Consider the following 57671-nt stretch of genomic DNA (forward strand, 5'->3'; position numbering starts at 1 on the left):
ATTGGGTACCCGATATTATTCATGTTCATGGTTGGATGGCGTCTTTGTTGCCTGTATATTTAAAGCATTATTATAAAGATGAAGGTATTTTTGAAGACACAAAAATTATCACGTCTATTTATGCTACAGATTTTGAAGGAATGCTTGATGCAGAATTAATTACTAAGTTAGCATATGATAATTTACCTGAGGCTGCTATTTCTAAGTACAAAGAACCTGTTTTTACTAATTTAATGAAGGCAACAATTGATCATTCAGATGCTATAATAATAGCTTCAGAAGGCGTGTCTGCAGATTTAACAAAATATATAGAAACTTCAAAAAAACCTTTTTTACCTTTCACCCCGAAAGAATCGTTTAAAGAAACATATTTAGAGTTTTTAAAAAATAAAGTACAATAAAAATGAGAAAACAGCTAACCATATTATTTTTAGTTTTTTCAATGGTATTTATTTCTTGTGATCAAGATTTTAATACTATTGGATCAGATTTAGTGGGTGACGAACATTTTGATTTCAGTACACATGAAGCACAATTGAAAGCGTATTCTGTCAAAACAGAAGAAGTGCAAACCAATAATTTGCCAATAAATCCCTTAGGGATTTATAATAACCCATACTTTGGAGTTACGAAAGCAAATTTTGTTTCTCAAGTTTCGTTAGCAGCAGCTCAGCCTAAATTTGGAACGAATGTGCAAGTAGAAAACGCGATTTTGTATGTGCCTTATTTTAGTACAGTGGAATCTACGAATACCGATGGTTCTAAAGTATATGCTTTGAATTCAGTTTATGGTACAAACAAAGAAAGTAAAATGAAATTGAGTGTGTACGAAAACGGATATTATTTACATTCATATAACCCATTAGATAATTCTCAAACAGCCCAACGCTATTTTTCTGACGGCTCTGCAAATGGTACTTCAATTAATTTTGAGAATCTAAAAAGAGGAAATGATGGTAATGGAAACTCTGTACAAAACGGAACACGCTTAAATGATAGTCCAAATACAGCAGAAAACGATCAGTTCTTTTTTAATAAAGCAGAAATTATTGTTTATAAAACAAAATTCAATACCACAACAGGTATTTTGGAATATGTAGATGCAAATGATGTAGTATTAGCCAATCAAAATGATGCTTCATTACGAGTAGTTAAGGAACGTTTAGCGCCGGGTATATATCTAACTTTAAATAAAGCTTTTTTTAAGAAAAGAATATTAGAAGCTGGAAGCGCAAACCTAATTAACAACAATGAATTTAAACAATATTTTAAAGGATTGTATTTTAAAATGGAACAACTTCCAGGAGAAGAAGGTGCTATGGCCATGATTAATTTTTCAAACGCAAAGGTAAATATAAATTATAGCTCTGTAGAAGATGGTGCTGCCACAGGAACTGCAGCAACTTCTAAAACAGCTGTGCTAAATTTAGGTGTAAATTCTGGTGCAAATTCAGTTTCTTTACAAGATTATTCTTATTCTGGAGTATACAATACTGGATTGTCTGCTTCAAATCAAGTAACAGGGCAGAATTCTAATTTATTTTTGAAAGGTGGAAAAGGTTCTGTAGTGTACATAGATGTTTTTGGCGATACAGATGTTAAGCAATTAGTGAATGGAGTTTTCGTTGCTGGTGCAAATCAAGTGCCAGATGAGTTAGAAGAATTACGATTAAAAGGCTGGTTAATTAATGAAGCGTATTTAGAGTGCTATATAGATAAAACAGCAATGGCAGGCGCCAATCAATTAGAAGCGGAAAGGTTGTATTTATTTGATGCTACGAATCAAAAGCCTTTAGTAGATTATACTTTTGATGCTACCACAAGTTCAAATACAAAATACAATAAATTAATTTTTGGCGGAATTATTGAACGTGACGATACTGCTAACAAAAAAGGAATTAAATATAAAATTAGAATCACACAACATATTAATAATCTAATTAATAGTACGGATACTAATTTAAATAAAAACGTAAGATTAGGTCTTACCGTTACTGAAAATATTGCGTATTCTAATAATTATTATTATAAATCGCCACGTAGTTTGAATAATACTATAATGGGAACAAATGATGCTGTTGAATATTTTCCTGTAGCTTCAATTATGGAGCAACAAGGTGTTGTGCTTCACGGTACAAATCCTAGCCCTGCAGACGCATCTAAAAAATTGAAATTAGTTATACATTATACAAAACCAAATTAAACCCTTATATATATGTGTGGAATCGTAGGTTATATTGGTCATAGAGAAGCTTATCCAATAATTATTAAAGGATTAAAAAGATTAGAATATCGAGGTTACGATAGTGCTGGTTTAGTTTTATATGACGGAAAAAATTTAAAACTTTGTAAAACTAAAGGGAAAGTTTCCGATTTAGAAGAAAAAGTTGCAAAAGAAATAACTACTGACGGACATATAGGTTTTGGGCATACACGTTGGGCGACTCACGGAGTACCAAATGATGTAAATTCACACCCTCATTTTTCAAATTCCGGGAAATTAGCCATTGTGCACAACGGAATCATTGAAAATTATGAACCGTTAAAAAAAGAATTAATTAAAAGAGGCTATGTTTTTCATTCTGATACGGATACCGAAGTTTTAATTAATTTAATTGAAGACGTTCAGAAAACAGACAATTTAAAATTAGGAAAAGCTGTGCAAGTAGCTTTAAATCAAGTTGTCGGTGCTTATGCAATTGTAGTATTTGATGTAAACAAGCCAGACGAAATTGTTTGTGCGCGTTTAGGTTCTCCATTAGCAATTGGTATTGGTGAAGACGAATATTTTGTGGCTTCAGATGCTTCGCCTTTTATTGAATTTACCTCAAATGCTATTTATTTAGAAGATGAAGAAATGGCTATTATTCGTTTGAAAAAACCAATGAAAGTTCGTAAAATTAAAGACGATTCTTTAGTAGACCCTTATGTTCAAGAATTACAAATGAACTTAGAGCAAATTGAAAAAGGAGGTTACGAACATTTCATGTTAAAAGAAATATACGAACAACCAAATGTAATTAAAGATACTTACAGAGGAAGATTATTAGCAAACAAAGGCATTATTCAAATGTCGGGTGTGGAAGATAATTTAGAAAAATTTACCAATGCCAAACGTATTTTAATTATTGCATGTGGCACGTCATGGCACGCCGGTTTGGTTGCCGAATATATAATTGAAGAATTTGCAAGAATACCAGTTGAGGTGGAATATGCTTCAGAATTTAGATATAGAAATCCGATTATCAATAAAGACGATGTGGTAATTGCTATTTCTCAATCAGGAGAAACAGCCGATACTTTAGCGGCTATAAAATTAGCCAAAGAAAACGGGGCTTTTGTTTTTGGAGTTTGTAACGTTGTAGGTTCTTCTATTTCAAGAGAAACTCACGCAGGAGCTTATACACACGCGGGTCCAGAAATTGGAGTAGCTTCTACCAAAGCATTTACTACTCAAATTACAATTCTAACCCTTTTAGCGTTACGTTTAGCTAAAGCAAAAGGAACTATGAATCATTCGGATTACCAACGTTATTTGTTAGAATTAGAAATGATTCCTGAAAAAGTAAAAGAAGCGTTGCAAACAAATGATGTGGCTTTTGAAATTGCTAAAATTTATAAAGATGTACCAAATGCTTTATATTTAGGAAGAGGATTTAACTTTCCTGTAGCATTAGAAGGCGCTTTAAAATTAAAAGAAATATCTTACATTCACGCTGAAGGCTATCCAGCTGCGGAAATGAAACACGGACCAATTGCTTTAATTGACGAACAAATGCCAGTGATAGTTATTGCTCCAAATAAAGGGCATTACGACAAAGTGGTAAGTAATATCCAAGAAATCAAATCAAGAAGCGGAAAAATTATTGCGGTTGTAACGAAAGGCGATACGCAAGTAAAAGCTTTAGCAGATCACGTAATTGAAATTCCAGAAACTTCGGAAGCTTTAACACCGTTACTAACTACAATACCTTTGCAATTATTATCCTATCACATTGCAGTATTAAGAGGTTGTAATGTGGATCAGCCAAGAAATTTAGCAAAATCAGTTACAGTAGAATAAATAAAAAAGCGAAATAATCACTATTTCGCTTTTTTATTAAAGTTTTTTAGTTTTAACTCAAGGAACATAATAATAAAATTCTATTACCATACAATTAAAATAACTACTGATTTCTTTTAAATTAGTAATGATTAAAACCCTGTTTCGCTAATAATATGATTTTTTAGAATAAAAAACTTGTTTATTGTTTGTAAGTGATTAAAAATCAATATATATTTGAAAATTATAAATCAACCAACCATGAAAAAACAACTACTTTTAAGTTTTTTTGCATTATTTTTCGGAACACTATTAACATATGCACAAACATCACCAGTTTGTGGAGGAACGTTTACTGATCCTGAAGGTGCAACTACAAATTATACAGATAATAGTGATTATACAGTAACTATTTATCCAAATAATCCTGGAGATTTTGTTACAGTAAGTTTTACTTCTTTCGAAACAGAAGCCAATTACGACGGTCTTTATATTTATAATGGAAACTCTATCAATGCGCCACAAATTTCAAGTGCAAATCCAGCAGGAAATATTCCTGGAGGATTACCAGGTGCTTTCTGGGGAACTAATAGTCCTGGATACATAACTTCTTCAAGTTCTGATGGTTCATTAACTTTCAGATTTAGAAGCGATAGCACTTATAATCTACCAGGTTGGATTGCTAATGTAGCTTGTGGTCCTGTGACGACTTGTTTACCGCCAACATCGATAATTACATCTACAGTAACTTCAAATACAGTTACATTAGCATGGACTGAAAATAGTTCTGCAACTCAATGGGAAGTAATTGTTCAACCATCATCTATGGCTTCGCCAACTTCAACTTCGACAGGTGTTTTGACAACTACAAATCCTTTCACATCTTCAGGATTATTACCTGCAACATCTTATAAAGCATATGTAAGAACAATTTGCTCAGCTACAGGTACTACTAATTGGACTTCATCCTCAATTTTTACCACACCAACATGTTCAGTTCCAACTCTAGTTACTATAAATAGTACTAGTCCAACAAGTGTAGCAGTGTCTTGGGCCGCAAATAACGCAGCAACTCAATGGGAAGTAATTGTTCAACCATGGTCTATGACTGCGCCAACAGCAACTTCAACAGGTGTTTTGACAACTACCAATCCCTATATAGCTTCAGGGTTAATATCTGGAACAACTTATAAAGCGTTCGTAAGAACAATTTGCTCAGCTACAAGTTCTAGTAATTGGTCTTTATACTCAATTTTTACAACATCCACATGTTCAGTTCCCACTTCAATTTCTACAAATGGCATTAGCGCAACAAGCGCAATACTAACATGGGCTGTTGGTTCAGCAACCCAATGGGAAGCACTCGTTTTATTGGCTAATGAAGCGGCACCAACAAGTACATCTGTAGGAATACTAGTAAATCAAAATACTTATACAGCATCTGGTTTAATAACTGGAATTGATTACAAATTTTATATAAGAAGAATTTGCGGTGTTAGTGCTAAAAGTAACTGGACAACAGGTTATGCTTTTACTCCCCATATATCTTTACCTCCTTTAGTTACTAATACAACAACGTATACAAACCAGCAATTAGTAACGAATGTTTTAGTAAATAATCCATGTATCACTATTTCAAATGTAACTTCTAGTACAGGTATTAATTTTGGTTCAACTAATGGTATTGGATATTTTACAAATACCAACCCAACTTTCCCGTTATCATCTGGAATTGTACTTTCTACTGGTAATGTAAATAATGTACCTGGTCCAAATACATCCATTTTAAGCGAAGGTGCTAATGGTTGGTCAGGTGATTTACAGCTTGAAAATATAATTTTAGCGGCTACAGGAGCAGCTATGAATTCAAAAAATGCAACAAAACTTGAATTTGATTTTACAAGTTTGAATGAGTTTATGAGTTTTAATTTCTTATTTGCTTCCGATGAATATGGTACTTATCAATGTGCTTATGCAGATGCCTTTGCTTTTTTACTAACTGATTTAGTGTCAGGGGTTACCACAAATTTAGCAGTTGTACCCGGAACAACAGCACCAGTTTCAGTAGTTACTATAAGAGATGCATTATATAATAATAGTTGTATTTCCGTAAATCCTGGTTTTTTTGACACTTATTTTTCTGGAGCTACTAATTATGCTTCAGCAACAAATTTTAATGGGCAAACTGCTGAAATGACCGCTTCATCAGCTATTATTCCTAATCACCCTTATCATATTAAATTAGTTGTGGCTGATAGAAGTGATACTGCTTTTGATTCTGCTGTATTTATTAAAGCAGGAAGTTTTACAACTGGTCCGCCAGAATGTTCAGACAAAATAAATCTTATTGCATATGTTGATGTAAATAATAATGGAATTAAAGATAGCGGTGAAGTTAATTTTACCTATGGATCATTTGTTTCACAACAAAATAATGCTGGACCAATAAGTAATATATCTTCTCCTTTTGGAACGTATACCGTTTATGATTCAAATCCAATTAATACGTATGATTTTAGTTATACATTAAGTTCAGAATATGCACCATATTATTCTGCTGGTACAACTAATTATAATGATGTAAGCATAACATTAGGAAGTGGAACACAAACATTATATTTCCCAATAACTCTTGTGTCTGGTTATAATGATGTAGCTGTTTCAATAGTTTCAATTTCTCCACCAAGACCGGGATTTAACTACACCAATAAAATTGTTTATAGAAATTTAGGTATAGCAACAACAAGTGGACAAGTTTCATTTACTAAAGACGCTAACGCAACAATAACTTCTGTATCACAACCTGGAATTGTGAGTAACGCAACTGGATTTACTTATGATTTTGCAAATCTAAATCCATATGAAACTCGATTTATAAATGTTACAATGAGTGTTCCAGCAATACCTATTGTGAATATAAATAATGTTTTGACAAATAATGCTACAGTTTCCGCTCCATCTGGAGATATTAATTTATCCAATAATGCTTTTTCAAATTCTCAAATTGTTGTTGCTTCTTATGATCCAAATGATAAAATGGAGTCGCATGGTGATAAAATTCAATACAATCAGTTTACCGCTAACGATTATTTATATTATACTATTCGTTTCCAAAATGAAGGAACTGCAAATGCTTTGAGTGTCAAAATTGAAGATATATTAGATACGAAATTAGATGAAACGAGTATACAAATGATTAGCGCAAGTCATGGTTACGTAATGGAAAGAATTAACAACCAAATCATTTGGAAGTTTGATTACATTAATTTACCTCCAGCACTTTCAAATGAGGAATTGAGTAAAGGTTATGTGTGCTTTAAAATAAAACTAAAACCAGGTTTTGCAATTGGAGATATTATACCAAACACTGCAAACATTTATTTTGATACAAATCCTGCCATTGTAACAAATACGTTTAACACTCAGTTTGTTTCTGCTTTAGGAAACTTAGCATTTGAAACAAGTAATTTTTTATTGGTTCCAAATCCTGCTTCAAATTTTGTTCAAGTTTATTTGCAAAATAATTCTGAAAGTATTAAATCAATTGTAATTTATGATATTTTAGGAAAAAAAGTTAAAGAAATAAATGAAGTAAACTCTAGAGAATTACAAATAAATACGTCTGATTTATCGAAAGGATTGTATATGGTTGAAATTACTTCCGATACTTTAATAAAACAAATTAAAAAATTAGTAATTAATTAAATTCAAACCCGATTCAAAAAACGAATCGGGTTTTTTTAAAATTTATTTTGAGTAGAATCAATTTCAATTAAAATCTTGATTAAAAATATAAAATCAAAAATGTGAATAACACAAAAAAGCGAAATAATCACTATTTCGCTTTTTTTTTGAAAAAAAGTCAAAAAATATATTGCATAATTGCATCTAAAAAAACTATCTTTGCACTCTGAAAAAAGTATGTTTTTTTCAATAATAAATAGCTATTAAATAAATACATAAGCAATGTCTAAAGTTACAGGAAAAGTTGCACAAATTATTGGACCAGTTGTAGACGTAGTGTTTGACACTACTAACGGAGAACTTCCAAAAATTTATGATTCGTTAGAAATTACTAAAAAAGACGGTACTAAATTGGTTTTAGAGGTACAATCTCATATTGGAGAAAATACGGTACGTACTATTTCAATGGACTCTTCTGATGGTTTATCAAGAGGTACTGAAGTGGTTGGAACAGGAAATCCAATCAAAATGCCAATTGGACCAGACGTTTATGGTCGTTTATTCAACGTTATTGGTGATGCTATCGATGGTTTAGGTGAGTTACCTAAAGACGGAGATAACGGAATGTCTATTCACCGTGCGGCACCAAGATTTGAAGATTTAGCTACTTCTTCTGAAGTTTTATTTACAGGTATTAAAGTAATCGACTTAATTGAGCCTTATGCAAAAGGAGGTAAAATTGGTTTATTTGGTGGTGCTGGAGTTGGTAAAACGGTATTAATTCAGGAGTTAATTAATAATATTGCAAAAGGTCACGGTGGACTTTCAGTATTCGCAGGAGTAGGAGAAAGAACACGTGAAGGAAATGACTTACTTCGTGAGATGTTAGAGTCAGGAATTATAAAATATGGTGATGAATTTATGCACTCTATGGAAAATGGAGGATGGGATTTATCTAAAGTAGATATGCCAGGAATGAGAGAGTCAAAAGCTACTTTCGTTTTCGGACAAATGAATGAGCCACCTGGTGCTCGTGCTCGTGTAGCATTATCAGGATTATCTATTGCGGAATATTTCCGTGATGGAGCTGGAACTGGACAAGGTAAAGACGTACTTTTCTTCGTAGATAACATTTTCCGTTTTACACAAGCGGGTTCTGAAGTATCTGCACTTTTAGGACGTATGCCTTCTGCAGTAGGTTACCAACCAACTTTAGCAACAGAGATGGGAGTTATGCAAGAGCGTATTACTTCAACAAAAACAGGTTCTATTACATCGGTACAAGCGGTTTACGTTCCTGCGGATGACTTAACTGACCCGGCGCCAGCAACAACATTTGCTCACTTAGATGCTACAACAGTATTGTCTCGTAAAATTGCTGAGTTAGGTATTTATCCAGCGGTAGATCCATTGGATTCTACTTCTCGTATTTTATCTCCTGAAGTTTTAGGTGATGAGCACTATGATTGTGCACAAAGAGTAAAAGAAATTTTACAACGTTACAAACAATTACAAGATATTATTGCGATTTTAGGTATGGAAGAATTATCTGAAGAAGATAAATTAGTCGTATCTCGTGCTCGTAAAGTACAACGTTTCTTATCTCAACCTTTCCACGTAGCAGAACAGTTTACAGGGATTCCAGGTGTTTTAGTAGATATTAAAGATACAATCAAAGGATTTAATATGATTATGGACGGTGAATTAGACCGTATACCAGAATCAGCATTTAACCTTAAAGGAAGTATCCAAGAAGCTATTGAAGCTGGAGAAAAAATGTTAGCGGAAGCTTAATTAATTAGACAATTATCAATTAATAGTTGACAATTAATTATCCATTGTCAATTATTAATTATCAATTATAAAAGTATGATTTTAGAAATAGTATCACCAGAAGCCACTTTATTTTCAGGAGAAGTAACATCTGTTTCTGTTCCAGGAATTAATGGCGAGTTTCAAATGTTAAACAATCACGCGGCGGTAGTTTCCATTTTACAAAAAGGAAATGTAAAAATCAGTGCAGCAAGTTTTAATATTGATAAAAACAACGAAGCAAAATTTACAAAAGTAAATGAGCAAACGTATTGGTTAGCCATTCAATCTGGTACTATAGAGATGAATAACAATAAAGTAATTGTTTTAGCAGACTAAATCCGTTATTTATTAAAATAACAATCCCGATAAGTGTTTTCTTATCGGGATTTTTTTTATTTTTACATATATGAAAATTCCAAAAGCACTTCAGCAAAAACTACTTTTTCGTAAAGACTCAAATGCTTTACGCAATTTGCCTATTGCTACAAATGGAATCGATTTTTCATCTAACGATTATTTAGGTTTTGCTAAAAACGAACAAATTTTTGATAATACACATCAATATTTAGTTGATAATAATATAAAAATTAACGGCGCAACAGGTTCTAGATTAATTTCAGGAAATCATAATTTGTATGACATTACAGAAAAATATATTGCAGCTTTTCATCAATCTGAAGCGGCTTTAATTTTTAATTCTGGTTACGATGCTAATGTTGGTTTTTTTAGCGCTGTGCCGCAAAGAAATGACGTTATTTTATATGACGAATTATGTCACGCTTCCATTCGTGATGGTATACAAATGAGTCACGCCAAATCGTATAAATTTCAACATAACGATTACGAAGATTTAGAAACGAAAATTGCCAAACTCCAAATTCCAAATTCCGAACAACAGACAATTTACATCGTTACAGAATCCGTTTTTTCAATGGATGGCGATACGCCAAATATGGAAACTTTAGTACAACTCTCAGAAAAATTTAAGGCACTTTTAGTGGTTGATGAGGCACACGCATTAGGAGTTTTTGGAGAGAAAGGCGCAGGCGTAGTACAATCGCAACAACTTCAAAATAAAGTATTTGCCAGAATTATGACGTTTGGAAAAGGTTTGGGCTGTCACGGTGCTGCTATTTTAGGAAATGCTGACTTAACTGAATATTTAGTTAATTTTGCCAGAAGTTTTATATATACAACCGGACTTTCGCCTCATTCGGTAGCTACAATTTTAATTTCGTATCAAAATTTGCTTCAGTCGGTTGAACTTCTCAAATTAATAGAGAACATTACTTTTTTCAATCAGCAAAAACAACTTTTAGGTATAAAACCCTTATTTGTTTATAGTAAATCGGCCATTCATTCGGCCATAATTCCTGGAAATAATAAAGTAAAGAAAATAGCTTCGCAATTACAAGAAAAAGGCTTTGAAGTGAAAGCTATTTTGTCGCCAACCGTTCCAGAAGGTCAAGAAAGACTTCGATTTTGTTTACATTCATATACTACAGAATTAGAAATGAAAAATGTATTAGACGAATTAAGTGCATTAATACTTTTATAAATATGAAACAATCATTAATTGAAGTTGCCAATTATCAATATTCCTCTGAAGCGTATTTGTTTAAAGCCAAGTTAGAATCGGAAGATATCGAAGTATTTTTACAAAATGAAAATACAATTAACACCGAACCTGCATGGAGTAATGCTTTAGGCGGCGTTAAATTATTTGTAAATTCAGAAGACGTACTAAAAGCAAGACATATTTTAGACTCCATTCCAGAATATTCTGTTGATGATAAAGGCGAATTATTATTATGCCCGAGTTGTGGTTCTCAAAAAATCACTATGGTTACTTCTATTAAAGATTTTAAATCTTTTTTTGCTTTCATTTATGCCTTACTTACTTTATCAATGCCCTTATTTTCGAATCAAAAATATAAGTGCGAAAGCTGTAATTTTGAATTTTAATTTTTAGATACACAGATTTGACGGATTAAACGGATTTTTATGAATAAATTACTACATAAAAGTATAACAGAAAAAGTTTTAAAAGCTTATTATAATGTGTATAATTCATTAGGATATGGTTTTTTAGAACGTGTATATCAAAATGCAATGTATTTTGAATTGCTTGAACTCGGATTAAATGTAGAAGCTCAAAAACAAATTAAAGTTTTTTATAAGAATAGATTAGTTGGTGAATATTTTGCAGATTTAATAGTTGAAGAAAAAGTAATAGTTGAATTAAAATCAGCTCAATTATTAATGTCGGCTCATTCAAGTCAGCTTTATAATTATTTAAAATCTACAGAAATAGAAGTAGGTTTGCTTTTAAATTTTGGTGAAGAAGTAGAATTTGAAAGAATTATTTTAACTAACGATAAAAAACAAAATTTGAAATCCGTTTAATCTGTCAAATCTGTGTATCTAATTTTAAATATACAACACAACTCAAAAATATGAAACTATTTATAACTGGAATCGGAACCGATGTAGGCAAAACAATTGCTTCATCAATTATTGTAGAAGCTTTAGATGCCGATTATTGGAAACCTATACAAGCGGGCGATTTAGATAATTCCGACACAAATAAAGTAGAGAAATATGTATCAAATACAACCACAACTTTTCATAAAAACGCATATGCACTGCAAACACCTGCAAGTCCGCATTATGCTGCTGAAATAGATGGAATTACAATAGATTTAAAACAAATTAAGCAGCCAAAAACTAAAAATCATTTGGTAGTTGAAGGTGCCGGTGGAGTTTTAGTACCTTTAAATAATAAGGATTGTGTTATTGACATCATTCAACCAGATTATAAAGTAATTGTGGTTTCTCGTCATTATTTAGGAAGCATCAACCATACCTTAATGACAATTGAAATTTTGAAATCTAGAAATTTGAATGTGGCTGGAATTATTTTTTCAGGTGATGAAAATAAAGCTACAGAAAGCATTATTTTAGAAAAAACAAAGGTTCCTATGATAGGAAGAATTGACAACGAACCGTATTTCGACCAAAATGTAATTAAATATTACGCTGATTTGTTTCGAGAAAATCTTCAAAAAATAGAATAGAATATAGAAATAGCCTTTATCTTTGCACTATAATTTTAGAATTTACGAGCATCTTTTTTCTATGTTCTATTTTCTATATTCTTTTTAAAAAATGACACTTTCAGAAAAAGATAGTATATATAACTGGCATCCGTATACACAACATAAAATAAATTCGCATTTTCCTGCTATAGTAAAAGGAAAAGACGAATTTTTATGGGATGAAAACGGGAAACAATATATTGATGCTATTGCGTCTTGGTGGGTCAATCCGTTTGGGCATAGTAATACGTTTATTGCAGATGCCATTTACAAACAACTTACGACTTTAGAACACGTTTTGTTTGGTGGTTTTACTCATAATGTTGTGGTAGAATTAGCCGAAAAATTAGTCGAAATTTTGCCTTCAAATCAAAGAAAATTCTTTTATTCTGATAACGGTTCTACGGCTGTGGAAGTGGCTATAAAAGCTTCTTTTCAATATCATTATAACAAAGGAATTAAAAAAAACACCATCATTGCTTTTGAAGATGCTTTTCACGGAGATACTTTCGGAGCTATGGCAGTAAGTGGTATTGGCTTGTTTACAGAAGCGTTTCAAGAGGCATTAATTAATGTAGTTCGAATTCCAGTTCCTACAAAAGGCAATGAAGAAATTTCAAAATTAGCATTAGAAAAGGCAATTTCTGAAAATGAAGTCGCTGCTTTTATTTTTGAACCTTTGGTTTTAGGAGCTGCTGGAATGGTTATGTACGAAGCTGCTGAATTAGACAATTTGCTTTCAATTTGTAAGAAAAATGATGTTTTCACCATTGCAGATGAAGTGATGACAGGTTTTGGAAAAACAGGAAAACTGTTTGCTTGTGATTATTTGAAAAACCAACCCGATATGATGTGTTTGAGTAAAGCTCTTACGGGTGGCACAATTCCAATGGCGATTACGACTTTTTCACAAGACATTTTCGATGGTTTTGTGAGTGATAATGTCAATCATGCACTTTTTCACGGACATACTTTTACTGCAAATCCAACGGGTTGTGCAGCAGCTTTAGCGAGTATTTCATTATTAGAAAAGCCAGAAACTTATGAGAATATCAATAGGATTAACGTTTCGCATCTTGAGTTTGAAAAACATATTTCTAAACATTTAAAGGTAAAATCAACTCGTGTTTTAGGAGTTATTTTTGCTTTAGAAATTCAGGTTTCTGAAAAACAATCGTATTATAGTACTTTACGCAATGAATTTTATAATTATTTTATTGAGAAAGGTATTATTTTACGACCAGTTGGCAATGTGATTTATATTTTACCATCTTACATTATTTCTGAGGAAAGTTTGCAACAAATTTATACTACTATCGAACAAGCTTTAAACGATATTTCATGTTAAAACAACCTGTTTATATAAATTCAATAGCTTCTATTTCTGCATTAGGAATTACTTCTGCCGAAATTTGGAATAATTATTTGCATGAAAATTCGTTGTTTCAAAAGTTAGAAGCTACAAAAAAAGAATATTGGGTTTCTAAATTTTCAGATAAAGAAATTACTTTTTTAAATACTATTATTAATTCAGATTCAAAATATAAACATCTGGATAAATCGGTAGTAATGGCGATTTTGGTTGCCAGAAAATGCTTTGAAAACAGTAATTTTTCGAATAAAAATATTGGAATTAATTTTGGATCTTCTCGTGGTGCTACCACATTATTTGAAAAGTACCATACTGATTTTATTAATGAAGGATTGGTTTCTACGTTTACTTCTCCAGCTACAACTTTAGGAAATATTTCTAGTTGGGTGTCGCACGATTTACAAACAGATGGTCCGGAAATTTCGCATTCAATTACTTGTTCCACAGGTTTGCACGCTTTGTTAAATGGAATTGCTTGGTTGCAATCAGGAATGTGTAATCAGTTTTTAGTGGGGGCAAGTGAAGCACCTTTAACACCTTTTACGTTAAGCCAAATGACGGCTTTAAAAGTGTATTCTAATGAAGATAATGCTTTAGCTAATAGATGTTTGGATTTCGAAAAAACATCTAATACAATGGTTTTGGGCGAGGCGGCGGCGTGTTTGTCGTTATCACTTTCTTCGGAAAAAGCAATTGCCAAAATCACAGGAATTGGATTTGCTACAGAAATTTTATCAAGTAGTACTTCTATTTCAACTGAGGCGGAATGTTTTCAAAAATCCATGAAAATGGCTATTGGAAGCTATAATGTTAATGATATTGATGCAATCGTAATGCACGCACCAGGAACTATTCAGGGTGATAAAACGGAATTTGAAGCCATAAAAAAAGTGTTTGGAAACAAATTACCTTTGTTAACTTCAAATAAGTGGAAAGTAGGGCATACGTTTGCTACCTCAGGATTATTGAGTATTGAATTGGCCATATTGATGCTTCAAAACCAACATTTTATTGAAACGCCTTTTTATAAAAATCAAAACACGACTAAGAAATTAAATAGAATATTGGTAAATGCCGTTGGATTTGGTGGCAATGCTGTTTCTGTTTTGATTGAGTTGTAAAAAAAAAGTCCAAATGTAATTTTGGACTCTCTTATATCTTATATTAAATTCAGTATCGAATCTGGGAAAATTCCTATCAGAATTAATAATACTGTAGCTACTATTCCAACTATATAATATTCTGAATGATTGGCGTATTCTTTACCATATGTAGGTTCTTTTGTATACATAGCGATTACTATTTTAAAATAGTAGTAAACTGCAATCATTGAGTTAATAATGGCTACAATTGCCAATCCAATAAAGCCACTTGAGATTATTTGATTTAGTAAGAAAAACTTAGCAAAAAACCCTGCTAAAATTGGAATTCCAGCCATTGATAATAAAGCGATGGTTATAATAAAAGCCATTAATGGATGTTTTTTACCTAAGCCATTAAAGTTGTCTATGAAATCATTATCTTCATTTTTAGTAACAAATAAAATTACTGAAAATGCTGCTAATCCAGCTATTGCATACGATGCGGCGTAAAATAATAAATTGTTTTCTGCGGCATTTATGTTTAATAAAGTTAAAAGCATAAATCCAGTATGTGAAATACCTGAATAAGCAATAACTCTTTTTATTTTTTTCTGACGAAGTGCCATTACGTTACCAAATAACATAGTTGCAATTACAACTACAACAATTACCTGTGTATAACTGTAAAGCATTTGGCTGTTTAATATTGTAATTAACTTAAAGAATGAAGCCATAGCTGCAACTTTAGCTAAAGTACTCATTATTGCCGTTACTTGAGTTGGAGCGCCTTCATATACATCTGGAGCCCAGAAATGCATTGGTGTAGCGGCTACTTTAAACAGCATTCCAATTGTAATTAAAATCACACCAATGTAAAACCAAAATTCAGTACTTGCAGAAATTGATGCTTCGTATAAGGTTCCGATATCAAAAGTGCCTGTTGCACCGTATAACATCGTAATTCCAAATAATAAAATACCTGAAGCAAAAGAACCCATTAAAAAGTATTTCATACCTGCTTCATTACTTTTTATGTTTAATCTATCACTTCCTGCTAATACATATAATCCTATAGATAATACTTCGATTCCTAAGAAAAACATAGCTAAATTGCTAAAACTTACCATTGCCACCGCACCAGAAAGCATAAATATTTTTATCGAAATAAAATCTGATAATTTTGAACTGTTTTTGTAGCTCGGCGCACTCATTAAAATAAGCAAAGCCGTTAATAATATAAATAAACTTGAAAATGCTTTTGCAAATTTATCTGAAATTATCATTGATTCGTAACCTGAGATTTCTGGTAATTCATCAATTAAGTTTACACCAAATAACCCCATTAAGGCGATTATTGATACAGGAATAATAATCTTTTTTAGATTCATTATTTCTGCTAATAAACAAAATATTCCGATTCCTATTATAGCAATTAATGTAGTCATTTTATGATGATTATTATTTAATTTGAGTTAAAATTGATTGTAAACTTGGTGTAATTAAATCGATAATTGGTTGTGGAAATAATCCGAAGAAAATTGTTAAACCTACTATAATTACTAATACAATGCTTTCTTGTTTTGTTATTTTTTTAAATGATTTTGTTTCTGATCCAAGCATTACTTTTTGAAACATTCGTAACATATAAAATGCGCCTAAAATAATTGTTGTACCTGCAACCACGGCATACCAGATGTTTACTTTAAATAAACTGTAAAGTAAATTAAATTCGCCAATAAAATTAAAAGTTGTTGGTAACGCAACAGAGGCTAACATTATAATCATAAATAACGATGCAAAATACGTATCTTGAATTCTGATGCCGCCCATTTCTTTAATTTCGTAGGTGTTGTATCTGCTGTAAATTAATTCTACAACATAAAATAATCCAACAATTACAATTCCGTGAGAAAGCATTTGCAAAACCGCACCTTGAAATCCTTCAAAAGTTAAAGAATATAAACCAGCAGCAATTAAACCAACGTGTGATAAAGACGAATAGGCTAAAAATTTCTTAATGTCTTTTTGTTTTAATGTTACAATCGCACCATAAATAATTCCGGCAATTGATAATGCAACTATATATGGAATGTGTGCTTTTGCTACTTCATCTGTTAATGGCAATTGCCATCTTAGCACACTGTATAATCCCATTTTTAACATAATTCCAGACAATAACATCGTACCAACAGCAGGCGCTTTGCTATACGTGTTGGCTTGCCAAGTATGGAATGGAATTAATGGAATTTTAATAGCATATGCTAAAAAGAAAGCAACGAAAATATATGTTTTTTCTGAAGTTGTTAGTTGTAACGCATATAGTTTATTGATGTCAAAACTACCACCTTTTGTATACAAATAAATAAATGCTAAAAGCATAAATAAAGATCCTGCAAACGTATAAATAAAGAATTTTAAAATGGCTTTTTTACGTTCTTCTAAATCTCCATTACCCCAATTTAAGGCAATGAAATAAATAGGAATTAATGCAATTTCCCAAAATATATAATATAAAATTCCATCTGATGCTAAAAACGTTCCTGCCATTGCAAAACCCATAAATAGCATTAATGCATAAATAGATCTTGAATTTTCAAATTTTGTGATAAATCCAGATAAGATAATTAAGGGTAATAATCCAGTGGTTAACAATAACATCACTAACGATAAACCATCAACGTGTAAGGCGAAGTTTATGTTTAGTTGAGTAATCCAAGGTACATTTACATCTAAATTTTCACCTGCTTGATAAGCATTTAAACTTAATAGTGTCACTCCGAAAGCAGCAATACTTGATACTAAAGCTATTTTAGGTGCGAACTTGTTTCCTGATAAATAGGTGACGAATGCGCCAACTAATAATACAATTAAAACGATACTACTATCCATTATTTTACATCTCGAATTATAAATACATAAACTAAAAACCCAACCATTCCGAATATGAATGCAAATAAATACACACCAATATTACCATTTTGAATTTTCTTTCCTTTTATAGATAATGCATATGTAGCACCACCTAAACCAATAACTGCTTTTGAAATAAATTTCTCCACATATTTTTTAGCAAAACTTGAAATCATATAGATTGGTTTTACTATCGTAGCCATATAAATTTCATCTAAATAATATTTGTTAGATAAAACTTTGTGTAACCCTTTAACTTCTGAATCAGCAACTGGAATTTCTTTTTTCTTAAGATATTTAGAATAAGCAATACCAATTCCGACTATAGCACCAACTGTTGCAATAGCCATTAACATATAAGCTTGACCATCTAAATGATGCGCTTCATGTTTTTTGAATAAAGGTGCTAAATAATGATTTAACCAACTATGTCCTGGTAAGCTAATGGCTCCACCAATTGCCGCCAATGTTGCCAAAATTACTAATGGAAAAGTAATTAGTGCAGGACTTTCGTGTAAATGATGTTTTTGTTCCTCAGTGCCTCTAAAGTCGTTGAAGAAAGTTAAATACATCAAACGGAACATATAAAAAGCAGTCATAATAGAAGCAATTGAACCAACCACCCATAAAGGGATGTTACTATGAAAAGCTGTCATTAAAATTTCGTCTTTAGACCAGAAACCAGAGAAAGGAAAAATACCTGAAATCGCTAAAGTTGATATCATCATTGTCCAAAACGTAATTGGCATTACTTTTCTTAAACCACCCATATTTCTCATATCTTGTTCTCCGTGTAACGCGTGAATTACAGAACCTGAACCTAAGAATAAACAAGCTTTAAAGAAAGCGTGAGTAATTACGTGGAATACGGCTACTTCGTAAGCCCCTAAACCTAATGCTAAAAACATTAAACCCAATTGGGATACTGTTGAATACGCTAATACTTTTTTAATATCGTTTTGAACTAAACCAATTGATGCTGCAACAATTGCTGTAATAGCCCCAACGATTGCAACTACGTTTTGAATTTCTGGTGTTAAATCGAATAAGAAATTCATTCTGGTAATCATAAAAATACCTGCTGTTACCATAGTTGCTGCGTGAATTAATGCAGAAACTGGTGTTGGTCCAGCCATCGCGTCTGGTAACCACGTAGCTAATGGTAATTGTGCCGATTTTCCACAAGCACCAATAAATAAACATAGTGCTGCGATACTTAACCAAGTTGAATCTACATTATCTAGTTTTAATGGTAAAATTATATTTTTTAATTCTACAAAATCTAAAGTATTAAACCATTGTCCTAAAATAAAAATTCCTATTAAGAAACCTAAATCTCCAATACGGTTCATAATAAATGCTTTTTTCGCAGCATCATTATAATCTTGGTTTTTATACCAAAATCCAATTAGTAAGTAGGAACATAAACCTACGCCTTCCCAACCAATGAACATAATTAGTAAGTTACTTCCAGCTACTAAAGCAATCATGAAGAATACAAACAAATTTAAATAAGAGAAAAATTTGTGCATATTTTCATCTTCGTGCATGTAACTAATAGAGTATAGATGAATCAAAGCCCCAATTCCTGTTACGAACAACAACCATAAAACAGATAATTGATCTAATAAGAAAGAAAAATTTATTTTTATATTTCCAATTGAAAACCAATCTGCCAAATGAAAAGTTATGGCTTTTCCATCGGTATTAATTTGAGAAAATAATGAAATCGCACATAAAAAAGATACAACAATTGCTGTTGTTCCAATAGCACCAGAAATTGTTTTTCCTAATGATTTACCGAAAAATGTGTTGATTAAAAAACCAACTAACGGCGTAAATAATAAGAGTAATATTGTAGTATTCATTTAGAATTATCCTTTTAGATTTTTTAAATTATCGATGTCAATATTTCCAATATTTCTAAATACCGAAACAAGAATTGCCAATCCAACAGCTACTTCAGCTGCAGCGACTGCCATAGTGAAAAATACAAAAACTTGCCCTGATGGATCTTCATGATACGAAGAAAACGCAACCAAAAGTAAGTTGACAGCATTTAACATAATTTCAATTGACATAAACATGATTATGGCATTTCTTCTGTATAGAAGTCCAAACGCACCAATACAAAACAGCAAAGCTGAAAGTGTAATGTAGTTACCAATACCAACGTGTTCTAATATGTTCATAATTAAATTTTTTCTTCTTTTTTAGAAATTAAAACGGCACCAATCATAGAAACAAGTAATAAAACTGAGGCAAACTCGAATGGAACTTGGTACTCATTTAATAATACTTTTCCTAATACTTTTATGGATTGATAGTCTACTCCAGAATTTACATATTCTATATTTTCTGGTTGTGCTTTACGAAGTGCTGCAATTAAAACCAATCCTAAAATTCCAGCTGAAAAAACGGCTGCAAGTTTTGCATAAAGTGGTTTAGATGTTTCGTCTTCTTTGTCTAAATTCATAAGCATTAAGGTAAATAACAATAATACCATAATAGCTCCTGCATACACTATTATATGTACGATAGCCAAAAATTGTGCATTAAAAAGCAAGTAATGTCCTGCTAATGAAAAAAAGCATATTACTAAATAAATAGCACTATGAATTGCATTTTTGCTAAAAACAGTTAAAAATGCCGTTCCTAATGTTATGGCTGATAATATATAAAAAACAATTTCTATCATAATTAATTTACGGTATTAGTTTGCGTGTTTTTAATAGCCATGTCTAAAGGCATCACTAGTTTGTCTTTTCCGTAGATAAAATCTTCTCTTTCGTAACCTGAATTTACAATTTTCTTAGATTTTGTTAAGTAAATTGCTTCTTTAGGACACGCTTCTTCACATAAACCACAGAAAATACAACGTAACATATTTATTTCATAAATTTCGGCGTATTTTTCTTCTCTGTACAAATGTTTTTCATCTGCTTTTCTTTCTGCAGCTTTCATTGTGATGGCTTCTGCAGGACAAGATAAGGCACATAATCCGCAAGCGGTACATCTTTCTTTTCCTTCCTCGTCACGCATTAGCATATGTTGTAAACGAGCTACTGGACTCATTTCGCGAACTTCTTCAGGATATTTTATGGTTACTTTTCTTCTAAACAAATGTTTAAGAGTAGTCCATAATCCTTTCAGAATTGTCCAAACGTAAATTCGTTCTAAGAATGTCATTTCCTTATTGGAAACTTCCATTTTTCTTCCTGATAATGATATTTGTTGTATTGACATTTTCTTACTAATTAAATAAAACCATTACAATTCCTGTAATAATAATATTAATAACCGCTAATGGTATTAATATTTTCCAACCCAAATGCATCAATTGATCGTATCTGAAACGTGGAATCGTCCATCTTACCCACATATAGAAAAAGATGAAGAAACATATTTTTGCGAATAAGGTTAAAAATCCTAATAAAGCACCAATATTTATACCCCAATTTTCATTTACCCAAGCCATTCCTGGAAAGTGGTAACCTCCTAAGAATACAACGGCTAAAATTGTTGAAGAGATAAACATATTTGCATATTCAGCAAATAAATAGAATCCCATTTTCATTGAAGAATATTCGGTATGATAACCACCAATTAATTCTGATTCACATTCTGCTAAATCGAAAGGCGTTCTGTTGGTTTCTGCAAATGAACAAATTAAGAAAATCAAAAATGCTAATGGTTGATAGAAGATATTCCATCCGTCGTTGGCTTGCATTACAGTAATGTCTTTTAAAGATAAAGAACCCGACATCATTAAAATGGAAATCATGGCTAATCCCATCGCCACTTCATAAGAAATCATTTGCGAAGAAGCACGAACAGCAGACATTAATGAATATTTGTTATTTGATGCCCAAGCACCAATCATAATTCCATAAACACCAATTGACAATACGCCAAAAACATACAGAATTGATACATCAATATCTGTAGCTTGAAGAATTACATCTCTTCCGAAAACGTGAATTTTATCTCCCCAAGGAATAACAGCACTTGTAATTAAGGCCGTACTCATAGCAATGGCAGGTCCTAAAATAAATAAAAATCTGTTAGGTGTATTTGGAAAAAATTCTTCTTTAGTAAACAATTTGGCTCCATCGGCAAGTGGTTGTAATAAACCTCCCCATCCTGCACGATTTGGTCCTACACGGTCTTGTAAAAATGCAGCAACTTTACGTTCTGCCCAAGTGGAATACATTGCCATAAGCATAGTTAAAGCAAATACGGCTACTATAATGACACTTTTTTCTATAATAAATACGCTATCCATTAGTTGTTTGTATTTTTTAATGGAACACCTGACATACTAATTTTAACACGATCTTCATCGCGACCTAATAATATGTTTTTTTCTGTATCGATAGTTACTTTTTCCAAAGTACGGGTATAATTGTTTTGGTTAATTACAGAATCTTTTGCAAATTTTTTCGGACCTTCAATTGTCCAGTCTGACACTTCTTTTTTATCGAAACGACAAGTATTGCAAATAAATTCTTCTACTTCACCATATTGGTCTTTTCTACCTGTAACTCTTTGAATCTCGTTTCCGAACATCCAAACAGTTGTTTTTCCACAACAAGTTGTACATTCTCTGTGTGCATCAAAAGGTTTATTAAACCATACTCTGCTTTTGAAACGGAATGTTTTGTCTGTTAAAGCGCCAACAGGACAAACATCAATCATATTTCCAGAGAATTCATTGTCAATCGCAGCAGAAACACAAGTTGAAATTTGTGCATGGTCTCCACGATTTAAAACACCATGAACTCTTTTATCTGTTAATTGGTCTGCTAAAGTCGTACAACGTTGACACAAAATACAACGGTTCATGTGTAATTGAATTTTATCGCCAATATTTTCTGGTTCAAAAGTTCTTTTTTCTTCAATGAAACGAGTTTCTGATTTTCCGTGTTCGAAACTTAAATCTTGTAAATTACATTCTCCGGCTTGGTCACAAACAGGACAATCTAAAGGGTGATTAATTAATAAAAACTCGGTTACAGATTTTCTGGCTTCTGTTACTCTGCCTGAATTTTTACTATTCACTTCCATACCATCCATACATCCTGTAACACAAGATGCCATTAATTTTGGCATAGGTCTTGGATCAGCTTCGCTACCTTTAGCCACTTCGACTAAACAGCAACGACATTTTCCGCCGCTTCCTTTTAATTTCGAATAATAACACATGGCTGGCGGCACTAAATCGCCTCCAATCATACGTGCAGCTTGCAGGATAGTTGTTCCTGGTTCTACTTCAACGCTTTGTCCGTCTATGGTTACTTTCATGTTATAATTGTTTGATTCTTAATAGAATCATTTTTGAGTTTTTTATTAAACAGTTTGTTTTCCAATTAAATGACGAACTTTTTCAAAAGGTTCGTTCACATAATGGTTTCTATCTTTAATTTTTTCTGGGAATCTTACGTGATATTCAAATTCTTCTCTGAAATGACGAATAGCAGCAGCTACTGGCCACGAAGCAGCATCGCCTAATGGGCAAATGGTGTTTCCTTCAATTTTTGATTGAATATTCCAAAGTAAGTCGATGTCTTCTTCACGTCCTTGACCGTTTTCAATTCTCCATAATATTTTTTCTAACCAACCCGTTCCTTCACGACAAGGCGTACATTGTCCGCAACTTTCATGGTGATAAAAACGAGAAAAATTCCATGTGTTTCTTACGATACAAGTCGTATCATTATAAACAATAAAACCTCCAGAACCTAACATTGAACCTGTTGCGAAACCTCCATCTGATAAGGATTCGTAGGTCATTAATCGGTCTGTTCCTGCGGCAGTTTTGTATATTAAATGTGCTGGTAAAATCGGCACCGAAGAACCTCCAGGAACTAAAGCCTTTAAAGGTCTGTCATCAATCATACCGCCACAATACTCGTCAGAATTCATAAATTCTTCTACTGTAATTCCCATTTCAATTTCGTACACACCTGGATTTTTAATATGCCCAGAAGCAGAAATTAATTTGGTCCCAGTAGATCGTTCTAAACCAATTTTTGCATATTCAGCACCAGAATTCATTACAATCCAAGGCACAGCAGCAATTGATTCTACATTATTTACCACAGTTGGGTTCGCCCACAAACCTGAAATTGCAGGAAATGGTGGTTTGATACGAGGATTTCCTCTTTTACCTTCTAAAGATTCGATTAAAGCCGTTTCTTCTCCACAAATATATGCTCCCGCACCAACGTGAACATATAAATCTAAATCGAAACCAGAACCTTTAATATTTTTACCTAACCAACCTGCAGCATAAGCTTCTTTGATAGCTTTTTCTAAAATTTTGTACACCCACATATATTCTCCTCTAATATATATGTAAGAAAGATTCGCGCCAAGAGCAAAACTTGAAGTAATCATTCCTTCTATTAAAAGGTGAGGAATATATTCCATTAAGAAACGGTCTTTAAAAGTACCTGGTTCCGATTCGTCTGCATTGCAAACTAAATGACGTGGTTTTCCTGATTTTTTATCGATAAAACTCCATTTCATCCCTACTGGAAAACCGGCACCACCTCGACCACGAAGTCCTGAAGCTTTTACTTCTTCAGTAATATCGTCTGGTTGCATGGTTAACGCTTTTTCTACTGATTTATAACCGCCATTTTCACGGTAAACCTCATAGGTTTTAATTCCTGGAATATTGATTTTGTCTAATAATATTTTCTTTCCCATGATATTATTTATCGTGTAAAGTTATTTTTTCAGCTTTGCAATCTTCAATTAACGTATCAAAAGTATCTTTTGTAAGTTTTTCGTGATAAAAATCGCCTAATTGCAACATTGGAGCATATCCACAAGCGCCTAAACATTCTACACCAACTACTTGAAACAATCCGTCTGAAGTAATTTCTCCTTCTTTTACGCCCAATTTAGAACATGCGTAATCCATTAAATCTTCTACTCCGCGAGTAGCGCAACAAGATGTTCTGCAAAATTCGAACATATATTTAGCCACAGGTTTTGTGTTAAACATCGTATAGAAAGTTACTACTTCATACACTTCAATTGGAAGAATTTCTAAAATTTCAGCTACTTTTTGTTGCAATTCTACACTCAACCAATTGTCATGAGCATCTTGTACTTCATGTAAAACGGGTAGTAATGCCGATTTCTTTTTATCTGCAGGATAATGACTGATTAGTTCGTTAATACGAGTCATTAAAGCTTCAGTTATGTGTATCTCTTGTTTGATATTTGATATTTCCATTTTTCTTTTTTGTATATTGTATAATGTAAATTGTATTTTGTTTACACTATACTTTTTTCATTATACATTTTTTTCAATATACATTATACAATATTAAGCGTCTAATTCGCCAGCAATTACATTTAAACTTGATAAGATTACAATGGCATCAGACAACATTGCTCCTTTAATCATCTCAGGGTAAGCTTGATAATATATAAAACTTGGTCTTCTGAAATGCAATCTATATGGTGTTCTACTTCCGTCTGTAATTAAATAAAAACCTAATTCACCATTACCACCTTCAACAGGTTGATATACTTCTGCAACTGGAACAGGTACTTCACCCATTACAATTTTAAAGTGATAAATTAAGGCTTCCATATTATGGTAAACATCTTCCTTTGGAGGAAGGTAATAATCTGGAACATCAGCGTGGAATACATTTCCTTCTGGCATTTTATCTAAAGCCTGACGGATAATGCTTAAACTCTCCCAAACTTCAGCGTTTCTTACGCAAAATCTATCGTATGTATCACCTGATTTTCCAACAGGAACATTAAATTCGAAATCCTCATATGAACAATACGGTTGCGCGACACGAACATCGTAATCTACACCAGCGGCTCTTAAATTCGGACCTGTAAATCCGTAATCCATTGCCATTTCTGGAGTTATTGCACCAACATTAACTGTTCGGTCAATAAAAATTCTATTTCTTGTAAATAAATCTTCAAATTCTTTCCAAGCTACTGGGAAATCTTTTAAAAAGGTATCTAATAATTCAAAAGCTCTTGGCGACCAATCTCTTTCAAAACCACCAATTCTTCCCATATTTGTAGTTAAACGTGCGCCACAAATTTCTTCGTAAATTTCATATACCTTTTCGCGGAATTGGAATACATAAAGGAATCCTGTGTATGCACCTGTATCCACTCCTAAAATAGAATTACAAATTAAGTGGTCTGTTATACGCGCTAATTCCATTACAATAACACGTAAATATTGTGCACGTTTTGGAACTTCGATATCTAATAATTTTTCTAAAGTCATCCACCAAGCCATATTGTTAATTGGCGATGAACAATAATTCATTCTATCTGTTAGCGGCGTAATTTGATAAAACGGACGATTTTCTGCAATTTTTTCAAATGCTCTATGAATGTATCCTATAGTTGGTTCTGCGTCTAAAATTCGTTCACCATCCATTAATAAGATGTTTTGAAAAATTCCGTGAGTGGCAGGGTGAGTAGGGCCTAAGTTTAAGATAGCTAATTCGCTTCCGTCTTCGTTATGACGCTCCTCGATGTATTTATAATATCTATGATCTGCAGGTAATGTTACTTTTCCCATCTTAAATTGATAAATTATTAATGGTTCTACCAAAGAAACGGTCGTCTTTGTCAGTTCTTCCTGAATCTTCCATTGGAAATTCTTTTCTCATTGGGAAAGAAGTCATTTCATCCATATTCAAAATTCGTACTAAATTTGGATGTCCTTCAAAAATAATTCCATAGAAATCAAATGTTTCGCGTTCCATCCAATTGGCACAATTAAATAATGAAACAACCGATTTAACTTCAGGATTTGATCCGTTTAAAAATGCTTTTACTCGTATTCTTTTGTTTTCGTACCAATTATGTAAATGATATACCACACAAAATTGCTCGTTTATATCACTATCTGGATAATGCACACCACAAAGATCGGTTAGAAAATTAAAGTTTAAAGAAGGTTCTTCTTTTAAGAATTTTATTACGTTGTATACAACATCTACATCGGCTTCCAAAACAAACATATCGTATTCTGTTCTAAAATACTTTACGTGGTCTCCAAAAGTTTCTTGAAGTTTACTTTGTATATCTACTGATTCTAAAGCCATTATTATTCTATATTATAGGAAGCTAACAATTCTTTATATTCTGCAGAATGTCTTCTTCTTTGAGATTCACTTTTTACTAATTCTTGTAGTTGCATTACGCCATCTACTATTTGTTCTGGGCGAGGAGGGCAACCCGGGACATAAACGTCTACAGGAATTACTTTATCGATACCTTGTAAGACAGAATACGTATCAAAAATACCACCTGAAGAAGCACAAGCTCCAACAGCAATAACCCAGCGAGGTTCTGACATTTGTTCGTAAACTTGACGTAAAATTGGCGCCATTTTTTTTGAGATGGTTCCCATTACTAAAAGCATATCTGCCTGACGAGGAGAAAAACTCACACGTTCCGATCCAAAACGAGCCAAGTCATAATGCGATGCCATTGTTGCCATAAATTCGATACCACAACATGAAGTAGCAAATGGTAATGGCCATAATGAATTGGCACGAGCCAAACCAACAACTTGGTCTAATTTTGTTGCGAAGAATCCTTCTCCAACATGTCCTTCTGGGGCATCAACCATATTTACTTTATTCTTTTCCATACTTTATATTGTTATTCCCAAACTAATGCTTTCTTCTTGATAACATAGAAGAATCCAATTAATAATAAAACCATGAAAATACTCATCTTGATTAATCCTTCTGCGCCCATTTCTTTAAAATTTACAGCCCATGGATACATGAAAATTACTTCCACGTCAAAAAGAACGAATAAAATGGCTACTAAGAAATATTTTACAGAAAAAGGAATACGTGCGTTTCCAACAGATTCAATTCCGCATTCGAAACTCTTATCTTTGTTTGCAGATGACCGTTTAGGACCTAATAAGCTTGAGCCAAAAATTGTTAAAGCAACAAACCCTACAGCAAGAAGTACTTGCATTAGAATTGGTATAAAATCAATTTGAGAATTTTGCATTTTGATGTTGTTTTGAAAATAGCTACAAAATTAATTTGTATTGAGGTATTATCAAAATTTAAACTACATTAAGAATGGTGATTTTAGTAAAAAGAATGTATTTATAATCATTCTAAATAAAAAACAAGACACAAAAAAAACGCTCCGTTATCGGGAGCGTTTTTAGACGGTAATAAATTAATCGTTTAATATTACAACTTTAGTTGCTACAATTCCTTTTCTTCCTTCTTCTTCTTCATAACTAACGCGGTCTCCCTCGTTTAAGTTTTCAACATTGATTCCTGTAGCGTGAACAAAAATGTCCTTACCTGTATCTTCGTTAGTAATAAAACCAAAACCTTTAGTTTCATTGAAGAATTTTACTGTTCCTGTTTGCATTATATGCGTATTTAATTATTAATAATGAGCAAATATATAAATTAATTTAACACAAGCAAGAAAATTGTGTTTTTATTTTGAAATATTTATTTTTATATGTAATTCATCTAATTGTTTTTCGTCGATTATTGAAGGTGCGTCAATCATCACATCTCTTCCGGAATTATTTTTTGGAAAGGCAATAAAATCTCTAATAGTTTCTTGACCGCCAAGTATAGCTACTAATCTATCTAATCCAAAGGCCAACCCGCCGTGTGGTGGTGCGCCAAATTGAAAGGCGTTCATTAGAAATCCAAATTGATTTTCTGCTTCTTCTTTAGTAAATCCTAATAATTCAAACATTCGTTCTTGTAAATTTCTATCGTGTATACGAATAGAACCTCCACCAATTTCGTTTCCATTTAAAACCATATCATAGGCATTGGCTCTAATTTTACCAGGTTCGGTAGTAATTAAATGCATATCTTCTGGTTTTGGAGAAGTAAATGGGTGGTGCATCGCATGGTATCTTTCGCTGTCTTCATCCCATTCTAATAATGGAAAATCTAACACCCAAAGTGGTGCAAATTCATCTGGATTTCTTAAACCTAAACGAGTCGCTAATTCCATACGTAAAGCAGAAAGTTGGGTTCTTGTTTTATCGGTATTTCCACATAAAACAAAAATCATATCTCCAGGTTTCGCTCCTGTAATGTCAGCCCATTTTTTTAAATCTTCTTGATCGAAAAACTTATCTACGGATGATTTTAAGCTACCGTCTAATTCATATTTACAATAAATCATTCCGGTTGCTCCAATTTGTGGGCGTTTTACCCAATCAATTAACGCATCGATTTCTTTTCTGGTATAAGCTGCACAACCAGGAGCTGCAATACCCACTACAAATTCTGCGGCATTAAATACAGGAAAATCTTTATGTTTGGTTACTTCGTTTAACTCGCCAAATTCCATTCCAAAACGGATGTCTGGTTTGTCATTTCCATACGTTTTCATAGCGTAATCGTACGTAATACGTGGAAATTTGTCTATTTCAATACCTTTTACTTCTTTAAGTAAATGACGGGTTAATCCTTCAAACTGATTTAAAATATCTTCTTGTTCTACGAAGGCCATTTCGCAGTCAATTTGAGTAAATTCGGGTTGTCTGTCTGCACGTAAATCTTCATCACGGAAACATTTCACAATTTGAAAATATTTATCCATTCCACCTACCATTAACAATTGCTTGAAGGTTTGTGGCGATTGTGGAAGTGCGTAAAATTGTCCTTCATTCATTCTACTTGGCACTACGAAATCACGAGCTCCTTCTGGAGTAGATTTTATTAAATAGGGTGTTTCAACTTCGCAAAAGCCTTCATTCGATAAATAATTTCGTACTTCTTGCGCCACTTTATGACGGAATAATAAGCTGTTTTTTACAGGATTTCTACGAATATCTAAATAACGGTATTTCATTCGAATATCTTCACCGCCGTCTGTTTCATCTTCAATTGTAAATGGAGGTGTTAACGATTCATTCAAGATAGTCATTTCAGAAACTAAAATTTCAATGTCACCTGTTGGAATATTTTTATTTTTAGATTCTCTTTCAATTACAGTTCCTTTCACTTGAACCACAAATTCACGACCTAAAGATTTTGCAGCTTCAAAAATGGCTTTATCCGTTCTGGTTTCGTCTAAAATTAATTGCGTAATTCCATATCGATCACGCAAATCAATCCAAATCATAAAACCTTTATCACGTGTTTTTTGAACCCAACCCGCTAAGGTAACTTCTTGATTAATATGTGTAGCGTTAAGTTCACCACAATTATGACTTCTATACATTGTTATTTGTTTTTTGCAAAAGTATAATAATTTTAAATTTTATTTTAGTTTAACAATTAATAATCTTAACAATTTTTTTGTATTTTATTTTTTTAATTCTGTTATATTTACACTTTATAAATTAAATTTTTCAAAATGACAAACCACAAAACATTTTTATTAGGCGTTGTAGCAGGTGTTTTTTCTTTAACAGCCAGTGCTCAAGTTAAATTTTCAGCTAAAATTGCAAACAAACCAGCAGATACCATTTATGTAAAATCAAGAGGTTTCAGCCAAATGATTGTGGCAGATAAAAAAGGTGATTTTAATGCAACTTTCAAAGTAAAAGATGGAATGTTTAAACTTGAAGTTGCTGAGCAATATGCAGATTTATATTTAACCAATACTACAGATTTACAAGTTTCTTTAGATTATAAAGATTTTGATAATACCATTTCTTTTAAAGGAAAAGGAGCAAAAGAAAACACGTTTTTAGCTGCTGAAATGCTAAAACAAGCAGATCAAACTGCTTTTGAACCAATGATGAAAGCGGAAAATTTAGAAATTTTAACTGCAGAAGTAGCCAAATATAAAGAAACTATTTTTGCGGCATTACCTAAAGATTTAGACGCTGGTTTTGTTACGAAATACAAATCAGATGTTGAAAACGGTATGAAAGGTATGATTGATTATCTTTCGGCAGGTTTTGAATTAAAAAAATTAAACGGAACGGCTTCTCCAACATTTAAATATGAAAATCATAAAGGTGGTGTTACCTCTTTAGAAGATTTAAAAGGGAAATTTGTATATGTTGATGTATGGGCAACTTGGTGTGGTCCTTGTCGTCAAGAAATTCCTTTTTTACAAAAAACTGAAGCGGCTTATCACGGTAAAAATATCGAATTTGTAAGTATTTCAGTTGACGAGCAAAAAAATCACGACAAATGGAGCAAGTTTGTTACCGAAAAAAACTTAGGAGGTATTCAATTATTAGCAGATAAAGATTGGAAATCAGATTTTGTACAAGGCTATAAAATCAATGGCATTCCAAGATTTATTTTAATTAGCCCAGAAGGAAAAATTGTAAACGCAGATGCACCAAGACCTTCGTCACCTGAATTAGTAACGTTATTAGATTCGTTAGTAAAATAATTTTTTTAAAAACTGCTTACGGGCAGTTTTTTTATGATTATTACCTTTTTATATGAAAATTATTAGCAATAAGTTTTATACTTTTGCGTAGTTAAAAATAATAAATAAACAAATGAAAGTAGCCGTAGTTGGAGCCACTGGAATGGTGGGAGAAGTAATGCTTCAAATATTAAAAGAAAGAAATTTTCCGGTAACGGAATTAATTCCTGTTGCTTCAGAAAAATCTGTAGGTAAAGAAATTGAATTTAACGGAAAAACATATAAAGTTGTAGGTTTACAAACTGCAGTAGATATGAAAGCTGATATTGCTTTGTTTTCTGCTGGTGGAGAAACTTCTTTAGCTTGGGCGCCAAAATTTGCTGCTGCAGGTACAACAGTTATTGATAATTCTTCGGCTTGGAGAATGGATGAAACTAAGAAATTAGTCGTTCCAGAAATTAATGCCGATATTTTAACTGCAGCCGACAAAATTATTCCAAACGCAAATTGTTCTACGATTCAATTAGTAATGGCTTTAGCGCCATTGCACAAAAAATATAAAATTAAACGTATTATCGTTTCTACCTATCAATCTATTACCGGAACAGGAGTAAAAGGCGTGCAACAATTAGAAAACGAATATGCTGGTATTAAAGGCGAAATGGCTTATAAATACCAAATTCATAGAAATGCCATTCCTCAATGTGATGTGTTTGAAGAAAACGATTACACGAAAGAAGAAATGAAATTGGTTCGTGAAACGCAAAAAATCTTAAATGATAAAAACATTGGCGTTACGGCTACTGCGGTACGAATTCCGGTAGTTGGCGGACATAGCGAAGCGGTTAACGTGGAGTTTTATTCAGATTTTGATGTAAATGAAGTTCGTACCCTTTTACACAATACACCAGGAATTACAGTTCAAGATAATTTAGATACATTTACGTATCCAATGCCGTTTTATGCAGAAGGAAAAGATGATGTTTTTGTAGGACGTATTCGTAGAGATGAAAGCCAACCAAACACATTGAATATGTGGATTGTTGCTGATAATTTACGCAAAGGTGCCGCAACAAATACCGTACAAATAGCCGAATATTTAGTTGCGAATAAATTGATATAATGCAAAAAAAATATGTAAAATTTAACGTGCTGATGGCATTGGCGCTACTTTTTGCCATATGCTATCAGTCGTTACATATTTTTACAGATGAAGCCCATCATTTTCACAATGAGGTTACTCAAGAAAACACTTCTAAAACGCATTTATCAGCTGATAATCATAACGATTGTCCGGTTTGTGATTTTGAATTTGCAGCCTTTTTATCGGAAGCTGTTTTAACTTATGATTTTATAAATCCCAATCACACATTTCATTATTCTTCTGTTTACGAATCCTTCGTAAAAGAAAATGAATTTTTATATTTTTCTTATCGAGGTCCACCTATAGTTTAAGTTTTGTTAAGGTAAATTTAAGCCACTAATTTCATTGATTATTACAGATTTAAAATCGTTTTAATCTTTTAATCTGTGGCAAAAAATATTGCAATTTAAATCAATAAAATTTAAACTTATACTAATGAAAAAATATATTTTTCTCATCATATTGATGAGCTTTACCTCTTTGGGCTTTGCTCAAAATGCTATTTCAGGAACATTAAAAAACCAAAATAACGAACCTATTTCAAATGTTGAAATTTCAATTTTAGATGGCGTTATTCAATCGAAATCCAATGAAAAAGGAGAATTTCAAATTACTAATTTACCCATTGGAAAACTAACTTTGATTTTCAAAAAAGCGAAATTCGAAATCAGATCGCAACAAATTAGTATTGGAAATCAAGACCAAATAAATTTAGATATTGTTTTAGAAAAAGAAGTTCACCATATCGATGAAATTTTAATTTCTTCTGTTTTTAATACTATTCAAAACGAAAATGTGGTAAAAATTGACCATATTAATTTAAAACAAATACAAAATATGGGCGCCATAAATTTATCGGACGCATTGGCTACTAACCCAGGAGTAAATGTTGTTTCAACTGGAATTTCAATAGGAAAACCTGTAATTAGAGGGTTGAGCGGAAACCGAGTTTTGACATACGCACAAGGCATTCGATTAGAGAATCAACAATTTGGTGAAGAACACGGTTTGGGTTTAAATGTAAACGGACAAGAAAGTGTAGAAATTATAAAAGGACCCGCTTCTTTATTATATGGTTCAGATGCTATGGGTGGTGTTTTGTATTTTAATCCAGAAAAATATGCTGCTACAAATAAAACTGAATTTTCAGTAAATCAAGTTGTAAATAGTAATACTCAAGGTGTAAATAGTTCGGTTACCTTTAAAAATTCTGTAGATAAATTTAAGTTTTTAGTTCAAAATAATTATTCATCACACGCCGATTACAAACTACCAAATGGTGAATCAGTTGTGAATACGCGTTTCATTGAAAAAGATTTTAAATTAGGAACGTCCTATGTAACCTCTCGTTATGTAGCCGATTTTAGATATAATTACAACGATTTAAATTTGGGTTTACCCGAAGATGACCTCGAAAATAGTACATTTAGAACGCCCTTATTTCCAAGTCAGAAAATCGAAAATCATTTATTAAGTTTTAACCAGAAATTATATTTTAAAAATTCAAAATTAGAAGCAACAGCTGGTTACGTGTTTAATGATAGAAAAGAATTGGAAAGTCAAGACGAAACTACACTTTTTATGAAATTGAAAACTTTTAATTATAATGTGCGTTATTATTTACCTGATTTCGGAAAATTTGAAACGATAATTGGCTTTCAAGGAATGAATCAAGAAAATAGAAATTTTGGAGAAGAACGATTGATTCCAAATGCAAAAATTGCAGATATTGGTTTCTTTGGAACCTCGCAATACGCATTTCAAAAAAATCTGTTGCAATTTGGGGTTCGATATGATTTCAGAAAAGTAAATATTGAAGAATTTGGAGAAATTGGGGCGGAAGGTGCTTTTCAAAAATTAGATAAAAACTTCAAAAGCATTAATGCGTCTTTAGGATTAAAAACGGATGTTACGGATAAAATTACGTCAAGAATCAATTTTGCCTCGGGTTTTAGAGCACCAAATTTATCTGAATTATCTTCAAATGGCGTGCACGAAGGAAGTAATCGATACGAAATTGGTAATTCAAATTTAAAAAACGAACAAAATTTCCAAATTGATTTGAATGTTGATTATAATGCCGAACATTTTGATTTTTTTGCGAACGGATTTTATAATCATATCAACAATTATATTTTTATAGCACCTAATGGAACAATGATTGATGATAATTTCGTGTATGATTATTTACAAAATGATGCTGTTTTATATGGTGGAGAAACTGGAATTCACTTGCATTTACACGAAATCGACTGGTTACATATGTCAAGTAGCTACGAAATGGTTATTGGACAATTAAACACTAATTCTAATTTACCATTATTACCAGCCAATCAATGGAAAAATAATTTTAGAGTGAATTTTGATGTTTCAAAAAATATTAAAAATAGTTTTGTATTCTTTCAAGCCAATTATACATTTAATCAAAATAGAATTGGAAATTTTGAAACCAAAACCAACGATTATCTATTACTTTCATCAGGAATTGGAACTGATATTCAGTTGAAAAAAGCAACATTTAATTTGTTCCTTACAGCTACCAATTTATTAAATAAACAATATGTAGCTCATTTGTCTCGTTTAAAAACGGATGGTATTAATAATATGGGTAGAAATATAGTTTTAGGTGTAAATTTTAATTTGTAGAAATCATATATTTGTAACTTAATAAAAAATAAAAATATGAAAGCAATATTTATTTTTACAACTTTAATTTTCTCATTCGGTAGTATGGCTCAAAATAAAATCACCTATCCTGAAACGAAAAAAATCGGCCACGTTGACACCTATTTTGGTGAAAAAATCAGCGACCCTTATCGTTGGTTAGAAGATGACCGAAGTACCGAAACGGAAGCTTGGGTAAAAGCTCAAAATGTGGTAACCTATGATTATTTAGCCCAAATTCCATACAGAAATCAGCTTAAAACGAGAATGGAGCAATTATGGAATTATGAAAAAATTTCGGCGCCATTTAAAGAAGGTGATTTTACCTATTATTATAAAAATAATGGGCTTCAAAATCAATCGGTGTTGTATCGAAAAGATAAAAATGGAAAAGAAGAACTTTTTTTAGATCCTAATACTTTTTCTAAAGATGGAACCACTTCTTTAGGCGGAATTGATTTTAGTAAAGACGGAAGTTTAGTAGCTTATTCTATTTCTGAAGGCGGAAGCGATTGGCGAAAAGTTATTGTAATGGAAGCTAAAACTAAGAAAATTATTGGCGATACCATTGTGGATGTAAAGTTTAGTGGTGTGTCTTGGTACAAAAACGAAGGTTTCTATTATTCAAGTTACGACAAACCTGTAGGAAGTGAATTATCGGCAAAAACCGACCAACACAAATTGTATTATCACAAATTAAACACTTCGCAAAAAACAGATAAATTAATTTATGGTGGCGATGTAAAAAGAAGGTATGTTGGCGGTGGCGTTTCGGAAGATGAAAACTATTTATTCATTACCGCTGCAAATTCAACTTCTGGAAACGAATTGTATTACTTAGATTTATCAAAACCAAACAGTAAAATCGTAACATTGATTGATAATTACGAAAACGACAATGATGTTTTAGACAACAAAGGATCGAAAATTTATTTGGTAACCAATTATAAAGCGCCAAACAAACGCGTGGTGACTTTTGATTTAGCTAATCCTGCCAAAGAAAATTGGAAAGATTGCATCGCAGAAACCAAAAATGTACTGTCACCTAACACAGGAAGCGGTTATATTTTCGCAAGTTATATGAAAGACGCTGTTTCGTTCATCAAACAATATGATTATAACGGAAAATTAGTTAGAGATATTGAATTACCAGGCGTTGGAACGGCTGGAGGATTTGGAGGAAAAGAAAAAGAAACTACATTGTATTTTTCGTTTACGAATTATGTAACGCCAAATACCATTTATACATTTGACCCAAAAACAGGAAAATCTGAAATATATCAACAACCTAAAGTCGATTTCAATTCATCAAATTACGAATCGAAACAAGTGTTTTATACTTCTAAAGATGGTACAAAAGTTCCAATGATTATTACCTATAAAAAAGGAATATTGTTAAACGGAAAAAACCCTACAATTTTATATGGTTATGGTGGATTTAATGTAAGTTTAACTCCTGCATTTAGTATTTCAAATGCAGTTTGGTTAGAAAATGGAGGTGTTTACGCTGTCGCGAATTTACGCGGAGGTGGCGAATATGGAAAAGAATGGCACGATGCCGGAACCCAGTTTAAAAAACAAAATGTATTTGATGATTTCATTGCTGCAGCCGATTATCTAATTAAAGAAAACTATACCTCATCTGATTATTTAGCCATAAAAGGAGGTTCTAATGGTGGATTATTAGTAGGTGCTGTAATGACGCAACGGCCTGATTTAATTAAAGTTGCATTACCAGCAGTTGGTGTTTTAGATATGTTACGTTATCATACATTTACCGCTGGTGCTGGTTGGGCTTACGACTATGGAACAGCTGATCAAAGTGCCGAAATGTTTGAATACATTAAAGGGTATTCGCCTGTACATAATGTAAAAGCGGGAACAAAATATCCTGCTACTTTAGTGACTACTGGCGATCACGATGACCGAGTAGTGCCAGCACATAGTTTCAAGTTTGCAGCCGAGTTACAAGCGAAACAATCTGGAGACAATCCAGTTTTAATTCGTATTGAAGTAAACGCAGGGCATGGCGCTGGAAAATCAGTAGCAGCAACCATTCAAGAAAATGTAGATATGCAAGTATTTACTTTATATAATATGGGAATCAAAAAAATATAAATAGAACAAGCCCTTTAGAACTTCCTGAAGGGCTTTTTTATTTATTCAAAGTAAATTTTCTAATGATATAGTTAAATATTTTGTAGCCCAATACACGTCTTAAAATCCGCATTATATTCGCATCAAAACCTATAGTATATCTTCTGAAATTTTTATTTGGTTTTTCGGCAATTTTAAATAATTTTTCTACAATTTGTTGCGGTAACTCTTCGTTTTTACCTGATTTATCCAAAAGCAATTTCGAAATTTTATCCATTAATTTATTGTAAGAAAAAATTTCTGTTGGCGCACATTTGGTTACATTTTTTTGAAATGAAGTTGGTGCGTTACCAAATTGCACAGTAGCTACACTGATATTAAAATCTACCAATTCATAAGCCATACATTCGGAGAAACTTTCTACTGCTTGTTTGGTCGAATGATAAAAATTTCCAAGAGGCAAATTTACTAAGCCCGCAACAGAAGTGATATTAATAAATTGTCCAAATTTTTGTTGTCTAAATGTTGGAATAAAAGCCCGGCACACTTTTACAACTCCAAGCCAATTTACATTTACAATCGTATCAATTTTGGTATCTTCAGAAAGTTCTACAAAACTTCTGTAGCCCATTCCTGCATTATTAATAATCGTATCAATTTTAGGATGATTTTCCAAAATAATTTTAGTAGCCGATGCAATGCTTTCCGAAGAAGTAACATCCATTTCGTAACAAAAAATAGTTGGGAAATCTTTAAAATCTTTCCCTTCAGAAAGATGTAGTAACGTAGCAATAACCGTCCAGTTATTTTTAGCAAAATATAATGAAGTTTGTTTGCCAATTCCTCCACCAGCACCAGTTATTAATACAGTTTTCATTTTTTATAGGTATTAATATTTTAATTTTGTCATTAAAATATAGCGTGCTATTTTGCTTTGTTTTCGACTAATGTATGCCGAACCATTTGGGCTAAATCGTCTCGGATTTGGTAATATTGCAGCAATTCCTGCGGCTTGCATTCGGGTTAAACTTTTACATTCTTTTTTATACCAGTGTTGCGTTGCGGACTCTGCACCATAAATGCCGTCGCCCATTTCAATACTATTCAAGTACACTTCAAGTATGCGTTCTTTTCCCCAAATTAATTCAATTAATACCGTATAATAGGCCTCTAATGCTTTTCGGAAATAACTTCTTCCTTGCCAAAGGAAGACATTTTTTGCGGTTTGTTGTGTAATAGTACTTCCGCCTTTTAGTTTTTTACCTTTAAAATTTCCCACAGCCGCTTTTTGCATCGCAGAAAAATCCAATCCATAATGTTCAAAAAATCTACCGTCTTCACTGGCAATAACTGCTTTTTGTAAATTTTTAGAAATATTTTCTAATGGAACCCAATGGTGCTTGGTTTCAATATTTTTCCCTGCGGATTTATTTTCAAAATACCTGATTACCATAAGTGGCGTGTAGGGCACAGGCACAAATTTATAAAGCACTACAAAAAACAAACTAACGATATTGAACCATATAATTAGTTTCCAAAAGAAACGTATTATATTACTGAAAAATCCTTTTTTTCCAGTGCTTTTTGGTTTTATTGTTGCTTTTATTGCTGCCATTTTATACTAAATCTGCTACTTCTTTTCCAATTAAACTTCCTATAGCTACGCCCATTCCGCCCATTCTAACGCCGCAATATACATTATTGCTTACTTGTTGAACAATTGGTTTTTTCGAATTTCCTATTCCCATAATGCCACTCCATCGATGTTCAATTTCGAACGGGGTTGTAGGCAAAATTACATTTTTTAACAAATCTTCCAAGTGATTTTGAATTTTTTCACTGGTTTCCAATGAAGTAGTAGTTTCGCCTTCAAAATCTAAGTTTCTTCCGCCACCCAACAGAATTCGATTATTGATATTTCTAAAATACGAATACCCTTTGTCTAAATGAAAAGTACCTTTGATGTGTAAATTAGCAATTGGTTTGGTAATTAAAACTTGTGCTCTTGCGGGTTTTACTTGATTTTTAGTTAATTCGGATGCAAAACCATTTGTAGTAAAAATCAGTTTTTTACTTTTAAAACTGACTTCATTTGTTACGACTTCAATTTCATCATTCAATTCCTGATATTGAGAAACAGTTTGATTGTTTAGAATTAAAATATCGTGTAGTGCTGCTTTTTTTAATAGAGCTTGCATCATATTTCCGGTGTCAATTTGACCTTCAAAAGCATTAAAAATCAAATATTCAAATGTGTTTTTAAACTGAAAAGAATCGGTTACTTTGGCATACACATCCGATTTGAATAATGGTCGAACGATGTCGTTTATAAATGGAATTTTAGAAACACAATCACTATAAAATGCTTCGTCTTCTTTTAGAAATAATTCGTAACCGCCTAAAGGTTGATAATCAATGGCAGCATCACCTAAGTTATTACGAAGCAGTTGCAAACCAGCATATCGTTTTTGAATCAATTGAATGACTTCTTCTTCGGTATGTGTTTTTAAATCGTCAATAATTTCGGAAACGCTTCCAAAACAAGCAAAACCAGCATTTTTAGTACTCGCACCTTGAGGCAAAACACCTTTTTCTAATAGTATAATTTTGGCTTTTGGAAACCGTTCTCTTAAACGAATAGCAGCATGTAACCCTACAATTCCGCTGCCTACTATGGTGAAATCCACGTTGGAGAACCAATTTTTTATTTCCCAATAGCTCAGTTGCATATTATATTTCAATTGTTAGTAATACAGGTATTTGTTGTAAAAGTATTGAAAATATTGTCAATAAAAAAGCAGCTTTAATCGACTGCTGTCCAAGTAATGGGTAATAAGGATTTACCATTTGTACTTATAATGAAAATATTGAGTAAAAAAAATATAAAAAGTCTTATTTTTTTGATTAAATTTGTGTGTAATAATATATGTATGAATAGCTAATCTTCACTATCGGATATAAAATAGACAAACTTTAAATTATGGATTATTTTTATATTGTAATTTTAATTATTCTTTTATTCTTTTCTGTTAAAGAAATTAAGAAAAATAAAGCATTATCAAATGATTCGATTTATAATCTTTACCAAAATTCAAGAAACTTTAGACTTTTAATAATGGTTGTCGCTTGTTCTATTCTTGTTTCAGTATTTGTTTTAAGGAAGATTTTAGTTCTCTATAATGATTTTTATGATAATGTCTCAAATTAGTACATTGATGTAAACGACTTTCGAGGATATGTCTAGTAAAGTAAATCGCTGATCTTGAAAACCTTTTCTAAAATACGATTAGTCCTAAAACAGGTTTGTTTAAAATTCTAAAAACGGAAACTTATTTTAGTATGATACATCATTTACACATCCCTAGAACCATCTGCTTTCCCCAATTTTCTCGCTTTAATTGCTTTCATTACCAAAGGGAATGTAGTTACAGCCACTAAAATTAATATGATTTTTTCGATGTGGTGTTTTAAATCAACATCAAATTTTTCTAAAAATAAGCCATATAAATAATGCCCAGCATACACCAAAATAAACGACCATAAAATTGAACTTAAAATATTATATAACATGAATTTGCTTTTTTTCATGTGAACAATCCCAGCTATAATCGGTACAAAAGTTCTTACAATTGGTAAAAATCTCGCAAAAACGATAGCAATTCCGCCATGCTTTTGAAAGAAGCTTTCAGAGTGGTACAAATATTTTTTCTTAAAGAAAAAACCATCTTCTTTTTGGTATAGATTTTTCCCATACACCGAACCAAACCAATAGCCGAAAATATTACCAATTATACCTGAAAGTGCAATTAATGTAGCAATCACAAAAACAGGCGAATAGCCTTGTGGTAAAAAAGTTAAAGGTTGCGCCAATGCTTCACAATAAATTCCAGATAAAAATAATAAACTATCACCCGGAAGAAAAAATCCTATAAATAAACCGGTTTCGGCAAATACAATAAACAAAACCATATAAATTCCGATAGGAACACCACCTAATTCAAGGTTTATGTAAAATTCGGGATTAAATAGTTGGGTCCATTTAAATTCTTTATCAATTTCTTGGGCTTGTAATACTACGTTTAATTTTAATTTTTCAAGTAGGTCTATGATGATTTTCATGGGTTTCAATTTTATTTTTTAGCAAGAGTTAATATTAACTCTCGATTTCTTGTGAGGTTTCGTGTTTAGATTCCCATTTGTCAATTGCAGCTGTTGAAAGCGCGTTTCCTAAAACATTCGTCATACTTCTGGCCATATCGCAAAAATGGTCAATTGGCAAAATCAAAGCAATTCCTTCAGGCGGAATGCCAAACATAGCACAAGTAGCCACTACTACAATTAACGAGGCTCTTGGCACACCTGCAACCCCTTTACTCGTAAGCATCAACACCAAAAGCATCGTAAGCTGTTCAGGCAAACTCATTTCTATACCGTAAACTTGCGCAATAAAAATACTGGCAAACGTCATGTACATCATACTTCCGTCAAGGTTAAAAGAATAACCTAGCGGCAATGTGAAAGACACAATTTTTGGTTGGCACCCAAAACGTTCTAATTCTTCTACCATTTTAGGAAAAACAGCTTCAGAACTTGTAGTAGAAAAGGCAATTAATAAAGGACTTTTAATACGTTGTAACAATACAAATAATCGTTTTCCTAAAATAACATAGCCTACTAGTAATAAAATTACCCAAAGCGAAATAATTCCCACTAAAAACGCACCTAAATACTTTGCGTAAAGCGTAAATACTTCAAAACCGTGTTTTGCGATCGCACTTGCTACAGCACCTAAAACCCCTAATGGTGCCGTCCACATAATAAAAGTAACCATTTTTAAGATGACATGTGAAACCGAATCTAATAATTTAAGAATGGGTTTGGCTTCTTTCTTACTAAATGCCGCTAAAGCCACACCAAATAAGATAGAAAAAATTACTATTTGTAAAATTTCGTTAGTGGCTAAAGCTTCAAATAAACTTTTTGGAATAACATGTTTTACAAATTCTTCTAATGAAAATCCTTTTGAGTTTTCTAACAATTCAGAAGCACTGGAAGCATCATCTAATTTAATAGTGGTTCCTTTTCCAGGTTCGAAAAAATTCACTAAAACCATTCCTAATAATAAGGAAATTAAGGAAGCAGAAATAAACCAAGCCATGGCTTTTCCACCCACGCGTCCTACCATTTTCATATCGCCCATTTTGGCAATTCCAACTACTAAAGTAGAAAACACTAAGGGCGCAATTATCATTTGAACCAATCGTATAAAAATGGTTCCAAGTAATTTTATATTTTTTGAGAAGGTGTCAATGGCTTCAGGAAACTGATAATGCACAATTCCACCTAAACCAACTCCAATAATAAGCGAAATGATAATTAATATAAAGAGTTTATTGTTTTTCATTTTTCATTTTTATTTTAGACCGTGAAAATAGTTATATTTTTTCAAAAAAGTGCTACTTTTAACCTCGTTTTAAATTTTAACAGTATGAAAAAATATATTTTTCTCATTTTCAGTGTACTAAGTATGAGTTCAAATGCGCAACAAATGATGACGCCAGAAAAGCTATGGCAATTAGGTAGAGTGACACCAATAGGTATTTCTAAAGATGGAAAGTCGCTAATTTACAAAGTGGGCACGCCAAATATTCAAGAAAATAAAATAGTTTCTAAATATTATTCCGTACCCGTTGGAGGAGGAAATACGGTTGCTTTAGATAAAATTGAAGGTTTAGTTGCAGATAAAAGTATTTCGCCAAACGGACAAGAATATATAAGTGTCCAACAAGTAAAAGTTGAAAAAATATTAGGTTCCGACTTATACCCAAGTTTAACAAAAACATCAGCACAAGTATATGAAGGTTTAGATTATCGTCATTGGGATACTTGGAATAATGGTACACACAATCATTTGTTTGTAGGATTACTTGGTAAACCAAACGAAAAAGTACTTGGGCCAATTGATATTATGCCAAATGAACCTTACGATGCACCTCAAAAACCATTTGGTGGTGATGAAGATTATGTTTGGTCACCAGATGGAAGTAAAATCATTTATGTATGTAAGAAAAAAGCCGGAACAGCCTATGCAACAAGTACAAATACCGATTTATATGAGTACGATGTAGCGACAAAAACCACAAAAAATCTTACACAAAAAAATTTAGGTTACGATACACATCCAACCTTTTCACCTCGAGGCGAATTGAGTTGGTTGCAAATGAAACGCGACGGTTTTGAAGCAGATAAAAATGATATTATCGTAAGAGTTCAAGGATTTGATGTTAATTTAACTGCCAATTGGGACGGAACTGTTGAGAGCTTTGTTTGGGCAAAAGAAGGAAATAAAGTCTATTTTATTGCGCCGATTTTAGGAACAAAACAACTTTTTGAAGTAAATCACGTTGGGTTAACTAAAATGTTTCCTGTAGTGACACAACTTACCGATGGCGATTTTGATGTAAACGGAATTATAGGTTTTACGGGAAATTCCGTTTTAGTAACAAAAACCACTCATAATAGGGCAACAGAAGTGTTTTCGTACGATTTAAAAAAGAAATCTTGGAAACAAATTACGCACGTAAATGACGAGTTTTATTCGAAAATTGCAACCTGTACTTCCGAAAAACGTTGGATAACCACAACTGATGGGAAAAAAATGTTAGTTTGGGTAATTTTACCACCAAATTTCGATAAAACAAAAAAATATCCAACTCTTTTATATTGTCAAGGAGGACCTCAAAGTGCCTTAACGCAATATTATTCTTTCCGATGGAATTTCCAACTTATGGCATCACAAGGATATATTGTTGTAGCGCCAAATAGAAGAGGTATGCCAGGTCACGGTGTAGAATGGAACGAACAAATTTCAGGAGATTGGGGCGGACAAGTAATGGACGATTATTTATCAGCCATTGACGATATTTCAAAAGAATCGTATGTAGATAAAACCAGAATTGGTGCTGTTGGTGCGAGTTATGGCGGCTATTCGGTATTTCAATTAGCCGGAATTCATAAAAACAGATTTAAAACTTTTATTTCGCATTGCGGCATTTTCAATACAGAAAGTATGTACGGAACTACAGAAGAAGTATTCTTTACAAACTGGGATTCTGGTGGCGCCTATTGGGAAAAAGATAATAAAATCGCACAGAAAACATACAATGAATTCAATCCAATTAAATTGGTAAACAATTGGAATACCCCTATTTTAATCATCCAAGGCGGAAAAGATTACCGCGTACCAATAGGACAAGGACAAGAAGCTTTTCAAGCGGCACAATTAAAAGGAATTAAAAGTAAATTTTTGCTATTTCCTGATGAAAATCACTGGGTGCTACAACCTCAAAATGCTTTAGTTTGGCAAGGTGAGTTTTTTAAATGGTTGAAAGAGACGTTGTAATAATGTGCCAATTAGGAAATGTGTCAATTAGTCAATTATAAAAATTAATTTCAGACCTGACAGGTTTCAAAAACCTGTCAGGTCTTTAATCAAAAATAAGCATGTAACAATTCTTACCTTTAATACTAAATAAAGAAAACTTCAAATGCAACAATTCAACATCATAATTATAGGCGGTGGGGCAGCCGGTTTCTTTGCAGCAATAAATATTGCAGAAAAACATCCGCAACTTAGTGTGGCCATTCTCGAAAGAGGAAAAGAATGCTTAACTAAGGTTAAAATTTCTGGTGGTGGGCGTTGCAATGTCACACACGCGTGTTTTGTACCAAACGATTTAGTCAAATTTTATCCGCGTGGTGAAAAAGAATTAAAAGGGCCTTTTTCGCAATTTTGTTCTGGAGATACGATAGAATGGTTTGAAAAAAGAGGTGTCGAATTAAAAATTGAAGAAGACGGAAGAATGTTCCCAATTACGGATGATTCTCAAACGATAATTGACTGTTTCGAAAAAGATGTAAAGAAATTGGGGATCAAAGTATTTACCTCACAAAGTGTACAATCTTTATATTTCAATAAGGATGAACAATGGAAAATAGAAACTCAACATGATGTTTTTCTGGCCGAAAAAATTGTAGTTGCCACAGGAAGCAATCCTAAAATTTGGGAAATGATGCATCAAATGGGGCATCAAATTGTCGAACCTGTTCCTTCCTTATTTACATTCAATATTACCGATAAAAGAATTAAAGATTTAATGGGACTTTCGGCGCAAGCCAGCATCAAAATAAAAAATTCTAAATTAGCAGCTTCAGGACCTTTGTTAATTACACATTGGGGACTTTCAGGTCCTGGAATTTTACGACTTTCCGCTTGGGGTGCTCGAGAATTGTTTGATAAAAAATATTGTTTTGCCCTGCTTGTAAATTGGTTGGATGAGGTATCTTTTGATGAAGCCATCGAACAATTAAAAGAAATTAAAGAAGAAAATAATAAAAAACTAATTGGCAAATTTTGTCCGTTTGATTTTCCAAAACGTTTGTGGGAAAATATCGTAACTGCTTCTGACATTGCTTTAGATTATAAATGGGCTGAGGTAACCAACAAGCAAATTAATAGCTTAGCCAATCAGCTAACACAAGCTGAATTTCAGGTAAACGGGAAAAGCACGTTTAAAGAAGAATTTGTAACCGCTGGCGGTATCGATTTAAAAGAAATTAATTTTAAAACGATGCAAAGTAAAATTTTACCAAAAGTCTTTTTCGCTGGTGAAGTGGTTAATATTGATGCCATAACTGGTGGCTTCAATTTTCAAAATGCTTGGACAAGCGGTTTTATCGTTGCCGAGAACATTTAATTTAAATAAAAAATACTTAACGTTAACAGCGAGGCAAAACTAACCCAAGCAATATAGGGTATAAATAATTTGGCTGCTGTGGAATGAATGGGTTTAAAAATTTTGTAACATTCAATCAAAACTAACAATAATAAAATCACTTCAATTGAGGCTAATAGTAGATTTTGCAACCCAAAAAACAAATAAGACCATAACGCATTTAATCCCAATTGAAAAATAAAATATTGTAACGCTATTTTAACTTCTTTTGGTTTCTTTTCAATTTCATTCCAAATCAATCCTGCAGCAATTCCCATAAAAATGTAAAGTAACGTCCAAACAGGCGCAAAAACCCAATTTGGCGGATTAAATATAGGTTTTATAAGTGTCGGATACCAAGTGGTTATAGATGATTGTGTAATTTTTCCTGAGAAAAAACCAACGGTCAAACAAATAATTATGCAATACGATATTCTTAAATACTTTTTCATTTTGATAATTTTATTCAAAGATATTCAAAACTTCTGATATCTAACCGCCAAGTTTCAACTTCCTTTTCTATCTTTGTTAAAAATATTTTTTATGTATTCTGATACTGATTTTATTCTTTCAAATTATAGTTCAATAGATGTGGCATCTTTTTCGTGGAGTGCGCCTAGTAATATAGCTTTAGTAAAGTATTGGGGCAAAAAAGAAAATGGTGATCAAATTCCAGCCAATCCATCAATTAGCTTTACCTTAAAAAATTGTAAAACCATTACGTCGGTTGCGATTTCTTCTAAAGTTGAAAAGGATACTTCGATAAACTCAGTACAGCGTGATTTTTCATTTGATTTGTTATTTGAAGGAAAACCAAAAGAAGATTTTAAACCTAAAATTCAAAAGTTTTTCGAAAGAATTTATAAATATTGCCCGTATTTAAAAGAATATCATTTTACAATTGACACCCAAAATACTTTTCCACATAGTTCTGGGATTGCGTCTTCAGCTTCAGGAATGGCAGCGCTTGCAATGAATATAATGAGTTTAGAAAAGGCGTTAAAACCTGAAATTTCCGATGATTATTTTTATTCAAAAGCTTCTTTTTTGGCAAGATTAGGTTCAGGAAGTGCTTGCAGAAGTATTATTGGTAACGTTGTTGCGTGGGGAAAAAATGAAACCATAAAAAATAGTTCCGACTTATTTGGAGTTGCATTTGAAAATGTTCATCCGAATTTTTATAATTTTCAGGATACGATTTTATTAGTAGATAAAGGCGAAAAGCAAGTTTCAAGTACTGTCGGACATAATTTAATGCATAACCATCCATTTGCCGAACAACGTTTCGAACAAGCACATCATAATATTGCTAAAATTGTTGCGTTATTAGAAACAGGAAATGTAACGGAATTTATGAGTTTGGTAGAAAGCGAAGCGTTGACATTACACGCTATGATGATGACGTCGATGCCATATTTTATCTTAATGAAACCAAATACATTAGAAATTATTAATAAAATTTGGAAGTTTAGAAGTGAAACACAAACTCCGGTTTGTTTTACGTTAGACGCAGGTGCCAATGTGCACGTTTTGTATCCTGAAAATGTAAAAGAAAAAGTATTGCAATTTATTCAGCACGAATTAGTTGGCTATTGTCAAAATGGTCAGTACATTTGTGATGAAATTGGAAATGGTGCACAAGATTTGAAATAATTTTATATCTTTACACTAATACTATCAAAAAATGGATATTCAATTAGAAAAAAAAGAATTAATGAAGTTATTGCAGGAAACAGAAAATCCTTCAATAATAAAGTCTATTCAGAAAATATTTCAAAAAGAGCAGAAAGATTGGTGGGATGATTTACCAAATTCTGCAAAAGAAGGAATTAAAGAAGGTATAGAAGATATAAAAAACGGTCGAGTTCATTCCTATGAAGAAGTAAAAAAAGAATTAGGTTGGAAATGAGAAAATTAGAATTCTCAGGACGAAGTTTAAAAGAAATAAGAAATACTGTAGATTATTTAAAAGTAAAATGGTCTGAAAGAATTAGCGATAATTTTTTAAAAGAATTAAAAAGAAATATAGATTTGATTCAAATAAATCCTGAATTGTTTCCTATTTCTGAATTTGAAGGATTAAGAAAATGTGTAGTTTCAAAGCAAACGTCTGTTTTCTTTATTATTAAAAATAATATTGTTTATATTGTTTCGGTATTTGATACCAGACAAAACCCAAATAAAATAAAAGAATAAAATTTATGAAAGGACCACTTTTTTACTCAAAAATATTACTTTTCGGAGAATATGGGATCATTCAAGATTCTAAAGGACTTTCAATACCTTATAATTTTTACAAAGGTGCGTTAAAGTCCGATGAAAATCCGACAGAAGATGCCAAAAAATCAAATCAAAGTTTAGTAAAATTCGTTGCTTATTTAAAGCAATTACAAACGGAACAACCAGATTTAGTAACGTTTAATATTGAGTTATTACAAAACGACGTTAACCACGGAATGTATTTTGATTCAAGTATCCCACAAGGGTACGGAGTAGGAAGTAGTGGCGCTTTAGTAGCTGCTATTTACGATAAATACGCGGCGAATAAAATTACCGTTTTAGAAAATTTAACCAGAGAAAAGTTATTGCAATTAAAATCAATTTTTTCTAATATGGAATCCTTTTTCCACGGAAAAAGTTCTGGTTTAGATCCATTGAATAGTTACTTAAGTTTACCAATTCTTATCAATTCAAAAGATAATATTGAAGCTGCTGGAATTCCAAGTCAATCGGCTACTGGAAAAGGCGCAGTTTTCTTGTTAGATTCAGGAATTGTTGGCGAAACGGCTCCAATGGTAAATATCTTTATGGAGAATTTAAAAGACCAAGGTTTTAGAAAAATGCTAAAATCTCAGTTTATAAAATATACCGATTCTTGTGTGGAAAACTTCTTACAAGGCGACATGAAAGCATTATTTAAAAACACAAAAGAATTATCTAAAGTAGTTTTAAGTAATTTCAAACCTATGATTCCAGAACAATTTCACCAAATATGGCAAAACGGAATTGAAACCAACGATTATTATTTAAAATTGTGTGGTTCTGGTGGCGGGGGCTATATTTTAGGCTTCACACAAGATTTCGAAAAAGCTAAAAAGTCTTTAAAGGACTATAAATTAGAAATGGTTTATCAGTTTTAAAATAGGTTTAAGGAGTAGGGTATAAGGTTTTAGGAGAAAAACCAACACCCAACACCCCACACCCAACACCTTTTACCCAAATGCTAAGTCGCAACTCTAAATTAGTACTTACTAAAATCTTCAGTTTCTTTTCTGTGGCTCGTGGGTACAATGTATTTGTAATTGCGTTAGCACAATATTTATCTGCTATTTTTATTTTAGCTCCAGAAAGAAGAGCGTTAGACATTATTTTAGATTGGAGATTATTTCTTTTAGTAATGGCGTCTACTTTTGCCATTGCTTCGGGGTATATTATTAATAATTTTTACGATGCCAAAAAAGACATCATCAATCGTCCCAAAAAATCCTATTTAGACAGATTAGTCAGTCAGAAAACCCAACTTCAAGTTTATTTCACTTTAAATTTCTTTTCGGCTGTATTTGGTTTACTTGTTTCTTGGCGAGCGGCTTTATTTTTTTCGGTTTATATTTTTAGTATTTGGTTGTATTCGCACAAGCTAAAAAAAATACTTTTTATTGGAAATATTACAGCTTCGTTATTGGCGGTTTTGCCTTTTTTCGGAATTTTATTGTATTTCAAAAACTTTTATCAAGTAATTTTTGCGCACGCCACATTTTTATTTCTAATCATATTGATTCGTGAAATGATTAAAGATTTAGAAAACATTGAAGGCGATTTATCTAATAATTATCAAACCATACCTGTCAATTTTGGTGAAAATTTTGCTAAAAAAATCATTTCATTATTGTTATTGTGTACAATCGTTCCGGTATATTTTCTTATTAATGTGTTTGATGTAGGCTATATGGACATTTATTTTTATTCAAGTTATATTTTACTTCTAATTTTTGTTTTGAAATTATGGAAGTCGGAAGGAAAAGTAGATTATATTAAACTTCATTTCTTGCTAAAAATAATTCTTTTAGCAGGAGTAATTTGTATCGTTCTAATTAAACCAGATGTTATTGAAAACGGTCAAAAATTATTATTAATTCGATAGTGTATCGGCTTCGTACTGCCAATTTCTTACTTCTCACTTAAATTGACTATCTTTGCAAAAAAATAATAGCATGAGAAAATCGTCAGGAGCCAAAAGAAGCGGTAAAGTTTCGGAAAGTAAAAAACCAGATTTTAAAAAAAATGAATCAGGAAAATCTTTTTCTTCAGAAAACAAACCTGCTCCAAAGTTCAATAGAACAGACAAGCCAAAACAACAAGTGGTTAAAATTAAATCTGATAAAGATGAAATCAGATTGAATAAATATGTAGCAAATTCAGGAGTTTGTAGTCGTAGAGATGCCGACATTTATATCCAAAGCGGAAATGTAAAAGTAAACGGCGAAGTGGTTACAGAAATGGGACACAAAGTAAAATTAACCGATGTGGTTAATTTCGATGGTGTGAACATTACGCCAGAGAAAAAAGAATACATTCTATTAAACAAACCTAAGAATTTTTCTACTGAGAAGAATGACCAAGGCGCAAACAACGTGTTGCAATTAATCAAATCGCCTTCAAATGTTCGATTAGAACCTGTTGGAAGAATGGATAAGACTACAACAGGCTTATTGTTGTTTACAAATGATCCAGATATGGTTCGAAAATTTACAACACCAAATCAACGTTCTTCTAAAATTTATCAAGTTTCTTTGGATAAAAATTTAAAATACGAAGATTTAGAAAAAATTCAAAGTGGCGTTACTATTGAAGGGCATAAAGTATATGTAGAAGAAGTAACATTTATTGATGGAGAAGCTAAAAGTGAAATCGGTGTAAAAATGAAAACATCAAATGTAAAAGTGGTACGAAATATTTTTGAACACCTAAAATATAATGTAATTAAATTAGACCGAGTGGTTTTTGCAGGATTAACCAAAAAGAATTTACCAAGAGGAAATTGGAGAGTTTTAACAGAACAAGAAGTTGTTAATTTAAAAAATAATTAAAAAAATCCGTCTTTTTCAAGACGGATTTTTTGTTTCAAATATCAATAATATTAAAATAAAATATATATTTGTAATTCCTTATTTAATAAACGTATAATGAAAAAAATAGTTCAAATTGTTGCCCTTGTCATACTGTTAGTATCGTGTGAAAATGATATTAAAACTAATTTACCAGCATTTTTAGGTGAAAAAGATAATATTGCATGGCGTGCTTCAGATACAAAAATCACTGCAAATCCAGGCGGAACGATAACAATAAATGCATATAAAGATAATGAAATGGTTACTATAACAGTGCCAAATACAGTTGGTACACATTATTTAGGAACTACTAATCAAGGTGTAAATGCAACATATTCATATAGCAATCAGCAATCATTGTTATACTATGAAACGGCATTAATTGAAGGGCCTGTTTTTAAATTAGAAGGCGTTACTAATCCTGGTACAGGATATGCAGCTTTAAACGGTAGCAATGTAACTACAACAGGAGGTTCTGGAAATGGATTAACATTAAAAATTCAAACCAATAGTTCAGGAGCTGTTACAGGAGCTACCATTGTAAGTAGAGGAGTAGGTTATGAGCCCGGAGATGTAATAACAGTTAATGGTGGAAATGCTAACGCAACAGTAACTGTTTTAAATGTATCAAAAAGTAATGGAGAAGTTGAAATTGAAAAAATTGAAGGAAACTTGTATTCAGGAACGTTTAAATTTAATGCAGTTGACGAACAAGGAACAGTAGTAAATTTTAATAAAGGGATTTTTAATAAAGTGCCAATTTTATAAAAATTTTAAACATATATTACTAATTACCACTTCATTTAGGAGTGGTTTTTTGTTTTTGTTAATAACTAAAATTGCCATAAAAAAAGATAAATTGTATTTTTGAAATCTTTCACTTTTTTAAAATGTAGTATAGTTTTGAGATTTGGAATTTATTAATTTGGAATTTATAATTTATGTATTTAATCTTCGATACCGAAACCACAGGATTACCTAAAAGTTGGTCTGCTCCAATAACAGATACTAACAATTGGCCTCGTTGTGTGCAAATTGCTTGGCAATTACACGATGATATGGGTAACCTAATCGAACATCAAGATTATTTAATAAAACCAGAGGGATATAACATTCCATTTGATGCAGAAAGAATTCACGGAATTTCAACAGAATTAGCCAATCAAGAAGGTTTTGGATTAAGTGAAATCCTTGAAAAATTTAATATTGCTTTATCTCAAGCCAAATATATTGTAGGGCAAAATGTAGGTTTTGATGTGAATATTATGGGTTGCGAATTTCATCGATTTGGAATAGCAACCGATTTAGCCAAAATGCCCATTTTAGATACTTGTACTGAAACTACGGCTTTATTATTAAAATTACCTGGCGGACGTGGTGGAAAATTTAAACTACCTACTTTAACAGAATTACACGAATATTTATTTCAAGAAAAATTTGCAGAAGCTCATAATGCTACTGCCGATGTAGAAGCCACAACGCGTTGTTTTTTAGAATTAGTAAAACGTGGAAATTTTAATTCAAACGAATTACCTGTTTCTGAAGCATATTATATAGCATTCAAAACTAATAATCCAGATGTAAAACCAATCGGATTAAAACATGTTAATTTAAAACAGGCTTCAGCTACTTTAAGAGAAAAATTACAACAACAACTTCCAAAAGATATTGAAATTTTACCTGAAAATTTGGAAGATATTTCAGATGTTGCCTTTGCGCATTTGCACAATCATTCGCAGTTTTCGGTTTTGCAATCTACCATTTCGATTCCTAAATTAATTGAAAATACAATAAAGCAGAAAATGCCAGCTGTTGCGTTAACAGATATTGGTAATATGATGGGTGCTTTTCAATTTGTTAGCGGAATTCTAAATCATAATAAATCGGCGGAAGCCAAAAACAAGGAATTAGTTGAAGCTGGTGAACAACCAACAGAAACTGTCATTAAACCAATTGTGGGTTGCGAATTTTTTGTTTGTAACAATCACAAAGATAAATCGAACAAAGACAACGGATATCAAGTTGTTTTCTTAGCAAAGAATAAAAAAGGATATCATAATTTAGCGAAGTTGTCTTCAAAAGCCTATACAGATGGTTTTTATTACGTGCCTCGTATTGATAAAGAATTAATCAAACTATATAAAGAAGAACTTATTGTTTTAACAGGAAGTTTATATGGTGAAGTGCCAAATAAAATTCTTAATGTTGGAGAAAATCAAGCTGAAGAAGCCTTATTATGGTGGAAAGAGCAATTTGGTGATGATTTATATATCGAATTAATGAATCATAATCAGGAGGATGAAAAAGCGGTAAATACTACGTTAATTCAATTTTCTAAAAAACATAATGTAAAGCTAATTGCTACAAACAACACGTTTTACATCAATAAAGAAGATGCCAACGCACACGATATTTTATTATGTGTAAAAGAGGGTGAAAAACAAGCCACACCAATTGGACGTGGTCGCGGATATCGTTTTGGATTACCCAATCAGGAATATTATTTCAAGTCAACAAATGATATGAAAAGTTTGTTTCCACAAACTCCTGAAGCCATTAGTAATGTTCAAGAAATTGTAGACAAAATTGAAATATATTCGCTTTCGCGAGATGTATTACTTCCAAAATTTGATATTCCAAACGAATTTCAAGTACCAGAAGATATAGATGATAAAGGTGTTCGAGGTGAAAATGCTTATTTAAGATATTTAACCTATGAAGGAGCCAAAAAACGTTATGGTGAAATCACAAATGAAATCAGAGAACGTATTGATTTCGAACTATTAACAATAAGTAATTCAGGTTATCCGGGCTATTTTTTAATTGTACAAGATTTTATCGCCGAAGCCCGAAAAATGGACGTTTCGGTTGGTCCAGGTCGTGGTTCTGCAGCGGGTTCAGTTGTTGCGTATTGTTTGTGGATTACGAATATTGATCCTTTATTATATAATTTACTTTTTGAGCGTTTTTTAAATCCCGACCGTGTATCGATGCCCGATATTGATATCGATTTTGACGATGAAGGTCGTGGTAGAGTAATGGATTATGTAATTAAAAAATACGGTTCTAATCAAGTCGCACAAATTATCACGTATGGTAAAATGGCTACGAAATCAGCTATTCGAGATACAGCTCGAGTTTTAGATTTGCCTTTATTCGAAGCCGATAGAATTGCGAAATTAATTCCAGCTATGATGCCTGGAAAATGGAATTTAGCACGATTTCTATCCGAAAAAGAAGAAGATGTTAAAAAAGCCGTTCGTTCAGATGAATTTGACCGCGTAAAAGAATTAATCGAAATTGCCAATCAAGGCGAACTTTCTGGAGAGACGATTCAACAAGCAAAAATATTAGAAGGCTCGCTCCGAAATACAGGAATTCACGCATGCGGTGTAATTATTACTCCAGATGATATTACCAATTTCGTACCTGTAACCACAGCAAAAGATTCGGATTTATATGTTACCCAGTTTGATAATGCAGTAGCTGAAAGTGCAGGTTTGTTAAAAATGGACTTCTTAGGTTTAAAAACCTTAACACTAATAAAAGATACAGTTAAGCTCGTAAAATACAAACGAAATATCGATTTAGATCCCGATACCTTTCCAATTGACGATAAAAAAACATACGAATTATTCCAACGTGGTGAAACGGTAGGTATTTTTCAATACGAATCGCCAGGAATGCAAAAGTATTTAAAAGATTTAAAACCAACGGTTTTTGGAGATTTAATTGCGATGAATGCATTATATCGACCAGGTCCGTTAGAATATATTCCTTCTTTTGTTCGAAGAAAAAATGGTTTAGAGCCTATTGCATATGATTTAGATGCTTGCGAAGAATATTTAGCAGAAACCTATGGAATTACAGTATATCAAGAGCAAGTAATGCTTTTGTCTCAATCTTTAGCCGGTTTTACTAAAGGTGATGCCGACGTACTTCGTAAAGCAATGGGTAAAAAAGACAAGCCCGTCTTGGATAAAATGAAGCCTAAATTCATCGCGCAAGCAGAAGAAAAAGGACACAACGCTAAAATATTAGAGAAAATTTGGAAAGACTGGGAAGCATTTGCAAGTTATGCATTCAATAAATCGCACTCTACTTGTTATGCTTGGATTGCTTATCAAACTGCCTATTTAAAAGCACATTATCCTGCAGAATATATGGCGGCTGTGCTTTCAAACAATATGAACGATATCAAATCGGTTTCCTTTTTTATGGAAGAATGCAAGCGAATGGGCTTAGAGGTTTTAGGTCCAGATGTCAATGAATCATTCTATAAGTTTACCGTAAACGATAATAATGCTATTCGCTTCGGAATGGGAGCAATTAAAGGCGTTGGAGAAAACGCAGTAAAAACAATAGTTGAAGTGCGAAAAGAAGGCCGTTTTAAGTCTATTTTTGATTTAGCAAAGCGAATAGATTTGCGTGCGGCAAATAAAAAAGCATTCGAAAATTTAGCCTTAGCAGGTGGTTTTGATGAGTTTGGAGATACACATCGGGCTCAGTATTTCCATACGGATGGGGATAATAGTTCCTTTTTGGAAAAAGCCATTCGTTTTGGAGCGAAGTTTCAAGAAAACGAAAACTCTTCTCAAGTAAGTTTGTTTGGTGATGCATCCGACGTGCAAATTGCCGAACCAATTGTGCCGCCTTGTGAAGAATGGAATACCTTAGAAAAATTATCTCGTGAAAAAGAAGTTGTAGGAATTTATATTTCAGGGCATCCATTGGACGATTATAAATTTGAAATGAAATATTTCTGCAATACCAAGTTGCAAGCATTACATAATTTAGAGCCTTTAGTTGGTAAAAATTTATCATTTGGAGGAATTGTGTCCAATGTGCAACATCGTACCACGCAACAAAATAAAGGTTGGGCAACGTTTAATATTGAAGGGTACGAAGAAAGTTTTGAATTCCGAATTTTTAATGAGGAATACCTAAAATTCCGCCATTATTTGGTTGCAAATCAGTTTGTATTCGTTAAAATTTTCGTGAAAGAAGGCTGGACAAATAAAGATACCGGAAAAAAATCAGAGCCAAGAATTAATTTTTCACATCTTCAGAGTTTACAAGATGTTTTGCCTGATTTTGCAAAAAAATTAACCATTCAGTTGCCTGTTGAAGAGTTAAAAGAACAATTAATTTCGAAATTAAACGAACTTTTCTCCATTCATCAAGGGGATTTTAATGTAACATTTGAATTGTTAGAATTAGAAAAAGTGAAACGATTTGTTAAGCGAGAAATTGAAATTGATGACGAAATTCAAGAAGAAAATCTCATTGAAATAGAGGATGAGGTAGAAAATAACGCTGAAATTATAATAGAAAATCAAATGGAAGAAATTGAAGAAACTATTATAAAAAACAAGTTAGAAATGCCAAGTAGAAAACTAAAAATTAATATTTCTAAAGATTTGTTGGAAGGATTGGAAAAAATGCAAGTCAATTTTAAATTGAATTAGATTTTTGGTAAAATTAAATTCAAATTTTGTAATTTACTTAACATATTTTGTAGTTGTGCGATATATTACCAAAAAACCGAAACAGAATGAAAAACAGAATTTTAACTTTTATCTTTTGTGTCATTTCAAGTTTGACATTTGCCCAAAAACCAACTTTTGAAATAAAATATTCGGAACAATTAGCCGTTTTTGTTTTTATTCAAAACTTATCTGAAAACTATCCTGAAAATGTTTTTAAAACTGAATTTAACAAATCAATATACAATACAGAAAAGTATAAAAACTTAATCACAAAATTTGATAAACTGTCAATCGATTATAGTTATGAATTTGAAGAGTTTCCAAACGGCTCAAAAATTCCTATGCAAACTAGAGATATTTTGAAAAAAAACTTAATCGAAACCGAAAACCTAAAAGATTTTAAACTCCGTTCAATAGGAATTGTTACTAACAAAACTTTGAACGAACTAACTGAAATAATTACAGAGTTCAAACCAATATATAACGAACTAATTTATGACCCAAATAAAGAAAAGTTTGAACAACAAATTTTAGATATTTCAAAATATTCTATCGAAAACAAAATAGAAAACTATTTTGAAACTGGTTTAGTTTTTTATAATTCGAGTTGGGATAATTCAATTCCCTTTAAAATCGCATTCTATCCATTACCATACTCTCAAGGATTTACAGCTCAAGCATTCTACAACAATTTTATAAGTGCAATTCAAACAAACTTAAAAGATTATAAAGATTTATTTAGTGTTATGCTACACGAAATTTTTCACATTATTTATAATGAACAATCGCTTGAAGTAAAAACTGAAATTGATAAAAACTTCAATGAAAACAAATCAAAATCAAGTAATTATGCCTACCAACTTTTGAACGAAGTTTTAGCAACTTCATTAGGAAATGGTTATGTATTTGAAAAACTTGACGGGAAAATAGATGCAGGTGAATGGTATAATCGAAAATATATTAATTTAATGGCGAAACAAATTTATCCATTAGTAAATGAGTATATCTCTCAAAGAAAACCAATTGACAAAAATTTTAT

At 32.2% G+C, this 57671-nt stretch carries 50 protein-coding genes (1 of these 50 running past the window's edge); 28 read left to right on the forward strand and 22 right to left on the reverse strand.

From position 1 onward, the window contains the following. The 12 genes from KA468_RS02685 to KA468_RS02740 form a co-directional block, all read left to right on the forward strand. On the forward strand, positions 1–401 hold a 401-nt coding region (locus KA468_RS02685), incomplete at its 5' end, for a glycogen/starch synthase (RefSeq protein ID WP_291241406.1). A 2-nt stretch (positions 402–403) separates the two neighbouring features. Continuing rightward, a complete protein-coding gene (locus tag KA468_RS02690) occupies positions 404–2203 on the forward strand; it encodes a DUF4270 domain-containing protein (RefSeq protein WP_291241407.1) in 1800 nt (599 codons plus the stop codon). A gap of 12 nt (positions 2204–2215) precedes the next feature. Beyond that, positions 2216–4063, forward strand: a complete 1848-nt coding sequence (gene glmS / locus KA468_RS02695; protein ID WP_291241408.1) for a glutamine--fructose-6-phosphate transaminase (isomerizing) — start codon at positions 2216–2218, stop codon at positions 4061–4063. A 240-nt stretch (positions 4064–4303) separates the two neighbouring features. Further along, positions 4304–7747, forward strand: coding sequence for a choice-of-anchor L domain-containing protein (locus tag KA468_RS02700; protein ID WP_291241409.1), 3444 nt, complete (start codon positions 4304–4306; stop codon positions 7745–7747). Between the two features lie 261 nt (positions 7748–8008). Further along, positions 8009–9520, forward strand: coding sequence for a F0F1 ATP synthase subunit beta (gene atpD, locus KA468_RS02705; RefSeq protein ID WP_291241410.1), 1512 nt, complete (start codon positions 8009–8011; stop codon positions 9518–9520). A 75-nt stretch (positions 9521–9595) separates the two neighbouring features. After that, a complete protein-coding gene (locus KA468_RS02710) occupies positions 9596–9877 on the forward strand; it encodes a F0F1 ATP synthase subunit epsilon (RefSeq protein WP_291241411.1) in 282 nt (93 codons plus the stop codon). 70 nt (positions 9878–9947) lie between these two features. Continuing rightward, positions 9948–11099: a pyridoxal phosphate-dependent aminotransferase family protein gene (locus KA468_RS02715; protein ID WP_291241412.1), complete on the forward strand. Its 1152-nt coding sequence runs from the start codon at positions 9948–9950 to the stop codon at positions 11097–11099. Between the two features lie 2 nt (positions 11100–11101). Beyond that, positions 11102–11506: a DUF2007 domain-containing protein gene (locus KA468_RS02720; protein WP_291241413.1), complete on the forward strand. Its 405-nt coding sequence runs from the start codon at positions 11102–11104 to the stop codon at positions 11504–11506. Positions 11507–11545: 39 nt separating this feature from the next. After that, a complete protein-coding gene (locus KA468_RS02725; protein WP_291241414.1) occupies positions 11546–11947 on the forward strand; it encodes a GxxExxY protein in 402 nt (133 codons plus the stop codon). 50 nt (positions 11948–11997) lie between these two features. Beyond that, entirely contained in the window at positions 11998–12618 is a 621-nt protein-coding gene (bioD, locus tag KA468_RS02730; RefSeq protein ID WP_291241415.1) for a dethiobiotin synthase, read from the forward strand. Between the two features lie 91 nt (positions 12619–12709). Beyond that, on the forward strand, positions 12710–13987 hold the full coding sequence (gene bioA / locus KA468_RS02735) for an adenosylmethionine--8-amino-7-oxononanoate transaminase (protein WP_291241416.1): 1278 nt from the start codon (positions 12710–12712) through the stop codon (positions 13985–13987). Further along, positions 13981–15132 (forward strand): beta-ketoacyl synthase N-terminal-like domain-containing protein, encoded by a 1152-nt coding sequence (locus tag KA468_RS02740; protein ID WP_291241417.1) that lies wholly within the window; start codon positions 13981–13983, stop codon positions 15130–15132. Before bioA ends, KA468_RS02740 begins: the two co-directional genes overlap by 7 nt. A 38-nt stretch (positions 15133–15170) precedes the next feature. Here the strand turns inward: KA468_RS02740 and KA468_RS02745 are convergent, their stop codons facing one another. The 16 genes from KA468_RS02745 to aspS all read right to left on the reverse strand — a co-directional run bounded on the left by KA468_RS02745 (position 15171) and on the right by aspS (position 30246). Beyond that, entirely contained in the window at positions 15171–16538 is a 1368-nt protein-coding gene (locus KA468_RS02745) for an NADH-quinone oxidoreductase subunit N (RefSeq protein WP_291241418.1), read from the reverse strand. 13 nt (positions 16539–16551) lie between these two features. Beyond that, a complete protein-coding gene (locus KA468_RS02750; protein ID WP_291241419.1) occupies positions 16552–17982 on the reverse strand; it encodes a NuoM family protein in 1431 nt (476 codons plus the stop codon). Then, positions 17982–19871 carry an NADH-quinone oxidoreductase subunit L gene (nuoL, locus tag KA468_RS02755; RefSeq protein WP_291241420.1) on the reverse strand — a complete coding sequence of 630 codons (1890 nt, stop codon included), beginning with the start codon at positions 19869–19871 and terminating at the stop codon, positions 17982–17984. The genes KA468_RS02750 and nuoL overlap by 1 nt, the downstream gene beginning before the upstream one ends. 6 nt (positions 19872–19877) lie before the next feature. After that, entirely contained in the window at positions 19878–20198 is a 321-nt protein-coding gene (gene nuoK, locus KA468_RS02760) for an NADH-quinone oxidoreductase subunit NuoK (protein ID WP_291241457.1), read from the reverse strand. Next, positions 20198–20701 carry an NADH-quinone oxidoreductase subunit J gene (locus KA468_RS02765; protein ID WP_291241421.1) on the reverse strand — a complete coding sequence of 168 codons (504 nt, stop codon included), beginning with the start codon at positions 20699–20701 and terminating at the stop codon, positions 20198–20200. The genes nuoK and KA468_RS02765 overlap by 1 nt, the downstream gene beginning before the upstream one ends. Positions 20702–20703: 2 nt before the next feature. Then, a complete protein-coding gene (locus KA468_RS02770; RefSeq protein WP_291241422.1) occupies positions 20704–21249 on the reverse strand; it encodes an NADH-quinone oxidoreductase subunit I in 546 nt (181 codons plus the stop codon). A 7-nt stretch (positions 21250–21256) separates the two neighbouring features. Then, positions 21257–22288 carry an NADH-quinone oxidoreductase subunit NuoH gene (nuoH, locus tag KA468_RS02775; protein WP_291241423.1) on the reverse strand — a complete coding sequence of 344 codons (1032 nt, stop codon included), beginning with the start codon at positions 22286–22288 and terminating at the stop codon, positions 21257–21259. Beyond that, on the reverse strand, positions 22288–23307 hold the full coding sequence (locus tag KA468_RS02780; protein WP_291241424.1) for a 2Fe-2S iron-sulfur cluster-binding protein: 1020 nt from the start codon (positions 23305–23307) through the stop codon (positions 22288–22290). The genes nuoH and KA468_RS02780 overlap by 1 nt, the downstream gene beginning before the upstream one ends. 45 nt (positions 23308–23352) lie before the next feature. Further along, positions 23353–24717 (reverse strand): NADH-quinone oxidoreductase subunit NuoF, encoded by a 1365-nt coding sequence (gene nuoF / locus KA468_RS02785; RefSeq protein ID WP_291241425.1) that lies wholly within the window; start codon positions 24715–24717, stop codon positions 23353–23355. 4 nt (positions 24718–24721) lie between these two features. Beyond that, positions 24722–25252, reverse strand: coding sequence for an NAD(P)H-dependent oxidoreductase subunit E (locus KA468_RS02790; protein WP_291241426.1), 531 nt, complete (start codon positions 25250–25252; stop codon positions 24722–24724). A 93-nt stretch (positions 25253–25345) separates the two neighbouring features. Beyond that, the gene (locus KA468_RS02795; protein WP_291241427.1) at positions 25346–26584 is read right to left on the reverse strand and encodes an NADH-quinone oxidoreductase subunit D; all 1239 of its coding nucleotides are present in this window, start codon (positions 26582–26584) and stop codon (positions 25346–25348) included. A gap of 1 nt (position 26585) precedes the next feature. Then, entirely contained in the window at positions 26586–27113 is a 528-nt protein-coding gene (locus tag KA468_RS02800) for an NADH-quinone oxidoreductase subunit C (protein ID WP_291241428.1), read from the reverse strand. Between the two features lie 2 nt (positions 27114–27115). Beyond that, positions 27116–27664 carry an NADH-quinone oxidoreductase subunit B gene (locus KA468_RS02805; RefSeq protein ID WP_166129933.1) on the reverse strand — a complete coding sequence of 183 codons (549 nt, stop codon included), beginning with the start codon at positions 27662–27664 and terminating at the stop codon, positions 27116–27118. A gap of 11 nt (positions 27665–27675) precedes the next feature. Further along, the gene (locus tag KA468_RS02810; protein WP_291241429.1) at positions 27676–28041 is read right to left on the reverse strand and encodes an NADH-quinone oxidoreductase subunit A; all 366 of its coding nucleotides are present in this window, start codon (positions 28039–28041) and stop codon (positions 27676–27678) included. A gap of 177 nt (positions 28042–28218) precedes the next feature. Continuing rightward, positions 28219–28419, reverse strand: coding sequence for a cold-shock protein (locus KA468_RS02815; RefSeq protein WP_291241430.1), 201 nt, complete (start codon positions 28417–28419; stop codon positions 28219–28221). Between the two features lie 72 nt (positions 28420–28491). Then, positions 28492–30246 (reverse strand): aspartate--tRNA ligase, encoded by a 1755-nt coding sequence (aspS, locus tag KA468_RS02820; protein ID WP_291241431.1) that lies wholly within the window; start codon positions 30244–30246, stop codon positions 28492–28494. A 135-nt stretch (positions 30247–30381) separates the two neighbouring features. On the opposite strand from aspS, the gene KA468_RS02825 reads away from it, so the two are divergent. The 5 genes from KA468_RS02825 (at position 30382) to KA468_RS02845 (ending at position 37282) form a co-directional block, all read left to right on the forward strand. Beyond that, the gene (locus tag KA468_RS02825; protein ID WP_291241432.1) at positions 30382–31377 is read left to right on the forward strand and encodes a TlpA disulfide reductase family protein; all 996 of its coding nucleotides are present in this window, start codon (positions 30382–30384) and stop codon (positions 31375–31377) included. Between the two features lie 112 nt (positions 31378–31489). Further along, a complete protein-coding gene (locus tag KA468_RS02830) occupies positions 31490–32479 on the forward strand; it encodes an aspartate-semialdehyde dehydrogenase (protein ID WP_291241433.1) in 990 nt (329 codons plus the stop codon). Continuing rightward, entirely contained in the window at positions 32479–32811 is a 333-nt protein-coding gene (locus tag KA468_RS02835; protein ID WP_291241434.1) for a hypothetical protein, read from the forward strand. The genes KA468_RS02830 and KA468_RS02835 overlap by 1 nt, the downstream gene beginning before the upstream one ends. A 124-nt stretch (positions 32812–32935) precedes the next feature. Continuing rightward, positions 32936–35146, forward strand: coding sequence for a TonB-dependent receptor (locus KA468_RS02840; RefSeq protein ID WP_291241435.1), 2211 nt, complete (start codon positions 32936–32938; stop codon positions 35144–35146). A 36-nt stretch (positions 35147–35182) separates the two neighbouring features. Then, entirely contained in the window at positions 35183–37282 is a 2100-nt protein-coding gene (locus KA468_RS02845; RefSeq protein ID WP_291241436.1) for a prolyl oligopeptidase family serine peptidase, read from the forward strand. 37 nt (positions 37283–37319) lie between these two features. Here KA468_RS02845 and KA468_RS02850 read toward each other — a convergent pair whose 3' ends face one another. The 5 genes from KA468_RS02850 to KA468_RS02870 form a co-directional block, all read right to left on the reverse strand. After that, complete coding sequence (locus tag KA468_RS02850) at positions 37320–38138, reverse strand: SDR family NAD(P)-dependent oxidoreductase (protein ID WP_291241437.1); 819 nt, start codon at positions 38136–38138, stop codon at positions 37320–37322. 12 nt (positions 38139–38150) lie between these two features. Beyond that, positions 38151–38876 carry a monofunctional biosynthetic peptidoglycan transglycosylase gene (gene mtgA / locus KA468_RS02855; protein ID WP_291241438.1) on the reverse strand — a complete coding sequence of 242 codons (726 nt, stop codon included), beginning with the start codon at positions 38874–38876 and terminating at the stop codon, positions 38151–38153. A 1-nt stretch (position 38877) separates the two neighbouring features. Continuing rightward, positions 38878–39990, reverse strand: coding sequence for an FAD-dependent oxidoreductase (locus KA468_RS02860; RefSeq protein WP_291241439.1), 1113 nt, complete (start codon positions 39988–39990; stop codon positions 38878–38880). Positions 39991–40612: 622 nt separating this feature from the next. Beyond that, positions 40613–41380 (reverse strand): VTT domain-containing protein, encoded by a 768-nt coding sequence (locus KA468_RS02865; RefSeq protein WP_291241440.1) that lies wholly within the window; start codon positions 41378–41380, stop codon positions 40613–40615. Positions 41381–41414: 34 nt separating this feature from the next. Continuing rightward, the gene (locus KA468_RS02870) at positions 41415–42665 is read right to left on the reverse strand and encodes a dicarboxylate/amino acid:cation symporter (RefSeq protein WP_291241441.1); all 1251 of its coding nucleotides are present in this window, start codon (positions 42663–42665) and stop codon (positions 41415–41417) included. Between the two features lie 84 nt (positions 42666–42749). Between KA468_RS02870 and KA468_RS02875 the strand changes: the two genes are divergently transcribed. Continuing rightward, positions 42750–44663 (forward strand): S9 family peptidase, encoded by a 1914-nt coding sequence (locus tag KA468_RS02875; protein ID WP_291241442.1) that lies wholly within the window; start codon positions 42750–42752, stop codon positions 44661–44663. 145 nt (positions 44664–44808) lie between these two features. Next, positions 44809–46017, forward strand: a complete 1209-nt coding sequence (locus KA468_RS02880; protein WP_291241443.1) for an NAD(P)/FAD-dependent oxidoreductase — start codon at positions 44809–44811, stop codon at positions 46015–46017. Here KA468_RS02880 and KA468_RS02885 read toward each other — a convergent pair. Next, positions 46014–46487 (reverse strand): TspO/MBR family protein, encoded by a 474-nt coding sequence (locus KA468_RS02885; RefSeq protein WP_291241444.1) that lies wholly within the window; start codon positions 46485–46487, stop codon positions 46014–46016. The genes KA468_RS02880 and KA468_RS02885 overlap by 4 nt on opposite strands. Before the next feature lie 91 nt (positions 46488–46578). On the opposite strand from KA468_RS02885, the gene mvaD reads away from it, so the two are divergent. The 9 genes from mvaD to KA468_RS02930 all read left to right on the forward strand — a co-directional run. Next, positions 46579–47688: a diphosphomevalonate decarboxylase gene (gene mvaD, locus KA468_RS02890; RefSeq protein WP_291241445.1), complete on the forward strand. Its 1110-nt coding sequence runs from the start codon at positions 46579–46581 to the stop codon at positions 47686–47688. Positions 47689–47719: 31 nt separating this feature from the next. Then, on the forward strand, positions 47720–47944 hold the full coding sequence (locus KA468_RS02895) for a hypothetical protein (protein ID WP_291241446.1): 225 nt from the start codon (positions 47720–47722) through the stop codon (positions 47942–47944). Next, the gene (locus tag KA468_RS02900; RefSeq protein WP_291241447.1) at positions 47941–48231 is read left to right on the forward strand and encodes a type II toxin-antitoxin system RelE/ParE family toxin; all 291 of its coding nucleotides are present in this window, start codon (positions 47941–47943) and stop codon (positions 48229–48231) included. Before KA468_RS02895 ends, KA468_RS02900 begins: the two co-directional genes overlap by 4 nt. 5 nt (positions 48232–48236) lie before the next feature. Continuing rightward, a complete protein-coding gene (locus tag KA468_RS02905; protein ID WP_291241448.1) occupies positions 48237–49175 on the forward strand; it encodes a mevalonate kinase in 939 nt (312 codons plus the stop codon). An 80-nt stretch (positions 49176–49255) separates the two neighbouring features. Then, positions 49256–50176 (forward strand): geranylgeranylglycerol-phosphate geranylgeranyltransferase, encoded by a 921-nt coding sequence (locus tag KA468_RS02910; protein WP_291241449.1) that lies wholly within the window; start codon positions 49256–49258, stop codon positions 50174–50176. A 70-nt stretch (positions 50177–50246) separates the two neighbouring features. After that, positions 50247–51122 (forward strand): pseudouridine synthase, encoded by an 876-nt coding sequence (locus KA468_RS02915; protein ID WP_291241450.1) that lies wholly within the window; start codon positions 50247–50249, stop codon positions 51120–51122. A 96-nt stretch (positions 51123–51218) separates the two neighbouring features. Then, positions 51219–51911, forward strand: a complete 693-nt coding sequence (locus KA468_RS02920) for a DUF6252 family protein (RefSeq protein ID WP_291241451.1) — start codon at positions 51219–51221, stop codon at positions 51909–51911. Between the two features lie 173 nt (positions 51912–52084). Continuing rightward, positions 52085–56611, forward strand: coding sequence for a DNA polymerase III subunit alpha (dnaE, locus tag KA468_RS02925; RefSeq protein ID WP_291241452.1), 4527 nt, complete (start codon positions 52085–52087; stop codon positions 56609–56611). Positions 56612–56697: 86 nt separating this feature from the next. Continuing rightward, positions 56698–57671: the 5' portion of a hypothetical protein gene (locus KA468_RS02930; protein WP_291241453.1), read on the forward strand. It continues 412 nt past the right edge of the window; 974 of the gene's 1386 nt are visible here — the first part of the coding sequence; the start codon lies at positions 56698–56700; its stop codon lies off the right edge, out of view.

Origin of the sequence: Flavobacterium sp., assembly GCF_017985075.1 — a bacterium.
Taxonomy (GTDB): Bacteria; Bacteroidota; Bacteroidia; order Flavobacteriales; family Flavobacteriaceae; genus Flavobacterium.

Bases quoted from the DNA above. Each gene is read 5' to 3' on its own strand.
- KA468_RS02910 (WP_291241449.1), top strand. From the start codon at position 49,256: ATGCTAAGTCGCAACTCTAAATTAGTACTTACTAAAATCTTCAGTTTC.
- KA468_RS02830 (WP_291241433.1), top strand. From the start codon at position 31,490: ATGAAAGTAGCCGTAGTTGGAGCCACTGGAATGGTGGGAGAAGTAATG.
- KA468_RS02870 (WP_291241441.1), bottom strand. From the start codon at position 42,665: ATGAAAAACAATAAACTCTTTATATTAATTATCATTTCGCTTATTATT.
- mtgA (WP_291241438.1), bottom strand. From the start codon at position 38,876: ATGGCAGCAATAAAAGCAACAATAAAACCAAAAAGCACTGGAAAAAAA.
- aspS (WP_291241431.1), bottom strand. From the start codon at position 30,246: ATGTATAGAAGTCATAATTGTGGTGAACTTAACGCTACACATATTAAT.
- KA468_RS02720 (WP_291241413.1), top strand. From the start codon at position 11,102: ATGAAACAATCATTAATTGAAGTTGCCAATTATCAATATTCCTCTGAA.
- glmS (WP_291241408.1), top strand. From the start codon at position 2,216: ATGTGTGGAATCGTAGGTTATATTGGTCATAGAGAAGCTTATCCAATA.
- KA468_RS02900 (WP_291241447.1), top strand. From the start codon at position 47,941: ATGAGAAAATTAGAATTCTCAGGACGAAGTTTAAAAGAAATAAGAAAT.
- KA468_RS02885 (WP_291241444.1), bottom strand. From the start codon at position 46,487: ATGAAAAAGTATTTAAGAATATCGTATTGCATAATTATTTGTTTGACC.
- KA468_RS02710 (WP_291241411.1), top strand. From the start codon at position 9,596: ATGATTTTAGAAATAGTATCACCAGAAGCCACTTTATTTTCAGGAGAA.
- KA468_RS02745 (WP_291241418.1), bottom strand. From the start codon at position 16,538: ATGACTACATTAATTGCTATAATAGGAATCGGAATATTTTGTTTATTA.
- KA468_RS02815 (WP_291241430.1), bottom strand. From the start codon at position 28,419: ATGCAAACAGGAACAGTAAAATTCTTCAATGAAACTAAAGGTTTTGGT.
- KA468_RS02920 (WP_291241451.1), top strand. From the start codon at position 51,219: ATGAAAAAAATAGTTCAAATTGTTGCCCTTGTCATACTGTTAGTATCG.
- KA468_RS02780 (WP_291241424.1), bottom strand. From the start codon at position 23,307: ATGAAAGTAACCATAGACGGACAAAGCGTTGAAGTAGAACCAGGAACA.
- KA468_RS02750 (WP_291241419.1), bottom strand. From the start codon at position 17,982: ATGGATAGTAGTATCGTTTTAATTGTATTATTAGTTGGCGCATTCGTC.
- KA468_RS02725 (WP_291241414.1), top strand. From the start codon at position 11,546: ATGAATAAATTACTACATAAAAGTATAACAGAAAAAGTTTTAAAAGCT.
- KA468_RS02905 (WP_291241448.1), top strand. From the start codon at position 48,237: ATGAAAGGACCACTTTTTTACTCAAAAATATTACTTTTCGGAGAATAT.
- nuoH (WP_291241423.1), bottom strand. From the start codon at position 22,288: ATGGATAGCGTATTTATTATAGAAAAAAGTGTCATTATAGTAGCCGTA.
- KA468_RS02810 (WP_291241429.1), bottom strand. From the start codon at position 28,041: ATGCAAAATTCTCAAATTGATTTTATACCAATTCTAATGCAAGTACTT.
- KA468_RS02805 (WP_166129933.1), bottom strand. From the start codon at position 27,664: ATGGAAAAGAATAAAGTAAATATGGTTGATGCCCCAGAAGGACATGTT.
- KA468_RS02840 (WP_291241435.1), top strand. From the start codon at position 32,936: ATGAAAAAATATATTTTTCTCATCATATTGATGAGCTTTACCTCTTTG.
- bioA (WP_291241416.1), top strand. From the start codon at position 12,710: ATGACACTTTCAGAAAAAGATAGTATATATAACTGGCATCCGTATACA.
- KA468_RS02825 (WP_291241432.1), top strand. From the start codon at position 30,382: ATGACAAACCACAAAACATTTTTATTAGGCGTTGTAGCAGGTGTTTTT.
- KA468_RS02845 (WP_291241436.1), top strand. From the start codon at position 35,183: ATGAAAGCAATATTTATTTTTACAACTTTAATTTTCTCATTCGGTAGT.
- KA468_RS02895 (WP_291241446.1), top strand. From the start codon at position 47,720: ATGGATATTCAATTAGAAAAAAAAGAATTAATGAAGTTATTGCAGGAA.
- dnaE (WP_291241452.1), top strand. From the start codon at position 52,085: ATGTATTTAATCTTCGATACCGAAACCACAGGATTACCTAAAAGTTGG.
- KA468_RS02795 (WP_291241427.1), bottom strand. From the start codon at position 26,584: ATGGGAAAAGTAACATTACCTGCAGATCATAGATATTATAAATACATC.
- KA468_RS02850 (WP_291241437.1), bottom strand. From the start codon at position 38,138: ATGAAAACTGTATTAATAACTGGTGCTGGTGGAGGAATTGGCAAACAA.
- atpD (WP_291241410.1), top strand. From the start codon at position 8,009: ATGTCTAAAGTTACAGGAAAAGTTGCACAAATTATTGGACCAGTTGTA.
- KA468_RS02770 (WP_291241422.1), bottom strand. From the start codon at position 21,249: ATGTCAATACAACAAATATCATTATCAGGAAGAAAAATGGAAGTTTCC.
- KA468_RS02880 (WP_291241443.1), top strand. From the start codon at position 44,809: ATGCAACAATTCAACATCATAATTATAGGCGGTGGGGCAGCCGGTTTC.
- KA468_RS02865 (WP_291241440.1), bottom strand. From the start codon at position 41,380: ATGAAAATCATCATAGACCTACTTGAAAAATTAAAATTAAACGTAGTA.
- KA468_RS02800 (WP_291241428.1), bottom strand. From the start codon at position 27,113: ATGGCTTTAGAATCAGTAGATATACAAAGTAAACTTCAAGAAACTTTT.
- bioD (WP_291241415.1), top strand. From the start codon at position 11,998: ATGAAACTATTTATAACTGGAATCGGAACCGATGTAGGCAAAACAATT.
- KA468_RS02700 (WP_291241409.1), top strand. From the start codon at position 4,304: ATGAAAAAACAACTACTTTTAAGTTTTTTTGCATTATTTTTCGGAACA.
- KA468_RS02790 (WP_291241426.1), bottom strand. From the start codon at position 25,252: ATGGAAATATCAAATATCAAACAAGAGATACACATAACTGAAGCTTTA.
- KA468_RS02690 (WP_291241407.1), top strand. From the start codon at position 404: ATGAGAAAACAGCTAACCATATTATTTTTAGTTTTTTCAATGGTATTT.
- KA468_RS02915 (WP_291241450.1), top strand. From the start codon at position 50,247: ATGAGAAAATCGTCAGGAGCCAAAAGAAGCGGTAAAGTTTCGGAAAGT.
- KA468_RS02875 (WP_291241442.1), top strand. From the start codon at position 42,750: ATGAAAAAATATATTTTTCTCATTTTCAGTGTACTAAGTATGAGTTCA.
- KA468_RS02765 (WP_291241421.1), bottom strand. From the start codon at position 20,701: ATGATAGAAATTGTTTTTTATATATTATCAGCCATAACATTAGGAACG.
- KA468_RS02740 (WP_291241417.1), top strand. From the start codon at position 13,981: ATGTTAAAACAACCTGTTTATATAAATTCAATAGCTTCTATTTCTGCA.
- KA468_RS02715 (WP_291241412.1), top strand. From the start codon at position 9,948: ATGAAAATTCCAAAAGCACTTCAGCAAAAACTACTTTTTCGTAAAGAC.
- KA468_RS02860 (WP_291241439.1), bottom strand. From the start codon at position 39,990: ATGCAACTGAGCTATTGGGAAATAAAAAATTGGTTCTCCAACGTGGAT.
- nuoL (WP_291241420.1), bottom strand. From the start codon at position 19,871: ATGAATACTACAATATTACTCTTATTATTTACGCCGTTAGTTGGTTTT.
- mvaD (WP_291241445.1), top strand. From the start codon at position 46,579: ATGTATTCTGATACTGATTTTATTCTTTCAAATTATAGTTCAATAGAT.
- KA468_RS02835 (WP_291241434.1), top strand. From the start codon at position 32,479: ATGCAAAAAAAATATGTAAAATTTAACGTGCTGATGGCATTGGCGCTA.
- nuoF (WP_291241425.1), bottom strand. From the start codon at position 24,717: ATGGGAAAGAAAATATTATTAGACAAAATCAATATTCCAGGAATTAAA.